General features: G+C 71.7%; 53 protein-coding genes, 1 pseudogene and 1 riboswitch (2 of these 55 cut by a window edge). Of the genes and pseudogenes, 22 read left to right on the top strand and 32 right to left on the bottom strand.

The window, feature by feature from the left end; translation table 11 throughout:
* Window positions 1-450 carry the beginning of a hypothetical protein gene (locus tag ABIA35_RS18115; RefSeq protein WP_370340209.1) on the bottom strand. 828 nt of this gene lie to the left of the window's left edge, so only the first 450 of its 1,278 coding nucleotides appear in the window; its start codon is at window positions 448-450; the stop codon falls past the left edge of the window.
* Window positions 451-664: 214 nt separating this feature from the next.
* Between ABIA35_RS18115 and eccCa the strand changes: the two genes are divergently transcribed.
* From eccCa to ABIA35_RS18085, 6 genes are all read left to right on the top strand, one after another.
* A complete protein-coding gene (gene eccCa / locus ABIA35_RS18110) occupies window positions 665-4,669 on the top strand; it encodes a type VII secretion protein EccCa (protein ID WP_370358636.1) in 4,005 nt (1,334 codons plus the stop codon).
* A gap of 226 nt (window positions 4,670-4,895) precedes the next feature.
* Complete coding sequence (locus ABIA35_RS18105; RefSeq protein WP_370340207.1) at window positions 4,896-5,246, top strand: WXG100 family type VII secretion target; 351 nt, start codon at window positions 4,896-4,898, stop codon at window positions 5,244-5,246.
* A gap of 41 nt (window positions 5,247-5,287) precedes the next feature.
* The gene (locus ABIA35_RS18100) at window positions 5,288-5,590 is read left to right on the top strand and encodes a WXG100 family type VII secretion target (protein WP_370340206.1); all 303 of its coding nucleotides are present in this window, start codon (window positions 5,288-5,290) and stop codon (window positions 5,588-5,590) included.
* 147 nt (window positions 5,591-5,737) lie between these two features.
* Window positions 5,738-6,580: a hypothetical protein gene (locus tag ABIA35_RS18095; RefSeq protein WP_370358635.1), complete on the top strand. Its 843-nt coding sequence runs from the start codon at window positions 5,738-5,740 to the stop codon at window positions 6,578-6,580.
* 2 nt (window positions 6,581-6,582) lie between these two features.
* On the top strand, window positions 6,583-7,959 hold the full coding sequence (locus tag ABIA35_RS18090) for a WXG100 family type VII secretion target (RefSeq protein ID WP_370358634.1): 1,377 nt from the start codon (window positions 6,583-6,585) through the stop codon (window positions 7,957-7,959).
* A 228-nt stretch (window positions 7,960-8,187) separates the two neighbouring features.
* Window positions 8,188-9,219 carry a hypothetical protein gene (locus ABIA35_RS18085; protein ID WP_370358633.1) on the top strand — a complete coding sequence of 344 codons (1,032 nt, stop codon included), beginning with the start codon at window positions 8,188-8,190 and terminating at the stop codon, window positions 9,217-9,219.
* Between the two features lie 1,314 nt (window positions 9,220-10,533).
* Here the strand turns inward: ABIA35_RS18085 and ABIA35_RS18080 are convergent.
* Window positions 10,534-11,970, bottom strand: coding sequence for an MFS transporter (locus tag ABIA35_RS18080; protein ID WP_370358632.1), 1,437 nt, complete (start codon window positions 11,968-11,970; stop codon window positions 10,534-10,536).
* Between the two features lie 125 nt (window positions 11,971-12,095).
* Between ABIA35_RS18080 and ABIA35_RS18075 the strand changes: the two genes are divergently transcribed.
* Window positions 12,096-13,178, top strand: a complete 1,083-nt coding sequence (locus tag ABIA35_RS18075; RefSeq protein ID WP_370358631.1) for a sigma-70 family RNA polymerase sigma factor — start codon at window positions 12,096-12,098, stop codon at window positions 13,176-13,178.
* Window positions 13,178-13,837 carry a hypothetical protein gene (locus ABIA35_RS18070; RefSeq protein WP_370358630.1) on the top strand — a complete coding sequence of 220 codons (660 nt, stop codon included), beginning with the start codon at window positions 13,178-13,180 and terminating at the stop codon, window positions 13,835-13,837. Before ABIA35_RS18075 ends, ABIA35_RS18070 begins: the two co-directional genes overlap by 1 nt.
* Here ABIA35_RS18070 and ABIA35_RS18065 read toward each other — a convergent pair.
* Entirely contained in the window at window positions 13,813-15,081 is a 1,269-nt protein-coding gene (locus ABIA35_RS18065; protein ID WP_370340199.1) for an RNA polymerase sigma factor, read from the bottom strand. The two genes, ABIA35_RS18070 and ABIA35_RS18065, sit on opposite strands and share 25 nt — an antisense overlap.
* Window positions 15,078-15,404, bottom strand: coding sequence for a YciI family protein (locus ABIA35_RS18060; protein ID WP_370340198.1), 327 nt, complete (start codon window positions 15,402-15,404; stop codon window positions 15,078-15,080). The genes ABIA35_RS18065 and ABIA35_RS18060 overlap by 4 nt, the downstream gene beginning before the upstream one ends.
* Before the next feature lie 161 nt (window positions 15,405-15,565).
* Here ABIA35_RS18060 and ABIA35_RS18055 point away from each other — a divergent pair, with 161 nt between their 5' ends.
* Complete coding sequence (locus ABIA35_RS18055; RefSeq protein ID WP_370340197.1) at window positions 15,566-16,312, top strand: SDR family NAD(P)-dependent oxidoreductase; 747 nt, start codon at window positions 15,566-15,568, stop codon at window positions 16,310-16,312.
* Between the two features lie 27 nt (window positions 16,313-16,339).
* Entirely contained in the window at window positions 16,340-16,849 is a 510-nt protein-coding gene (locus ABIA35_RS18050; RefSeq protein ID WP_370358629.1) for a low molecular weight protein-tyrosine-phosphatase, read from the top strand.
* 5 nt (window positions 16,850-16,854) lie between these two features.
* Here the strand turns inward: ABIA35_RS18050 and ABIA35_RS18045 are convergent, their stop codons facing one another.
* Window positions 16,855-17,205: a VOC family protein gene (locus tag ABIA35_RS18045; protein WP_370358628.1), complete on the bottom strand. Its 351-nt coding sequence runs from the start codon at window positions 17,203-17,205 to the stop codon at window positions 16,855-16,857.
* Window positions 17,206-17,255: 50 nt separating this feature from the next.
* Between ABIA35_RS18045 and ABIA35_RS18040 the strand changes: the two are divergent.
* Window positions 17,256-17,480 (top strand): annotated as a pseudogene (locus tag ABIA35_RS18040) (methionine biosynthesis protein MetW); the annotation flags it as partial.
* Between the two features lie 50 nt (window positions 17,481-17,530).
* Window positions 17,531-17,704 (top strand): hypothetical protein, encoded by a 174-nt coding sequence (locus tag ABIA35_RS18035; RefSeq protein WP_370340467.1) that lies wholly within the window; start codon window positions 17,531-17,533, stop codon window positions 17,702-17,704.
* Here the strand turns inward: ABIA35_RS18035 and ABIA35_RS18030 are convergent.
* From ABIA35_RS18030 to ABIA35_RS17985, 10 genes are all read right to left on the bottom strand, one after another.
* The gene (locus tag ABIA35_RS18030; protein ID WP_370358627.1) at window positions 17,701-18,444 is read right to left on the bottom strand and encodes a vancomycin high temperature exclusion protein; all 744 of its coding nucleotides are present in this window, start codon (window positions 18,442-18,444) and stop codon (window positions 17,701-17,703) included. The genes ABIA35_RS18035 and ABIA35_RS18030 overlap by 4 nt on opposite strands.
* A gap of 91 nt (window positions 18,445-18,535) precedes the next feature.
* Window positions 18,536-19,213: a MerR family transcriptional regulator gene (locus ABIA35_RS18025; protein ID WP_370340193.1), complete on the bottom strand. Its 678-nt coding sequence runs from the start codon at window positions 19,211-19,213 to the stop codon at window positions 18,536-18,538.
* A gap of 370 nt (window positions 19,214-19,583) precedes the next feature.
* Complete coding sequence (locus ABIA35_RS18020) at window positions 19,584-20,054, bottom strand: bifunctional nuclease family protein (RefSeq protein ID WP_012787332.1); 471 nt, start codon at window positions 20,052-20,054, stop codon at window positions 19,584-19,586.
* A 10-nt stretch (window positions 20,055-20,064) separates the two neighbouring features.
* Entirely contained in the window at window positions 20,065-21,258 is a 1,194-nt protein-coding gene (locus ABIA35_RS18015; protein WP_370358626.1) for a MerR family transcriptional regulator, read from the bottom strand.
* 82 nt (window positions 21,259-21,340) lie between these two features.
* Window positions 21,341-21,886 (bottom strand): FHA domain-containing protein, encoded by a 546-nt coding sequence (locus tag ABIA35_RS18010; RefSeq protein WP_370340191.1) that lies wholly within the window; start codon window positions 21,884-21,886, stop codon window positions 21,341-21,343.
* A 261-nt stretch (window positions 21,887-22,147) separates the two neighbouring features.
* Complete coding sequence (gene gcvH / locus ABIA35_RS18005) at window positions 22,148-22,528, bottom strand: glycine cleavage system protein GcvH (RefSeq protein ID WP_370340190.1); 381 nt, start codon at window positions 22,526-22,528, stop codon at window positions 22,148-22,150.
* 128 nt (window positions 22,529-22,656) lie between these two features.
* Window positions 22,657-24,471, bottom strand: coding sequence for a DUF881 domain-containing protein (locus tag ABIA35_RS18000; protein ID WP_370358625.1), 1,815 nt, complete (start codon window positions 24,469-24,471; stop codon window positions 22,657-22,659).
* Between the two features lie 13 nt (window positions 24,472-24,484).
* Window positions 24,485-24,817: a small basic family protein gene (locus tag ABIA35_RS17995; protein WP_370340188.1), complete on the bottom strand. Its 333-nt coding sequence runs from the start codon at window positions 24,815-24,817 to the stop codon at window positions 24,485-24,487.
* A gap of 198 nt (window positions 24,818-25,015) precedes the next feature.
* Window positions 25,016-25,885 (bottom strand): DUF881 domain-containing protein, encoded by an 870-nt coding sequence (locus ABIA35_RS17990; RefSeq protein WP_370340187.1) that lies wholly within the window; start codon window positions 25,883-25,885, stop codon window positions 25,016-25,018.
* Between the two features lie 40 nt (window positions 25,886-25,925).
* The gene (locus tag ABIA35_RS17985; RefSeq protein ID WP_370340441.1) at window positions 25,926-26,498 is read right to left on the bottom strand and encodes a CDP-alcohol phosphatidyltransferase family protein; all 573 of its coding nucleotides are present in this window, start codon (window positions 26,496-26,498) and stop codon (window positions 25,926-25,928) included.
* A gap of 958 nt (window positions 26,499-27,456) precedes the next feature.
* Between ABIA35_RS17985 and ABIA35_RS17980 the strand changes: the two genes are divergently transcribed.
* The 3 genes from ABIA35_RS17980 to ABIA35_RS17970 all read left to right on the top strand — a co-directional run bounded on the left by ABIA35_RS17980 (window position 27,457) and on the right by ABIA35_RS17970 (window position 29,865).
* Window positions 27,457-28,032, top strand: a complete 576-nt coding sequence (locus ABIA35_RS17980) for a MarR family winged helix-turn-helix transcriptional regulator (RefSeq protein ID WP_370340186.1) — start codon at window positions 27,457-27,459, stop codon at window positions 28,030-28,032.
* A gap of 145 nt (window positions 28,033-28,177) precedes the next feature.
* Window positions 28,178-28,657, top strand: coding sequence for a Zn-ribbon domain-containing OB-fold protein (locus ABIA35_RS17975; protein WP_370358624.1), 480 nt, complete (start codon window positions 28,178-28,180; stop codon window positions 28,655-28,657).
* On the top strand, window positions 28,654-29,865 hold the full coding sequence (locus ABIA35_RS17970) for a lipid-transfer protein (RefSeq protein WP_370358623.1): 1,212 nt from the start codon (window positions 28,654-28,656) through the stop codon (window positions 29,863-29,865). The genes ABIA35_RS17975 and ABIA35_RS17970 overlap by 4 nt, the downstream gene beginning before the upstream one ends.
* Before the next feature lie 20 nt (window positions 29,866-29,885).
* On the opposite strand, the gene ABIA35_RS17965 is transcribed toward ABIA35_RS17970, so the two are convergent.
* Window positions 29,886-30,905, bottom strand: coding sequence for a ketopantoate reductase family protein (locus ABIA35_RS17965; protein ID WP_370340183.1), 1,020 nt, complete (start codon window positions 30,903-30,905; stop codon window positions 29,886-29,888).
* 127 nt (window positions 30,906-31,032) lie between these two features.
* On the opposite strand from ABIA35_RS17965, the gene ABIA35_RS17960 reads away from it, so the two are divergent.
* Window positions 31,033-32,814, top strand: coding sequence for an AMP-binding protein (locus ABIA35_RS17960; RefSeq protein ID WP_370340182.1), 1,782 nt, complete (start codon window positions 31,033-31,035; stop codon window positions 32,812-32,814).
* A gap of 69 nt (window positions 32,815-32,883) precedes the next feature.
* Complete coding sequence (gene leuE / locus ABIA35_RS17955) at window positions 32,884-33,561, top strand: leucine efflux protein LeuE (protein WP_370340181.1); 678 nt, start codon at window positions 32,884-32,886, stop codon at window positions 33,559-33,561.
* Window positions 33,562-33,725: 164 nt separating this feature from the next.
* Here leuE and ABIA35_RS17950 read toward each other — a convergent pair whose 3' ends face one another.
* The 6 genes from ABIA35_RS17950 to ABIA35_RS17925 all read right to left on the bottom strand — a co-directional run bounded on the left by ABIA35_RS17950 (window position 33,726) and on the right by ABIA35_RS17925 (window position 38,654).
* Complete coding sequence (locus ABIA35_RS17950; protein ID WP_370340180.1) at window positions 33,726-34,271, bottom strand: PH domain-containing protein; 546 nt, start codon at window positions 34,269-34,271, stop codon at window positions 33,726-33,728.
* 24 nt (window positions 34,272-34,295) lie between these two features.
* Window positions 34,296-35,159, bottom strand: coding sequence for an ATP phosphoribosyltransferase (hisG, locus tag ABIA35_RS17945; RefSeq protein WP_370358622.1), 864 nt, complete (start codon window positions 35,157-35,159; stop codon window positions 34,296-34,298).
* Between the two features lie 474 nt (window positions 35,160-35,633).
* Window positions 35,634-35,903: a phosphoribosyl-ATP diphosphatase gene (locus ABIA35_RS17940; protein ID WP_370345078.1), complete on the bottom strand. Its 270-nt coding sequence runs from the start codon at window positions 35,901-35,903 to the stop codon at window positions 35,634-35,636.
* Window positions 35,904-35,959: 56 nt separating this feature from the next.
* Entirely contained in the window at window positions 35,960-36,439 is a 480-nt protein-coding gene (gene ribH / locus ABIA35_RS17935; protein WP_370344983.1) for a 6,7-dimethyl-8-ribityllumazine synthase, read from the bottom strand.
* A gap of 179 nt (window positions 36,440-36,618) precedes the next feature.
* On the bottom strand, window positions 36,619-37,917 hold the full coding sequence (locus ABIA35_RS17930) for a bifunctional 3,4-dihydroxy-2-butanone-4-phosphate synthase/GTP cyclohydrolase II (protein WP_370358621.1): 1,299 nt from the start codon (window positions 37,915-37,917) through the stop codon (window positions 36,619-36,621).
* Window positions 37,918-37,982: 65 nt separating this feature from the next.
* Window positions 37,983-38,654, bottom strand: a complete 672-nt coding sequence (locus ABIA35_RS17925; protein ID WP_370358620.1) for a riboflavin synthase — start codon at window positions 38,652-38,654, stop codon at window positions 37,983-37,985.
* 205 nt (window positions 38,655-38,859) lie between these two features.
* A riboswitch (FMN riboswitch) is annotated at window positions 38,860-38,997 on the bottom strand.
* A gap of 273 nt (window positions 38,998-39,270) precedes the next feature.
* Between ABIA35_RS17925 and ABIA35_RS17920 the strand changes: the two genes are divergently transcribed.
* The gene (locus tag ABIA35_RS17920) at window positions 39,271-40,887 is read left to right on the top strand and encodes a serine/threonine-protein kinase (protein ID WP_370358619.1); all 1,617 of its coding nucleotides are present in this window, start codon (window positions 39,271-39,273) and stop codon (window positions 40,885-40,887) included.
* A gap of 7 nt (window positions 40,888-40,894) precedes the next feature.
* Here the strand turns inward: ABIA35_RS17920 and rpe are convergent, their stop codons facing one another.
* Together rpe and ABIA35_RS17910 are read right to left on the bottom strand one after the other, a co-directional pair.
* Window positions 40,895-41,569, bottom strand: coding sequence for a ribulose-phosphate 3-epimerase (gene rpe / locus ABIA35_RS17915; RefSeq protein ID WP_370358618.1), 675 nt, complete (start codon window positions 41,567-41,569; stop codon window positions 40,895-40,897).
* A gap of 21 nt (window positions 41,570-41,590) precedes the next feature.
* Window positions 41,591-42,049, bottom strand: coding sequence for a helix-turn-helix domain-containing protein (locus tag ABIA35_RS17910; protein ID WP_370344988.1), 459 nt, complete (start codon window positions 42,047-42,049; stop codon window positions 41,591-41,593).
* 188 nt (window positions 42,050-42,237) lie between these two features.
* On the opposite strand from ABIA35_RS17910, the gene ABIA35_RS17905 reads away from it, so the two are divergent.
* Window positions 42,238-43,899: an AMP-binding protein gene (locus ABIA35_RS17905; RefSeq protein WP_370344989.1), complete on the top strand. Its 1,662-nt coding sequence runs from the start codon at window positions 42,238-42,240 to the stop codon at window positions 43,897-43,899.
* A gap of 9 nt (window positions 43,900-43,908) precedes the next feature.
* Here ABIA35_RS17905 and ABIA35_RS17900 read toward each other — a convergent pair whose 3' ends face one another.
* From ABIA35_RS17900 to ABIA35_RS17870, 7 genes are all read right to left on the bottom strand, one after another.
* A complete protein-coding gene (locus ABIA35_RS17900) occupies window positions 43,909-44,679 on the bottom strand; it encodes an SDR family oxidoreductase (protein WP_370358617.1) in 771 nt (256 codons plus the stop codon).
* Window positions 44,680-44,728: 49 nt separating this feature from the next.
* A complete protein-coding gene (locus ABIA35_RS17895) occupies window positions 44,729-45,133 on the bottom strand; it encodes a hypothetical protein (RefSeq protein ID WP_370358616.1) in 405 nt (134 codons plus the stop codon).
* 218 nt (window positions 45,134-45,351) lie between these two features.
* Complete coding sequence (locus ABIA35_RS17890) at window positions 45,352-46,632, bottom strand: M1 family metallopeptidase (protein WP_370358615.1); 1,281 nt, start codon at window positions 46,630-46,632, stop codon at window positions 45,352-45,354.
* Between the two features lie 344 nt (window positions 46,633-46,976).
* Window positions 46,977-48,563: an RsmB/NOP family class I SAM-dependent RNA methyltransferase gene (locus ABIA35_RS17885; RefSeq protein WP_370345079.1), complete on the bottom strand. Its 1,587-nt coding sequence runs from the start codon at window positions 48,561-48,563 to the stop codon at window positions 46,977-46,979.
* Window positions 48,560-49,513: a methionyl-tRNA formyltransferase gene (gene fmt, locus ABIA35_RS17880; protein ID WP_370358614.1), complete on the bottom strand. Its 954-nt coding sequence runs from the start codon at window positions 49,511-49,513 to the stop codon at window positions 48,560-48,562. Before fmt ends, ABIA35_RS17885 begins: the two co-directional genes overlap by 4 nt.
* A 2-nt stretch (window positions 49,514-49,515) precedes the next feature.
* Window positions 49,516-50,064: a peptide deformylase gene (def, locus tag ABIA35_RS17875; RefSeq protein WP_370344994.1), complete on the bottom strand. Its 549-nt coding sequence runs from the start codon at window positions 50,062-50,064 to the stop codon at window positions 49,516-49,518.
* Between the two features lie 128 nt (window positions 50,065-50,192).
* Window positions 50,193-52,775 carry a primosomal protein N' gene (locus tag ABIA35_RS17870; protein ID WP_370358613.1) on the bottom strand — a complete coding sequence of 861 codons (2,583 nt, stop codon included), beginning with the start codon at window positions 52,773-52,775 and terminating at the stop codon, window positions 50,193-50,195.
* A 75-nt stretch (window positions 52,776-52,850) separates the two neighbouring features.
* Here ABIA35_RS17870 and ABIA35_RS17865 point away from each other — a divergent pair, with 75 nt between their 5' ends.
* The 3 genes from ABIA35_RS17865 to ABIA35_RS17855 all read left to right on the top strand — a co-directional run bounded on the left by ABIA35_RS17865 (window position 52,851) and on the right by ABIA35_RS17855 (window position 55,969).
* Window positions 52,851-53,213: a cupin domain-containing protein gene (locus tag ABIA35_RS17865; protein WP_370358612.1), complete on the top strand. Its 363-nt coding sequence runs from the start codon at window positions 52,851-52,853 to the stop codon at window positions 53,211-53,213.
* 121 nt (window positions 53,214-53,334) lie between these two features.
* Window positions 53,335-53,991 (top strand): hypothetical protein, encoded by a 657-nt coding sequence (locus tag ABIA35_RS17860; protein ID WP_370358611.1) that lies wholly within the window; start codon window positions 53,335-53,337, stop codon window positions 53,989-53,991.
* A gap of 1,087 nt (window positions 53,992-55,078) precedes the next feature.
* Window positions 55,079-55,969 (top strand): hypothetical protein, encoded by an 891-nt coding sequence (locus ABIA35_RS17855; RefSeq protein WP_370358610.1) that lies wholly within the window; start codon window positions 55,079-55,081, stop codon window positions 55,967-55,969.
* A 110-nt stretch (window positions 55,970-56,079) separates the two neighbouring features.
* On the opposite strand, the gene ABIA35_RS17850 is transcribed toward ABIA35_RS17855, so the two are convergent.
* Window positions 56,080-56,206, bottom strand: partial view of an ABC transporter ATP-binding protein gene (locus tag ABIA35_RS17850; protein WP_370344999.1) — the 3' end only. The gene runs 959 nt beyond the window's last position; 127 of the gene's 1,086 nt are visible here — the last part of the coding sequence; its start codon lies off the right edge, out of view; the stop codon is at window positions 56,080-56,082.

Here is a 56,206-nt window from a genome sequence, read left to right as displayed (position 1 = left end):
GAGCATCGCCTCGATGCCGTTGATGAACGCCCGCAGCGTGGCGCTGACCGAGGTGGACAGCGAGACCGCGGCCCAGTAGGTCCACCAGTTCGAGGCCAGCGACTGCACCGTCGGGTTCACCGCGTTGACCACGGTGGTGTAGCCGGTCTGCGCGGCCTTGATCAGGGTGCTGGAGGTGGTCAGCAGCTGCGAGGAGACCTGGATGACCTTGACGATCTGCTCGAAGGAGTTCAGGGTGTCCGTGAACTTCTTCACGGCCGTCTCCGACGCCTGACCGCCCCAGGCCTTCTCCAGGTTCTGGGTCGCGGTGCGGGCCTGGTTGATCAGCGAGAGGAACTGCTCGGCCTGCTTGAGCCGCTGGGCGACGAGCTTCTCGATGCTCTCCGGGGAGCCGGTCGCTATCTGGGCCACGAAGGTGCCGGGGCCGCCGCCCATCGCGGTAGCGTCCATAGCGCTCGAGTTCGGTATCGTAAATACCATGTCGCACCGCCTGCCTGGTGTCGGGGGTGGAAGTCGCAAGGGTCGTCGATGATCGAGCTTCAGGCTAGAGCGGCCGCCCGGAGCTGGTGGACGGCAAAAGTACCCACCTGTCCTCAGCCCTCGGCGCCGTAAATTAAGCCCGCACTCAAAGGGACACAAGGATTGCGGGAGTGACCAAGCGGTGATGCCGACCACCCTGACCCCGCCCAGAGCGACCGACCGCCAACGGGGTGCGGGGTCGCCGAACGGGGAGATCCAGCTGCAGGCGCCGCCGGTCCTGGCCAAGGGCTCGGGCGCGGGGCTCAACCAGCTGATGTTCATGCTGCCGATGATGCTGGGCATGGGCGCCATGTCCTTCTACTCCATGGGCAGCAAGGGCGGCGCGATGACGTACGTCTTCGGCGCCCTGTACGGCAGCACCATGATCGGCATGATCCTGATGTCGGTGACGAGGGGAAGCGCCCAGAAGAAAGCACAGATCAACAACGAGCGCCGGGACTACCACCGTTACCTGGCGGCGCTGCGCGGGCAGGTCCGGGACGTGGCGGCGGCGCAGCGCGCGACGCTGACGATCACCCGTCCGGAGCCGGCCGATCTGTGGCTGCGGGTCGCGCAGGGCCGGGCCTGGGAGCGGCGCCGCACCGACGACGACTTCGGGCACGCCCGGGTCGGCCGCGGCCCGCAGCGCCTGGCGACCCCGCTGCGCGCCCCGCAGACCGCGCCGCTGGAGGACCTGGACCCGGTGTCCTCGGCCTCGCTGCGGCAGTTCATCCGCACCTACATGACGGTCCCGGACCTGCCGGTGGCGCTGTCGCTGAAGGCGTTCGCCTCGGTCTCGGTCAGCGGCGAGCGGGAGCTGACCCTGCCGCTGGTCCGGGCCCTGATAGCGCAGCTGACCACGTTCCACGCGCCGGAGGACCTGAAGATCGCGTTCTGCCTGGCCGACAACCAGCGCCCGACCTGGGACTGGGCCAAGTGGCTGCCGCACGCGCAGGCCCTCCCCGGCAACTCCGACGCGGTGGGCCCGGCCCGCCTGGCCGCCGGCGACCTGGGCACGCTGGCCGAGCTGCTGGGCAACAACCTGGGCACCCGGCCGGCCTTCGGCGCCGGGCGCTCGGCCGGCGCCGACAACGCGCACCTGCTGGTGGTGGTGGACGGCGGCCGCACCTACGGCGACACCACGCTGGCACCGCTGTCCGGGCTGCACGGGGTCACGATCATCGATCTGGTCGGCCCCGAGCCGTCCCCGATCGCCCGGCCGCACCAGGGCCGGCTGCACGTCACGGGCGAGCGCATGGGCATGGTCGTCGGCGAGGGCAAGGACCGGCACCTGGAGTTCCTGGGCCACCCGGACATGATGGACGCCGCCACGGCCGAGGCTCTGGCCCGGCGGTTGGCCGGGGCGTATCAGGGGGCGCCGACGGCCGCGGCCTCGCCGATGTCGGCCAACTTCGGCCTGCCGGAGTTGCTCGGCATCGGCGACCCCGAGGAGCTGGACGTGGCCCGCACCTGGCTGCCGCGCTCGGCGCGGGACCGGCTGCGGGTGCCGATCGGCCTGGACCCGCAGGGCCGGCCGCTGGAGATGGACCTGAAGGAGGCGGCCGAGGACGGGATGGGGCCGCACGGCCTGGTGATCGGCGCGACCGGCTCGGGCAAGAGCGAGCTGCTGCGCACGCTGGTCGCCGGCCTGGTCGCCACCCACTCCTCCGAGACGCTGAACCTGGCGCTGGTGGACTTCAAGGGCGGCGCGACCTTCGCCGGCATGGCCGGGCTCCCGCACGTGTGCGCGGTCATCACCAACCTGTCGGAGGAGCTGACCCTGGTGGACCGCATGGCCGACGCCATCAACGGCGAGGTGCTGCGGCGTCAGGAACTCCTTCGGGAGAAGGGGAACTACGCCTCGGTCCGCGACTACGAGCGGGCCCGCGACCGCGGCGCGGACCTGGAGCCGCTGCCGGCGCTGCTGGTCATCATCGACGAGTTCAGCGAGCTGCTGTCCAACCGGCCGGAGATGATCGACCTGTTCGTGATGATCGGCCGTCTGGGCCGGTCCCTGGCGATCCACCTGCTGCTGGCATCGCAGCGTCTTGAGGAGGGGCGGCTGCGTGGACTGGACGCGCACTTGTCGTACCGTGTCGGGCTTCGCACGTTCTCGGCGGCCGAGAGCCGTGCGGTGCTGGGCGTCCCGGACGCCTACCACCTACCGTCGGTCCCGGGGTCGGCGTATCTGAAGACGGACACCGAGACGCTGCTGCGGTTCAAGGCGGCGTACGTCTCCGGGCCGATGCCGGCGCGCCGGCGCGGCTCCTCCGGCGCCGGGCACCAACGGATCCTGCCGTTCACGCTGGAGCGGGTGGTCGACACCTCGGCCCCGCCGCCCACGGAGGAACCGGACCCGGCCGAGCTGAACGCCCCGGCGGCCGGCACCGGGCCGTCCATCATGGACGCGATGGTGGCCCGGCTGGTCGGCAAGGGCCCGGCGGCGCACCAGATCTGGCTGCCGCCGCTGGACGAGCCGGTGTCCCTGGACGCGATCCTGACCAACCTGGCCCCGGACCCGCTGCGCGGGCTGTGCCCGGTCGGCTGGGCGGGGCTGGGCCGGCTGACGGTGCCGCTGGCACTCGTCGACAAGCCCTTCGAGCAGCGCCGCGACCTGCTGTGGGTGGACCTGTCGGGCGCGGCGGGCCACGTGATGGTGATCGGCGGCCCGCAGAGCGGCAAGAGCACGATGGTCCGGACCCTGATCAGCTCGCTGGCGCTGACCCACACCCCGGAGGAGGTCCAGTTCTTCCTGCTGGACACCGGCGGCGGCGCGCTGTCCTCGGTCAGCGGCCTGCCGCACGTCGGCGGGTACGCGACCCGGCGCGACGGGGAGCGCGTGCGCCGCGTCGTGGGCGAGCTGACCGCGCTGCTGGCCGAGCGCGAGCAGCTGTTCGCGGACCACGCGGTGGACTCGGCCGCGGCGTTCCGCTCCCGGCGTGCCGAGCTGGCGGCCTACGCCAAGGACGGCCGGGCCTTCGGCGACGTGTTCCTGGTCGTGGACGACTGGACCACGCTGCGCGCCGACTACGAGGCGCTGGAGGAGCCGATCACCGCGCTGGCGCAGCGCGGCCTGGGTTTCGGCATCCACGTCGTGATCACCAACAACCGCGCCATGACGGTGCGCCCGGCGATGCGCGACATCATCGGCACCCGGTTGGAGCTGCGCCTGGGCGACCCCGGCGAGTCGCTGGTGGACCGCCGGGCGGCGGCCAACGTCCCGGCCGGCCGGCCCGGGCGCGGCCTGACGCCGGACAAGCTGCACTTCCTGGCCGCGCTCCCCCGCATCGACGGCGGGACCTCGGCCGAGAGCGTCGGCGTGGGGACGGCGGACCTGGTGGCCCGGATCGGCGAGGCCTGGACCGGGGCGCGCTCGCCGCAGGTCCGGATGCTCCCGGCGGCGGTCTCGCCGGAGGAGGTGCGGGCCATGCTGCCCACGCCGCGGCCCAAGGCGCGCGCGGTGCCGTTCGGCCTGTCCGAGGCCGATCTGCAGCCGGTGTACGTGGACTTCGACGCCGACCCGCACTTCATCGCGTTCGGCGATGTGGAGAGCGGCAAGAGCGGCCTGCTGCGCACCATCGCCGCGGGCATCATGGCCGACTACACGCCGGAACAGGCCGCGATCGCGGTCGTCGACTACCGGCGCGGGATGCTGGACGCGGTCACCGGCGACCACCTGCTCGGCTACGCCGCGGCGGAGCCGGCGACCGTGGAGCTGATCAACGACTGCGCCGAGGCGATGCGCCGCCGGCTGCCCGGCCCGGAGGTCACGCCCGAGCAGCTGCGCGAACGGTCCTGGTGGAAGGGCCCGCACCTGTTCGTGCTCGTCGACGACTACGAGATGGTCGCCATCCCGGGCCGCAACCCGCTGCTGCCGCTGCTGGAGTACCTGGCACAGGCCCGGGACATCGGGCTGCACGTGGTGGTCGCGCGCGGCGCCGGCGGCGCCGGACGCGGCCTGTTCGAGCCGGTGCTGCAGCGGATGCGCGAGCTCGGCTCGCCGGGCCTGGTGATGTCCGGGAGCAAGGACGAGGGGCCGTTGCTGGGCAATGTGAAGGCCGGTCCGCAGCCTCCGGGCCGGGGCGTGCTGGTGCACCGGCGGTCGGCTCCTGGACAGGCTCAGGTGGCTTGGACGCCGCCGGCGAACTGAGCCGCCGGCGAACTGAACGGAAGGCGGCTCAGAGGCATGATTCCGGCGGCTCATAAGAGCACTGACGGCATGAAGGCCCTCGCGTGGGTACTTGTGCCGTCGCCTCGACCGGCAGTTGTGCCGTGTGGTGGTAGTGCACAGATTCCCTAACGTATCGGTTATCGGCCGGAGATCCTGTTCCGGCCACCCCCAACCATGGGTTCCCAGACAGAAGGAGGTGGCCCTCGTGGCCGGTCCCGGTTTCTTGAGCGACGCCGCTGCGATGACGCAGGCGATCCAGGGCTTCACGGAGTGCGCCGTCAACGCGAAGAAGACCATGTCCGACCTGGAGAACGACCTGACCTCGACGCTGGCCCAGTACCAGGGCAGCCAGGCCATCGCCTTCTGGAACCTGCACACCGAGCTGCAGGAGCAGATGACGGTCGCCTCGCGCGAGATCGACGTCATGTCGGACCTGGTGAACAAGAGCTTCCAGAACTACGGCGCGGGCGACTCCCAGGTGTCGGACACCCTGCGTTCGCTGGCCGGCAGCGCCGGCAACAGCAACGCCACGCTGTCCCGCCTCGGCGGCGTCTGATCCACCCCCACCGACACCGACTTCCAGAAGGGATCTAGGCAATGACCGCCGACCAGATCAGCGTCAACTTCGGCGCGCTGCAGTCCAGCGCCGGCTCGCTGTCCGCCAAGGCCGCCGCGCTCACCTCGTACCTGGAGGAGCTGCTGCGCACGCTCCAGCCGATGAAGCAGACGTGGGTGGAGTCCGGCTCCTCCGCCGGTGTCCAGGCCGACGCGGCCGAGACCAAGCTGCGGGCCGCGACCTCCGACATCATCGCGACCATCAACCAGTTCTCGGCCAAGGTCAACGAGGCCCACGACCTGCAGTACGCGCTCGAGCAGCAGAACACGAACTACTTCGCCTGACCGGACCGCCGTCGGGCACGGCGCACCCCCCAACCCCGGCGGGACTCCCCCTCCCGCCGGCCGTGCCCACGGCCCCGGTCGTGTCCCATCCGGCCCCTGCTGCGGCCACCCCAGCCCCGACCATAAATCCACCAGGAGCTGTGAGCGATGTCCGAGCCCTCGCCCGAACAGTCCTTCTCCATCCACCTGAAGTCGCTGACCGATTTCGCCGACGAGTTCACGACGCAGATCCAGAGCCTTCAGGCCCCGATGGACCATCTCGCCACCATGTCCGGGACAGCGCCGCAGTACGGCGCCTTCCACGAGGCCTGGACCCTGGGCGCCGGCGAACAGGCCGCCGTCGAGGAGATGTTCAGCCTGCTCGGGCAGGTCAAGACGGCGATCGCGTTCGCCGGGAACGTCACCGGGACCGTCGCGGACGGATACCGCAACGCCGACGAAGGCGTCGCCTGGGGCATGGGCGGTCCGCCCGGAGCCGTCTACGGCGGCGGCGGCGACGGCAACGGCTCCTGGCAGAACAACGGCCAGTACGGGAACCCGGGCCACGCCCGCCAGGACGACCAGAACCAGAACTGGCAGGGCGGCCAGAACGGCCAGGGGAACCAGAACGGCCAGGGGAACTCCCCCGGTCCCTGGGTCCCGAACCAGAACACGAGCGGCCCCTTCGCCTCGCCGGTGACGGCGGTGACCGCGGTGCCGCTCGCTGGCGCGCTGCTGGGCGGTGCGCTGCTGGGCGGCGCGGCCAAGTCCAAGTCCGGGCCGTCGTCGGGCAACGCCGGCAACGCGAACAACCCGGGCAACGGCTCGGCGAACATCACCTACGACGCCGACTTCCAGAGCACGTCGACCGCTTCGAGCGGCGCGCTGCCGCTGTGGACGCCGCCGCCGGACCCGGGCTCCGGCGCGATGCCGTCGGCTCCCGCGCCGGCCCCCGTCTTCCCCGGCCAGGACGCCCCCTGGACCGCCGCCAATCCGCAGGGAGGTTCGTGACCGTGACCACGTCTCCGACGCCTGAGAAGGTCACCGACTTCTCGCAGTACAGCCTGGCCCAGCTCACGGCGATGCTGTACGCCAGCGACCCGGCCACCGGCACCACCACCGCCCAGACCTGGGACGCCACCGGCAAGATGCTGCACGAGCAGGCCTCGAACCTGGAGGGCCGGCTGCGCTCCTTCGACGGCGAGTGGCAGGGCACGGCCTCCGACGAGTACAAGCGGATGGTCACCGACCTGATCGGCGGCCTGCGCAAGGTCGCCGAGACCTCGCTGCAGATGCGCGACCTGACCTTCGACGCCGTGGACTCGCTGGTCGCGGCGCGGGCCGCGATGCCGGGCGCGGTGGACGTCCCGGTCGTGCCGCCGACCACGCTGGCCCTGGCCACCACGCCGCTGCCGATCGACGCCACCACCTCGCCGGCCGCGGCCGCGCAGATGCAGTCCGACCAGGCCAAGGCGGTCGCGGCGGTGCAGGCGCAGCAGTCCGCGATCAGCGCCTCCAACGCGGCGCACGCGCAGGCCGTGGCCGTGATGAGCACGCTGGCCGACAGCTACGTGGTCGCCCAGGACCGCTTCCCCCCGACGCCGGGCGGGGCCACCCCGACGGTGAACGGCAGCGGCCCGGGCAACGGGCTCAGCCCGGACGGGGCACCGGTCGTGCTCGACGCCAACGGCGTCCCGGTCCTGGTGCAGAACACCTCCACGAACCAGACGCCCGGCGGGCTGAACACGCCCGGGCAGCCGGACCAGGCCTCGCAGTCCCTGTTCGGCGACATGTTCACGGTCGGCCTGGCGGCGGCCGCAGCGGCCGCCGGCGGGAAGTTCGCCAACGCCACCGGCCTGACCGGCGGGAGCAACGGCTCCGGCCTGCCGATCGGCGGCACCGACGGCTCCGGCCAGCAGAACACGCCGATCACCGGGCGTCTGACCCCGGTCGCGAACCCCAACGGCACCAAGAACGACGCGAACAAGGCCGCCGCTGCGGACGCCGCCGGCGTACTGGGCTCGCGCTTCCTGGCGAGCAAGCTCGGCGGGAAGTTCGGCGGAGGCGGCGGGATCGGAGGCGTCGGCGGAGTCGGCGCGGACCCCTCGGCGGCCAAGGCCGCGGCGGACGCGGCGAAGAACTTCACCGCCGCGGAGGCCGGCACAGTGGCCAACGACTTCGGCGGCGGCGCGCTCGGCGCCGGCGGCGCGGCGGCGGCGGCCGCGGCGAGCCGGGGCGGGATGATGCCGATGATGCCGATGAGCGGCATGGGCGGGGCCGGCATGGGGGGCGACGCCAACCGGCGGATCCCGGCGTGGCTGGTCGAGACCGAGGATGTGTGGGGCGCCAGCGCTCCGGTGTCGCCCGGTGTTATCGGCGGCGATCTGTAGGCCTGTAGGGCCGGCGGCGCGGCGTCGGGTATAGGCGGCGCTGCGCTGGTGGTCGTGTTGTAGGTCGTGCCGCGGCTCGTGTCGAAGGTCGTGCCGAAGGTCGTGCCGAAGGTCGTGCCGAAGGTCGTGTCGTAGGTCGCGCCGCAGCTCGTGTCGAAGGTCATGCCGCAAGAAGTCCAGCCCTCGCCTTTATCCCCGTAGTCCCACCGTCCTTGACAGGGAGCGATCATGTCGACCCAGATCGGGAGCAGCACACTCCCGCCGTTCACCGTCTCCTCCACCGGGATGCAGACGGCGCTGGCCCAGTTCCAGTCCATGACCGGCACCTCCCACTCGACGGTGGGCGAGGTCGAGACGCTGGTGCTGGACATCATGAGCTTCGCCGGCATCGGCTCGGCCGTGGGCAGCGCCAACAACAGCCTGCACACCCAGCTGACCGGCAGTCTGGGCAAGGTGGTCAGCTTCATCGAGACCCTCACCGGAGCGATCAGCACGGTGCTGAAGGACTACGAGTCGCTGGACCAGAAGACCGCCGACAGCTACAAGAGCCTGTCCCTGAACAGCGCCCAGACCACCCCCGCGCAGGCCGGCGCGCAGCACCCGGCCACCACGACCCCGGCCGCGGCCGCGACCCCGGCGGCCACCACCGCGGCCACCACCGCCGCCGCGGCCGGCACCCACCGCCTCCCCGACAGCTTCGTCACGAACCTGATGCGCTCCGAAGGCGCGAGCGGCAACCAGGGCGGCGTCCCCGAGGCCTACGGCTTCCGCCAGAGCAGCCACAACGGCTACGACCAGATCATGGCGGCCCGAGCCCAGTACGGACAGGGCAGCCCGCAGGAACAGGCGGTCGTCGCGGACCTCCTCAACCAGCACGCGGACCAGGCCGGCGCCCAGGACTTCACCGACCCCGGCATCCGCGCCGCCATCGCCTCCAGCGCCCACATGCGCGGCATCGGCGGCACCCGCGCGATCCTGAACTCGATGGCCACCGGCGACGACCCGACCCGCACAGCGAACTCGGTCCCGGCGGACAACATGACCACCCTCCAGGGGATGACCCCGGACCAGTTCCAGCAGTCCTTCCACGACGCCCGCATCGACTACGACCAGACCATCTACGGCAACACCCACACGACGGTCAACGGCCAGCGCGAGACCTTCTGGCAGGCGTACGGACACGGACTGACCACCCGGTACGACCGGGAGATGAACCAGTTCGAGGGCTATTCACAGGCTGCGCAGGGCGGCGGGCAGTAAGGGGGCTTCGCCCTCGCCTCTGTGCGGGCGGGCCGCGCGGGTATCGCGGTGGCGCCCACGGTTGTGGCCGGTCCGGGGGTTCGGATCGGTCATGACCGTTTTTTGGGGTGGTTGGTGGGGTGGTGGGTGCGGCTGGTGTGGGTTTGTTCTTTAAAGGCCATTTTTAGGCGCTCCTGACCTCTGTGTGGGTCAGTTCCTCGTGTGGGTGCGGCTGGGTGGGTGGCTTACAGGCGTTTCTTGACGGCTTCGCGCATGGTTGGCGGGATCCGTTGGTGGCGCGGGCCGGGGGTGGTGCCGGTTTCGCGGGGCGGTGGTGGTGTGGGCAGGTGGTTGGGTCTACTGCGACAGTCAAGGGCAACTGCGAAGGCGAAGGCGAACTGCGAAAGTCAAGGTCAAGGGCTAAAGACGCCTCCGGCGGCGCCTACGCGGCGAGCGGCCTCGGCTCCGGGGATGGGGGCCGCGTAGTCAGGCGGCGGACGCTGCTTGTGGTCGCCTCTGTCCCGGATTCCCCGTCGCATCGTCGCCTAACGGAAGCAGACCGGTCCGGTGGTATCAAGTCGGATCGCCCAGCTGGTGGCCGAGTATCAGCGACTTGACACCACCGGCCCGGCCAGCTTGGCTACGCCCGCCGAAGCGACGGGGAATCCGGGACAAACCCCGCCTGTGGTGTGGACGGGGTCCACTTGGTTCGCACACGCGGCGGTGACATGACTGGCGCGGGGTGCCGGAACCGTTCCCACAGGTGGGGGTTGTCCCGGATTCCCCGTCGCTTCGGCGGTGCTTGCACAACCATCCCGGACTGGGCGGTGTCCAGCCGGACGAGGCGCAACCACAGCAGCGTGTGATCCGGCTTGACACCGCCCAGGCCGGGATGGTTCCCTCCGGGCGACGAAGCGGCGGGGAATCCGGGACAAAGGCGACCACAAGCAACAACCGCCGCCCGACTACGCGGCCCCCACTCCCCGGAGCGAGGCCGCTCGCCGCGCAGGCGCCGCCGGAGGCGCCTGTAAGCTCTTGACCTTGCCCTTGACCTTCGCAGTTGCCGCCCTTGCCCTTGGATTTTCGCAGTAGAAAGGCAGGTGCCTCCGGCGGGCGCTCTACAGCGGGGGGCGCCCCCTGCGGACCTCCTGAAGGCGGCGGCCCGCGACTGTTCGGCTTTGTCTTCGTGCGTGGTGGCGCTGTGTGGTTCGGTGGCGGTGCTGCTTGTGGTCGCCAGTGTTCCGGGTCCCCCGAACAAACCCCCTCTATGGGATGCGGGATCCACCTGTCACACGGTGCTCGGCTATCGAGGGCCCCCAGGCACACCACCTAGTCTCAGCGCGCCGCCACAGCCTCCCGCTCCGGCGATACCGCAGGCCCAGCCCCCGCCCGCCGCAGCCTCGGCAGCACCAGCCCCGCCGCCGCACCGATCGCCGCCAGCCCTGCGCCGACGCCGATCGCCGCGCTGAAGCCGTCCGTGAATTTCTGTGGGGTGGCGTAGCTTCCGGAGGCTGCGAAGACCGCCACCGCGACGGCGGTGCCGAACAGGGCGCCGAACTGTCGCAGCATGCTGAACACTCCTGATGCCTGCCCGATCTGCTGCGGCTGTACCGCGCTCACCACCGCCTTCTGCGTCGGTGGGATCGCCGTCGAGACGCCGACGCCGCTGATGATCAGTGCCGGTATCAGTGCCGGGTAGGAGACGTGCCGTCCTGCTAGCAGGGCGATGCCGGCCAGGCCGAGTGCCTGCATTGCGAGGCCGCCGGACACCAGGCGGCGCTCTCCCAGTCGGTCCGCGAGGCGGCCGGAGAGGGGGCCGAAGATCAGTAGTGTCGCTGTGAACGGCATCATTCGGACCCCCGCGCCGAATGGGCCGTAGTGCAGGACGGTCTGGTAGTACTGCGACAGGAAGTACAGCTGCGCGTACATCGCGCCGGTCATGGTGAAGCTCGCGACGTTGCCCGCTGAGAAGGCGCGGTGCGTGAAGAAGCGCAGTGGCACCATCGGGGCTGGGGCGCGCCGCTCCCAGAGGACGAAGGCGACCGTCAGGACCGTTCCGATGACCAGTGCCCCCAGCGTTTCGGCGGACAGCCATCCGGCGTCGTTCCCTCGGACCAGTGCCCAGACCAGGCCCAGCACGCCGGTGGTGGTGAGGAGCACGCCGACCAGGTCCAGGCGGGCTTGCGGGCCGTGGGTCTCGCTCATCTTGAGCAGCACTCCGGCGATGACCAGCACGCCCACCGGGACGTTCACCCAGAACAGCCACTGCCAGGCCAGGCCCTGGGCCACCACGCCGCCGACGAAGGGGCCGCCGGCTGTGGCCAGGCCGATGATGCCGGCTGAGACGCCCATGGCGCGGCCGCGTTCGCGGGGTGGGAAGGCGGCGCCGAGCTGTGCGATGGCCAGTGGCATGACGACTGCCGCGCCGATGCCCTGGACGGCGCGTGCCGCGATCAGTTCCGCGACGGTCGAGGACAGGCCGCAGGCTGCGGAGGAGGCCGTGAACAGGGTCAGCCCGGCCACGAACACGCGGCGGCGGCCGAAGCGGTCGCCGAGGGCCGAGCCGGTGAGCATCAGGACGGCGAAGGTGAGGATGTAGGCGCTGACCGTCCACTCCAGGGTTTCCACGGAGGTGTTCAGCGACTTGCGGATGGTGGTCAGCGCCGTGGTGACGATGGTGCCGTCCAGGGCGATCATGAAGGCGGCCAGGGAGGTGAGGGTCAGGACCCATCGCTGGGCCGCCGTCATCGGGGGTTTCCGATCTGTACTCATGCCTGTTCTGACCCATCGGCGCGCCCGAACTGGTCGCCGCCGCCGCGCCCACTTTCCGGCTCTCGCCAAGTCGGTACCGCCGAGGGCACGGACGTGCCAATCTTGAGGCGCCGGGAGTGTGCGGGATGACCATCGTGACGAACCAACCGACGGCGGGGAGCCAGATGAGGGTCGAGGACGACTTCGTCCGGCTGGCCGATCCCTTCCGGCCGGAGATCCTGGCGCACTGCTACCGCATGCTCGGCTCCGTGCACGACGCCGAGGACCTGGTCCAGGAGACGTACCTGCGGGCCTGGCGTTCCTACGAGGGGTTCGAGGGGCGCGCGTCGCTGCGTACGTGGCTGTACCGCATCGCCACCAACGCCTGCCTGACCGCCCTGGAGCACCGGGCCCGGCGTCCGCTGCCGGCCGGCATCGGCGCCCCGCACACCGATCCCGAGGGCGACCTGAGCGCCATCCCGCCGGAGATCACGTGGCTGCAGCCGTTCCCGGACGCCTTGCTCGCGGCCGAGCCCGCCGGGGTGGCCGGCGCGGTGGGCGCGGACCCGGCCTCGGTGGTCGCCGCCCGCTCCGGCCTGCGCCTGGCCCTGGTCGCGGCCCTGCAGTATCTGCCGCCCCGGCAGCGCGCGGTGCTGATCCTGCGCGACGTGCTCGGCTGGCGGGCCGCGGAGGTCGCCACGCTGCTGGATCTGACGGTGACCGCCGTCAACAGCCTGCTCAAGCGCGCCCGCGCGCGCCTGGCGGACGTCGCCCCGGACGCCGAGCAGGTCGCCGAGCCCACGCAGGCCGAGCAGCGCGAGATCCTGGACCGCTGGGCGAAGGCCTTCGTGGAGGCCGACGTCGACACCCTGATGGAGCTGCTGACCGAGGACGCGGTCTACGAGATGCCGCCGCAGCCGATGTGGTTCCGGGGCGCGCCGATGCTCCGGCGGCTGCTGGCGTTCCGCCTGGGCATGCACGGCAAGCACCGCCGGATGATCCCGATGACCGCCAACGGCCAGCCCGCTTTCGCCGTCTACTCCGGCGACGACGACCGGCTGCTGGCGGCGGAATCGGTCCAGGTCCTGACGCTGCGCGGCGGCCGGATCGCGCGGGTGACGACGTTCCGGACGCCGGGCCTGGTCGCGGTGGCGGGATTCGCGATGGAGACGGGGATGGAGAAGGAAACGGCGATGGAGAAGGAAACGGCGATGGAGCTCGAGGCCTGATGCTGCTCAAACTGACCGGCTCCAGCGGCGGGGGCAAGACCACGCTCTCCTTCGCGGTGGCCGGCCGCCTGCCGGGGACGGCGGTGCACGAGTTCGACGAGGTCGGCGTCCCGGACCCGCCGATCCCGCCGCACTGGCGCAACGAGATGACCGAGCACTGGGTGCGGCGCGCGCTGGAGTATCAGGACCGGGGCGTGGACCTGCTGCTGTCGGGGAACTCGCCGCTGGGCGAGATCCTGGCCGCGCCGTCGGCCCCGCTGCTGGACGGCATCGCAGTTTGCCTGATCGACGTCGCCGACCGGGACCGCCGTGCCCGCCTCGCCGCGCGCGACGGCGGACGCTGGGACGACAAGACGCTGGACGCCTTCTGCGGCTGGGCGGCCTGGCACCGGGAGCACGCCCGGGACCCGCGCCGCCGGCCCGAGGTGATCGTGAAGGGCAGCTGGCCGGCCATGGTCTGGGACCGGTGGACCGGCTGGGCCTCGGAGGACCCGCGCTGGCAGAGCCCGGTGATCGACACGACCGGGCGGACGTTGGAGGAGAGCGCGGAGTCGGTCGCGCGGTGGGCGGTCGAGCAGCGGGAGGCGCATCGGGAGGGGCGGCTCGCGCTGGGGAGAGGGTGGGCCGACCCGTCTCACCCGGCCCCACGCCCCAGCTGATCCCGCCGCCGCACCAAATGCGTCCGCTCCCCCGAGTTCCCCGCGAGCTCGATCGCGCGGTCGTACGCCGCCCGCGCTTGCCCGCTCTGCCCCGTCCTGCGCAGCAGGTCGGCGCGCGCCGCGTGGAACGCGTGGTAGCCGTCCAGCGGGTCCGTGAGGCGGTCGACCTCGGCGAGCGCCACCTGCGGCCCGTCCAGCTCCGCCACGGCGATGGCGCGGTTCAGGGCGACGATCGGTGAGGGGTCGATGCGGACCAGCTGGTCGTACAGCGCGACCACCTGCGACCAGTCCGTGTCGCGGGCGTCGGGGGCGGACGTGTGGACCGCGTTGATCGCCGCGAGGATCTGGTAGCGGCCCGGGGGAACGCCGGCGGCCAGGCGTTCGCGGACCAGGCGGTGGCCTTCGGCGATCAGGGCCCTGTCCCAGGAGCCGCGGTCCTGGTCGTCCAGCGCGACCAGTTCGCCGGCGGCCGAGACGCGGGCCGGGCGGCGGGCCTCGATCAGGAGCATCAGGGCCAGCAGGCCCGCGGTCTCGCCGTCGGCGGGCAGCAGGGTGCGGATCAGGCGGGTCAGGCGGATCGCCTCGGCGGTCAGGTCCTGGCGGATCGGGTCGGTGTCGGGGCCGGTGGCCAGGTAGCCCTCGTTGAAGACCAGGAACAGGACCGTCAGCACGCCGGCCACGCGGGCCGGCAGGTCCTCGGCCGCCGGGACGCGGTAGGGGATGCCGGCCGCTTTGATCTTGGCCTTCGCGCGGGTGATGCGCCGGCCGACCGCGGTCTCCTGGACCAGGAAGGCGCGGGCGATCTCGGGGACGGTCAGGCCGCCGAGCATGCGCAGCGTCAGCGCGACCCGGCTCTCCATCGCCAGGGCCGGGTGGCAGCAGGTGAAGACCAGCCGCAGCCGCTCGTCCTCGATGGCGCCGACCGGCTCGGGCGGGTCGTCGTGCTGGAGCACCTGAGCCTCCTGGTGCTTGTCGCCGCGCTTGGCCTCGCGCCGGACGCGGTCGATGGCCTTGCGGTGCGCGGTCGTGGTCAGCCAGCCGCCGGGGTTGGGCGGCACGCCCTCGGCCGGCCAGTGCTCGACGGCCGCGGCGAAGGCCTCCGCGGCCGCCTCCTCGGCGATGTCGAGGTCGCCGAAGCGCCTGGTCAGGGTGGCGACCACCCGCGCCCACTCCTCGCGGTGCGCGCGGGTGACCGCGGCGGCGGCCTCAGCCCCGGTGCGGGCCTGCGCCCCGGTGTCCTTCACAGGAACGGCCGCACCTCGACCCGGCGGTTGCAGGCGTGCGACCCCTCGGCGGCCAGCTTGAGCGCCACGTCCAGATCGGCGGCCTCGATCACCCAGAACCCGACCAGGTACTCCTTGGACTCCACGTAGGGCCCGTCCGTGAAGATCGGCTCGCCGGCGCCCCGGTTGTCGATCACCGTGGCGTTGGCCGTCTCGCCGAGACCTCCGGCGAAGACCCAGTGTCCCTCCGCGATGAGCTTCTCGTTGAACACGTCGATCGCCGCCTCCTCCTCGGCGGACGCCATCGCGGGGCCTTCGTGGAGCACGGAAAACAGATACTGCATCTCGAACCATCTCCTGTACGTCGGTACCTCGCCGGCGCCCCCGTCGGGCTGCCGCTCACCCTTACCACGAACACCGCCGGCCGGATCCGACACCGGCTCGGAACTTCTTTCGGATGCGCCGCCGGAAGCTGGCAGACTGAGCGATCGTGAAACCGGGTGCGATGACGGAAGGCGCCGTGCTCCTGCTCGGCGGGCGCAGCGAGATCGGGCTGAAGGTCGCCGAGCGGCTGGCCGCCGGGCGGACCGTGGTCCTGGCCGCGCGGCGCAGCGACGAGCTGGAAGCCGAGACGGCGCTGGTGAGGGCGGCCGGGGCCGCCGACGTGCGGTGCGTCGAGTTCGACGCCGACGAGGTGGCAGCGCATCCCGAACTGATGGCCAAGCTCTTCGCCGACGCCGGTCCCGCCGGGGTCGCCGTGGTGGTCGTGGCCTTCGGCATCCTGGGCGACCAGGAGCTCGCCGAACGGGACCCGGCGCACGCCGTGCAGGTCGTGCACACCGACTACGTGGCGCAGATCAGCGTCCTGACCGTCCTGGCGCCCCTGTTGCAGGCCCAGGGCCGCGGCGACCTGGTGGTCTTCTCCTCGGTCGCGGGCCTGCGCGTCCGCCGCGCCAACTACGTCTACGGCTCGGCCAAGGCCGGTCTGGACGGCTTCGCCAGCGGCCTCGGCGACCGGCTCCACGGCACCGGCGTCCACCTGCTGCTGGTCCGCTCCGGCTTCGTCATCGGCCGGATGACCGAGGGCATGAGCCCGGCGCCGCTGTCCAGCACCCCGGACCAGGTCGCCGACGCGGTGGTCAAGGCGCTGCGCAAGCGCCGGATCCGGGTCTGGGTGCCCGGTGCGCTGCGGCCGGCGTACTTCGTGGCCCGGCTGGTGCCGCAGGCGGTGTGGCGGAGGATGCCCCGGTAGGGCTCGCGGCCGGGGATAATCGATCACATGTCCGATGCCTCCACCCGCGCCCCGTACCGCGTGACCTTCGTCTGCACCGGCAACATCTGCCGCTCCCCCATGGCCGAGCACGTGCTGCGCAAGTACGTCCAGGACGAGGGCCTGGCCGGCGACGTCGTCGTGGACAGCTCGGGCACCGGCGGCTGGCACGCCGGCGACGCGGCCGACCACCGCACGGTCCGCGCCCTGAAGCGCCACGGCTTCACCTCCGACCACGCCGCCCGCAAGTTCCAGCGGAACTGGTTCGACGACTACGACCTCGTCATCGCGCTGGACGCCGGCCACCTGCGGGAGCTGCGGGCCTTGGCACGCACCGACGCGGACCGAGACAAAATCAGGCTGCTGCGCTCCTTCGACCCCTCGGCCGGCCCGGATCTGGACGTCCCGGACCCGTACTACGACGACGACGAAGCCTTCGAGCACGTCATGGACCTGATCGAGCGCGCGGTGCCGGGGATCCTGGACGAGATCCGGCACGGCCTGAAGAACAAGGGCTAGTCGGCTCACAGATCCCGCGCGACCGGATGCCGCGGCTCGTACAACCCGAGCGTGGCGCCGCTCGGCAGCGGGATCCACGCCCGCACGCCCCAGCGCGCCTCCGACCGCTCCCCCACCGTGTGCACGCCCTTGGACGCCAGCACGGCCAGTGTCGCGTCCAGGTCGTCGCACATCAGGTAGAGCTCGCTGGACGGCGCGCCGTCGGCAGGGTGCACGCCGAGCTCGGCCGGCGGCAGCTGGAAGATGAGCCATCCGCCGCCCGCGTCGACGTGCGGGAACTCCAGCACGTCGCGCAGGAACGCCCGGTCGGCGTACGCATCGGTGCTGTACAGGATCGCGTGGGTGCCGGTGATCATCCCTCGACGCTAGTCCGGCCTTGACGCCGCGGCATCCCTAGGCTGCCGGTATGACGACTGCCGCAGCTCAAGAGGCGTTCCTGCAAGCCTTCCACGCCGAACACCCCGCGGTGACCTCCGACCTGCTGGGCCACGGCCACGCCCCCGACGGCCGCTCCAGCTACGAGCTGCTGCGCGACCGGGTCGCCGGGCGCGAGCGCGTGCTGGACCTGGGCTGCGGCGACGGCCTGCTGCTGGAGCTGCTGGCCGAGCAGGGCCGCGGGAGGCGGCTCGCCGGAGTGGACCTGTCCGAACAGTCGCTGGACCTGGCGCGGCGAGCGCTCCGGTGGAAGAAGTCTGGAGCGGCCTCACCGGTCTGTACACCTTCGATCCGCTCGACGCCGCGGTCATGGAACGGCTGCGCGCATCCTTCATCGCCGAGACGCGCGAGACCGCCTCGGCGAACGGCACCATCCCGTTCGCCTTCCGCGTCCACATCGCGACGGCGCGGCTGGGTTAAGAGCCAGAAGCCGAGCCGGCATGGGAGCGCGAGCCCGCGGCCCTGGCCGCCGCGAGCGCGGTCGTCACGCTGGTCTCCTTCTTCCCGAGCACCGGATCCGGCTGGAACGCCGCCTGGCCCCAGGCCTTGATCCCGGCCAGCACCTCGCGCGCGGAGTCGTGGACCAGCTCGTTCTCCCCGTCCACCGACTCCCCGGTGTCGGCGACTCCGTACCCGTCGATACCCGCGGCGCGGCACAGCAGCAGGGCACGCGGGAGGTGGAAGTCCTGGGTGACCAGCGTGGCGTGGTCGACCCCGAAGATCTTCTTGGCCCGCGCGCACGAGGCCCAGGTGTCGAAGCCCGCGAAGTCGCGGACGATGCGCGCGGCCGGGACGCCGTGGTTCACGAGGTAGTCGCGCATGACGGTCGGCTCGTCGTAGTCCGGCCGGGAGTTGTCGCCGGTCACCAGGACGACGGTCACCTTGCCGCGCCGGTACAGATCCAGGGCCACGTCGAGGCGCCGTGCCAGGTACGGCGTCGGCTTGCCGCCGGGGGCTCCGGCGCCGAACACGATCGCGACCGGCTCGTACGGCACCGAGGCCGCGCTGCGCTGATAGGGGGACGCGTACGCCCGCACGGCGGTCACCGGCACGAAGGCCAGCGCCACCACGAGCGCCGCGGCCTGATACAGCCGGCGCTGGCTCTTGCGGGTCCGGGGCACCAGGCGGGACGGCCACCGGCGCTGCACGATTTCGGTCACGTTCGGGAGACGCGGAGCAGGGGGTCGTGGTTCCCTCGCGCGACCGTTCACAGGCCTCAGACCGCTCAGACCGCCCAGGGCCTCAGACCGCTCAGACCGCTCTTATCCGCCGCCGGCGCGCCAACTCGTCCACGCCCGCGCCCGCCTCCGGCTCCTCGCCGGAACCGTTGCCGGAGCCGCTTCCGGCGCTCTGGCCGGCCGCGGCGGATCCGGTGGGGACCTCGCCGCCCTCGCCGGCGCCGGGGAACTGCTTCAGCGTCCCCTCGACCTCGCGGCACACCGCGTCCACGGCGATCCCGAACACGCCCTGGCCGCCCTGCACCAGGTCGAACACCTCGTCCGGGGACGTGCACTCGTACACGCTCGCGCCGTCACTCATCAGGGTGACGCCGGCCAGGTCCGCCGCGCCGCGGGCGCGCAGGTAGCCGACCGCGATCCGGATGTTCTGCAGCGAGACGCCGGTGTCGAGCAGCCGCTTGACGATCTTCAGCGCGATGATGTCCCGGAAGCTGTACAGCCGCTGCGACCCGGAGCCGGAGGCGGACCGGATCGACGGCTCGACCAGGCCGGTCCGGGCCCAGTAGTCCAGTTGCCGGTAGGTGATCCCGGCCGCCGCGCAGGCCGTCGGCCCGCGGTAGCCGGCCTGCGAGGCCGGGGAGCCCTGGGAGGTCTGGGAATTCTGCGGCCGCGCCGCCGCGCCGGCCGGCAGGTCGCCCGGTCCGACCGCGCGCGGGAACCCGCTCCCGCCCAATGCGCCCGTCCCGGTCATGTGCTTGGCCTTCCGCTTGAAGAGCCCCAGTGAGGGAACCCACGCCGATCCGTCTTGTCGGGAAAGATCCCTCGCCCGGATTCCTTGACGTCGATCAGTCTCCGCAAACCCCGGCGGGGTCCGCGATCGGCCCCGGCGGCCTCGACGGCCGGCGTAGGCCGTCCGGGCCACGGTCTCGGCTTCACCCCTCCAGTCACGTCCTGCCTCTAGCTGTCTTCGACCGTATGCGCGGCACGGGGCACCGGTCAACGACATCGCCCGGGAGGCATCGGGCGTGTCTTCGTGAATCGGACTATCCGACCTTCACGGCACCCGCGCGGCGGCGTGCCGTACCGGCTCGGCCGGCCACCGCACGGCGGCCCGGCCGTGCTCAGGCGCCGAAGTCCTCCGGCGAGACCTGGTCGAGGAACTCGCGGAAGCGCTCCACTTCGACCTCGTCCTCCTGCTCGTCCGGAATCAGGATGCTGCTCTCGGCGAGCACTTCCTCGGCCCCGTAGATGGTCGCGCCGGTGCGCAGCGCGAGCGCGATCGCGTCCGAGGGGCGCGCGCTCACCTGAAGGCCGCCGTCGAAAACCAGTTCGGCGTAGAAGACCATGTCGCGCATCGCCGTGATGCGGACCTCCAGCAGCTGCCTGCCGAAGGCGGCCAGCACGTCCCGGAACAGGTCGTGGGTCAGCGGGCGCGGCGGCGTGACGCCCTGCTGGGCCAGCGCGATGGCCGAGGCCTCGTTGGCCCCGATCCAGATCGGCAGATACCGCTCGCCGCTCACCTCGCGCAGCAGGACGATCGTCTGGTTGGACGGCATCTCGACGCGGACGCCGACGACGTCGAGTTCGTTCACGGTGTCCACCCTATCGCGCTGCGGGCCCGCCGGGCATGCCGGGGTTCGGGGAAGATGCCCGCGATGCCGGTGCGGATGGGGCCGGTGAGGTCTGGGCCGCGGGCGGCGGGGTGCCGATCGCGGTGGTCATGGGGGCCGCGGCGGCTGGTGGAGCCGCGGCGGGCATGGCGGGCGCCGCGGGCGCTCTAGGCGGCAGAGCCTGCTCCGGCACCAGTGCCGCGGCCGAAACCGTGTTCGGACCCGTAGCGATCGCAGTCGCGCTCGTGACGCGGATCCCGGCCGATACCGGGGCGGCGATCTCAGCCGCGGCCCGGGCTTCGCCGCTGTGCGGGCCCTGCGGGGCCGGTGCCGCCGAAGCCGCGCCGCCGGCCAGCTCGGCCCGCAGCAGCGCCGCGTAGAGCTTCACAGCCGCCGCTGAGGCCTCCGCGGTGCGCGAGGCCGCCCGGGAGGCCGCCGCCTGGCGCCCGGAGCCGGTGACGCCGTCGTGGCGCCGGGTCGGCAGCAGGGTGCCGAGCAGTCCCGCGGTGTTGCGCGCGCCGGTCAGCAGCGGGCGCAGATGCCGGGGTTCGAGCCCGTATTCGGTCAGCGCCGAGGCCGCGCGCGCGATGAGCACCGCGTCGCCGCCAAAGTCCTCGGCGTTCGGCAGCAGGCCGTAGGCGATCAGGTCGGCGACGAAGGACCCGGACACACCCGCGGTGCGGGCCAGGCCGTCGCGGCTCAGGTGGAGCTCGCCGACGTCGGACCGGGCGGCCCCGTAGAACGCCGGATCGGCGACGGTGGCGGCCCGGTTCATCGGCTGCGGGAGCGGCGGCAGCGGCGGGGTCAGGGCGGAGGGGGGAGGCAGCGCCGGGTCGGGCCGGCCCGAAAGGGCCTCGAAGTCCGGGTCCGCCGCGGCGGCCGGGTCGGCCCCGGAGGTCAGCGCGGCCACTATCGCGTCGGCGTCGCCGACCGTCACCCGGGGCCCGTCGGCCGCCAGGTGCTGCCGGATCACCTTCAGCGGCAGGTACTGGTCGCGCTGGGCGGCCAGCACCCAGCGCAGCTTCTCCACGTCCTCCTCGGTGAAGCGCCGGTAGCCCGCCGGGGTCCGCCCCGGGCTGATCAGCCCGCCGCTCTCCAGGTAGCGGATCTTGGACACGGTCAAGTCCGGGAAGTCGGCGGCCAGCCGGCCGATGACTTCGCCGATGGTGAGCGCCTCGCCGGACACGCCGCTCTCCTGCCTCTCCTGCCGGGCCCCCCTCACTGGACGCCGGCCCGCCGCCAGGCCGCGGGGCGCGGCCGGCGCCGGGTCAGCCCGCGTGGAACACCAGGCGGTACTTGCCGACCTGCACCTCGTCGCCGTCGCGCAACAGCGCCTCCTGGATCAGGTTGCGATCGACGTAGGTGCCGTTGAGGCTGCCGACGTCGCGCACCAGGAAACCCTGTGCGCTGCGCACGAACTCGGCGTGGCGGCGGGAGACGGTGACGTCGTCCAGGAAGATGTCGCTGTCCGGGCTGCGGCCGACCGTGGTGACGTCGGCGTCCAGCAGGAACCGGCTGCCGGCGTTCGGCCCGCGGCGCACGACCAGCAGCGCCGAACCGGCCGGAAGCGCGGCCAGCGCCTCCCGGTCGGCCGGGCCCAGCCCGCCCATCCGCTCGGTGTCCTCCGCGCCGCCGACCTCCGCCTCGGCGGCCGTCTCGACGCCGACCAGGGACATCGTCGAGGTCCGCTCCGCAGCACCCTCGGGCACCAAGGGGTCACCCGGAAGCGGGGACTCGGCCAAGGCGGTGCCGCAGTGCGAGCAGAAGCGGCTCCCCGCTTGGTTGGCGTTCCCGCACCTGGTGCAGAACGGCATGTCGTGGGCCTCCCGGAGTATTCCTGTGGCGGTAGTGGCTCACCGCCTGCGTTGGTCGCAACTTATGGGGCGGCTCTCGTCGAGGTCAACCGGAACGCGCCGAGATGCCGCCTCTTTAGTTGACTGACATCCCTACCTGATGCCCAGATTACGACGTCTCAGGCCTCGAATCAGCTAAGACGAACCTGAGCACCGCCGGAGAGTGAAAGGCGGAGGTCCGGGACCCGTTCGCACCGGTCCCGAACCTCCGCCGACGCGGATCTACTCCGCGATGGAAGCCTCGTAGCCCTTGGCGTCCAGCAGGGCCTCGACCTCGGAGGCGTCGTCGGGCTCGACGTCGAAGATCCAGCCCTCGCCGTAGGGGTCGGAGTTCACCAGCTCCGGCGAGGAGTCCAGCTCGGCGTTCACGGCCTTGACGGTGCCGGTCAGCGGGGCGTACAGGTCGCTGACGCTCTTGGTGGACTCCAGCTCGCCGCACGGCTCGCCGGCGGTGATCTTCGAGCCGACCTCCGGCAGCTGCACGAAGACGATGTCGCCCAACTGCTCCTGGGCGTAGTCGGTGATCCCGACGCGGACGCTGTCGGCGTCGCCGGAGCGGACCCACTCGTGCTCGGCGGTGTACTTCAGCTCTTCGGGGGTCATCGGCTTCTTTGCCGCCCTTTCCTCACACGGTTTCGACGGCGCGGCGGCCGCCACGGGCTGCTGGGCCCGCGGTCATATTCTGGACCATGGACGAGCCCCCGTCGCACCGGCCCCGAGGTGGCTTGAGCTCACCCGGCCTTGGCGTAGTCCGGACTCGGCGCCGGCGCCAGGGCGTCCACGAGCACCTGGCCGGGCGTGATCGTCGCGTTGGCCCCGGGCTGGGTCTTCACGGTCGCCACCACCCCGCCGGGGATCTGCATGGCCGGCCCGAGGGTGTTCGGGTCGCCGATCACCTTGTAGACGTAGGGCTTGGCCAGCTCGTGCCCGTCCAGCGCGATCCCGCCGTCGGGGGTGTCGACGAACGACGAGGAGACCACCACGCGCACGTCGTCCACCTGCACCACCTCGGCCCCGGCCGCCCGCAGCTCCTCCAGCGCGTTGAGCAACGTCGCCGATTTGAGCTGCCCCTGCGGATCGGTGATGGACATGGTGATCCCGGACCCCTTGGCCTTCACCGTCCCGGCGAGGATCTGCAGGTCCTTGGCCTTCTGCTGAGCCTGCGCCAACGCCGCCTGCGCCTTGTCCGCGCTGTCCTGGATCGCCGCGTTCTGCGTCTCCAGAGTCCGCAGCTCGGCATCCAGACTCTGCCCCCGGGAGGTCACCTCATCGAGGATGTTCACCAAGTCGTCGGCCCGCGCACCCCGCAGAATCTCGTCGGAGGTGTTGGTGGCCCGCACCTGGATCGCCAACGCCGCACCCAGCGCCGCCAGCAGCACACCGACCACCGCCTGATTGCGCGACAGCCGCGGCGGCCACAGCGCGGCGAACAACCGCCGCCGCCCGAGCGACACCGACGGCGCCGCGGCGGGCTTGGCGGGCTTGCCAGGCGCACCGGACGCACCGGACGCACCGGGACCAGACGCGGCCGAGGCCGCCACAGCGGCAGCGGCCGGACTGACCGGCGCCACCCCCGGACGCGGCTCGGCACCCGGCCGACGCCGCGGACCGGGCTCATTCGGCTGCGGATGCCCGGCACGCCGCGGATCCTGCCCCGGCGCGGGACGCCGCGGAGGCTGCCCGCCGGGCCCGGGCGCCGGACGACGGCGAGGCGGCTCGCCGGGCGTGCGGCGGCGGAGCGGGGGCTCGCTTTCGGGGCCCTTGGGGGGTTCTTTGGGGGATTCCTTGGCGGAGTCCTCAGGGAGCAGGCCGCGGAGGTTGACGGTTTCGGCGGCCGACTTCTCAGCAGACGGCTTGTCAGCAGGCGACTTCTCAGCGGCCGGCTCTTCGGGGAGCAGGTCGCGGAGGTTCACGGTCTCGGACAGGTCCGGGGCGTCGGCGGGAGGCTCGGGCTCGGTCTCGCCGGCGACCTCGGCAGCCTTCTCCGGCCCGGCTGATCCGCCGGCGGCAGCAGCCTCGGCAGGCTCCTCCGGCCGAGCCGACTGGCCCTCGGCAGCCTTGTCAGCGCGCGCAGGCTCGCCCTCGGCAGGCTTGTCAGCGCGAGCAGATCCGCTCTCAGCAGCCGTCTCCGACTCCGCGGACTCGCTCTCGCCGCCAGCCTCCGATTGGCCGGCCTCGCCGCCGCCCTCGGCAGCCGACTCCTGCGCCTTCAGCGTCTCGGGGGACATCTGGCCGCGATGCTTCTTCCGCTCGGCCTTGGGCTTCTCCGCCTCAAGGCTCCGCAGATCCATCGTCTCGGCCAGATCCGCCTCGACACCCGGCTCCTCGACACCCGGCTCCTCGGCGCCCGGCTCATCAGCCGCCGCCTCGGCTCCAGGCTCGCCCTCAGCCTCAGCCTCCGGCGCCTCAGGCTCCGGCGACTCGGCCTCCGGCCCCTCGGCGTCCTCCGTCTCGGGACGCACCTTCGGCGTGAACGGGTCCCGCTCGTGGTCCCCGTCCGCCGATTCCGGCTCCCGCTCCGGCTCGTTCCCCGGCCGCGTCTGCACCCAGCGCTCCTTCTCAGGCGTGGAAGATGTGGCGGCGGATGGCCGCGGCGTTGGAGAAGATGCGGATGCCCAGCACCACCACGACGCCCGTGGTCAGCTGGGAGCCGACGCCGAGTTGGTCGCCCAGGTACACGATGAGCGCCGCCACCAGGACGTTGGAGACGAAGGAGACCACGAAGACCTTGTCGTCGAAGATCCCGTCCAGCAGGGCGCGCAGGCCGCCGAACACCGCGTCCAGGGCCGCCACCACGGCGATCGGCAGGTAGGGCGCCAGCCCCGCCGGCACGGTCGGGTGGAAGACCACCCCCGCGATCACGCCGATCACCAATCCGATCGCCGCGATCACGGCGCCCTCCAAATCATCTCGGCCATCGTCATCCCGGTCGTCCCGGCCATCTCGGTCATCTCGGTCTCAGTCACAGTCGATCCCGGCCCGGGCCAGGGATGGTCGTCTCGGGCGCCGAGGGCCTCGCGGCCTGATCCGCCACGGCGTCCCGGTTCGGCGAAAACTGCTGGGGCCACCGTACCGAACCCTCGGTGGGGCTCAAGGCACCGGCACCGCGTCGCTGAGCGTCAGCTGCGTGGCCGCCGGCAGGTTCAGCTTGTCCTTGGTGTTCGTGGTGAAGCCGATGCCGTACTGCGACTTCAGCGCGAACAGGTAGCGGCCGTCGGCCCCGTCGGCGAACTTGGCCGCCATCGACTTGGGGTCGCCGATCGCCTGGATCGTGTACGGCGGGGACAGCGGGCGGAAGTCCACCATGATCGCCGAGCCCGCGGTGCGGATCGCCGACAGCGCGGTGAGCCGCTGGCCGTTGATCGCGATCGCCTCCGCGCCGGCCGCCCACAGCCCGTTCGCCGCGTGCTGCAGGTCCACGTCCAGCACCCGGCTCGCGCTGTTGCCGGTCTGGCGCGGGTCGCTGCTGGCGGTGGAGTCGGCCCCGGCGGCGTCGTTGAGCACGACCTCCAGCCCGGGCCCGGTCACCGGCGAGGCGCCGGTGGCCACCGCCATCTCGGTGAACGCCTTGCCCTGCTCCGGTCCCAGCGCCTCGGCCTGCGCGGCCTGCAGCTGCCCGCGCAGCGTGGAGATCATGGACTCGTCGGCCGAGTTCTTGCGCTCGCCCTCCTGCACCCGCGAGATCAGCTGCTGCCGCTCCCGCTCCACGGTCGGGGCCTCGCGGTGGGTCTGGATCGCCGCGATCACGAGCACCAACCCGACCGCCGCCACGCCGAGCAGCACGGTCGGCGACATGCGCCTGGTCCAGTGACTGGTGCCGGCATCGGCCTCGCCGAGGGCCTTGCGCCGCGCCGCGGTCTCGGCGTACCCGGGGTCCAACGTGTCGTTGAGCAGGTTGGTGAGCAACGACATCGAGGCGTCACGGCGCGGGGCGCTCCGGACGTCGGGCGGCGTGGGCATGGACGCCATCTTGACACGTCCCGGCCAGCGGCGTGCGCCGTCAGCGCCCGGTGCCGCGCGTGAGCTGCCGGGCCTGCACGAAGTACATGCCGCCGGCCAACAGGTACAGCGCGGTCCCCCACCCGACGAACGCCCACCCGAAGATGTTGGCGATGTCCGTCAGGTGGTTGGGCTTCTCGCTGATCTGCCCCAGCAGCAGCAACGGGAAGGCATACAGCAGGTTGAAGGTCGCGGCCTTGCCCAGGAAGTGCACCGGCAGCGCCACGCCGTAGCCGGCCTTGCGCAGCTTCGGCGAGATCAGCACCAGCATCGCCACGTCCCGCCCGACCAGCAGGATCGGCAGCCAGATCGGGATGATCCCCCGTATGGTCAGCCCGACCAGGGTGGCCAGGATGTACAGCCGGTCGGCCAGCGGGTCGATCATCGCGCCGAACTTGGTCATCTGGTTCCAGCGCCGGGCCAGCTTGCCGTCGAGCCAGTCGGAGAACCCGGACAGCGCCAGGATGACCAGCGCCCAGACGTCGTACTTCGGACCGCCGTAGTACGGCGACAGGATCAGGCCCAGGAACAGCGGGACGCCGGCCAGCCGGGCCAGGCTGATCAGGTTCGGGATGGTGAAGACGCGGTTGGAGACCGGGAGGTCGTCCTCGCCGTCGCCGTCGTCGTACCCGTCGTAGGCTGCGCCGCCGTGGTCTCCGTGATCGCCGTGATCGCCGTGGCCGCCGTCGTCATACCCGTCGTCGCCGTAGCCGTCGTCCTGGTACCCGCCGTCCCGGTAGCCGCCGTCGTCGTAGGAGCCGCCGCCGTCGCCATAGGAGCCGTCGCCGTACTCGCCCTGGTAGTCGTGGACGTTGACCGTGGCGTCGTCGTCCGGGGAACCGTAGCCGGCCTGGTACGGGTCGCGCTCGTAGCCGTACCCGTCGTCGTAGTCGCCCGCCCTGCCTGGATTCACACAGAGAACATTAGGCGATCAGCGGCTGGGCCTGGGCATTGGTACACGTCCGCCAGGGGTTGTGCCAAGAAACGGCAAAGTCTGGTTCAAGAAGTACGCCATGATCATCAACTCAGCGTGTCCAAGCGGTAGCCTTCGTGATGCAGGACCGGCCGACCCACCGCACCAGCCCGCACGGTGTCGCCGAGTACGAAACCGCTCCACCCGCGCCCTGTCTCCCTCTCCCCCCAGGTGATCCGGCAGCGCGGGTGGAGCGCTCAGTCTTAGGCCTGCAGACAACCGAACACCCCCCTTCGCCGGACTCCGCACCCCCCGCACTGGAGCCCGGAAACGGTCCGAGTGCACCTCAGAGCACTGTTTCGCGCTGCGCCGCTGCCGGCTACCCGCCGGTAACGGCGGCTTCGGCGTGCCTGCGCGTATAGCCTCAATCGGCTGAACTCAACATCCGTAAATCTACGTACACAGATCTACAGCGCAGACCCGCTGTCGGAGTGCCCTTTCCGTGAATATGATGGGCTTGAACAAGTCCATTCCACTCGACACGCAAAAGAGCGCTGTCACCGCGTTGGCGGGAACGCGGCAGTGGGTGGCACCAACACGCAAGGGGGGAAGACCCGCTGTGTCAGAACACACATCTGTACACACCGCCGAGCACGAGGACGAGGACGAGCAGGAACTGGTCCCGGCGACCGGCGGATCGCTCGCCGGCCGAGGCCATCGCCCGGTCCGTTACCGGCCCTCCACGGGCTATCTGCCGTGGCTGCTCACCATGTGCGACCGTGAGCTCGCCCGGCACATGACACGCCTGCTCGCCGAACTCGACCTCACCGAGGCCCAGTACGGCGTCCTGCAGGCACTGGTCCACCTGCGCCGCGCCTCCTCGGCGACGCTGGCCCGCTCGGTCTCGGTGACGCCGCAGGCCATGGTCGGGCTGGTGGCCGCGCTGGAGCGCAAGGGCTACATCACCCGCGAGTTCGGCCGTGGGGCCGGCCGCGTCATCGACGCGGAGGTCACCGCACGCGGCAAGGAGGCCTACGAGGCCGCCAAGCGCCGGGTGCGGGCCCTGGACCGCTCGCTGCGCCGCTCGTACACCGACGAGGAGTTCGACCAGCTCGTCGGGCTGCTGGAGCGTCTGCCGGGCGTGCTCGGCCGGCTCGACGACCAGCGCGGAAGCCGTCGTCGCGCCGACGACTGACGCACACCGCGAGAACGCCACCTTCTCTTCACCGGCGCCACCCCACCGTCTCTTTCACTGTGGACGGCGCCGGGTTCCGTACTGATCACTGATCCACCGCGGGCCGGCGTTCCCGGAGCAGCCAATCTGATATACCGTCAGATCCATGACTGACGGCATACCGGCCGCTCCGGGAACCGAAGGATGGTTCCGCGAGGGTCCGGACGGCTTCGCCCTGCTGGCCGGCCGCTGCACCGCGTGCGGCGCCCTGAGCTTCCCCCCGCGGACCGTCCCCGGCTGCCCCGACCCCGGCTGCGAGGGTCTGGAACAGAGCCCGGAACCGCTGTCCACCACCGGGACCCTCTGGTCGTACACCGACGCCCGGTACGCTCCCCCGCCGCCCTACCCGCGGCCCCCCGGCACCGAGTTCGAGCCCTACGCGCTGGCCGCCGTCGAACTGGCCGCCGAACGCATGATCGTGCTCGGACAGGTCGCCCCGGACGTCCCCACCGGGGCGCTCCAGGTCGGAATGACCATGGAACTGACCCCCGGAACCCTCCGTTCCTCTGCGGGCATTGAGGAAAGGGTCTGGAATTTTCGACCCGCCCCGAACTATGAGGCATACACCGGGGAGGCACAGGCATGAGCCGCACCGACTCCGTCGCCGTGGCCGGCGTCGGCATGCACCCCTGGGGCGCCTGGGGGAAACCCTTCATCGAATACGGCTCGGCCGCGGCGCGCGCCGCCCTGGCCGACGCCGGTATCGGCTGGCGCGACGTCCAGCTGGTGGTCGGCGGCGAGACGATCCGCAACGGCTACCCGGGCTTCGTCGCCGGCTCGGCCCTGTCCCAGGCCCTGGGCTGGCACGGCGCACCGGTGGCGAGCTGCTACGCGGCGTGCGCGACCGGCGCGCAGGCGCTGTCCACCGCCCGCGCGCACATCCTGGCCGGCCTGGCCGACGTGGTCCTGGTGGTCGGCGCGGACACCACCCCCAAGGGTTTCTTCGCCCCGGTCGGGGGCGAGCGCCCCGACGACCCGGACTGGCTCCGCTTCCGCCTGCTCGGCGCGACGAACCCGGCGTACTTCGGCCTCTACGCCCGCCGCCGCATGGCCCTGCGCGGCTCGACCGAGGCCGACTTCGCGGCGGTGAAGGTGAAGAACGCCCGCGCCGGCGCCCTGAACCCGAACGCGCGCTTCCGCGCGGAGGTCGACGCCGAGACGGTCCTGAACTCCCCGATGGTCAGCGACCCCCTGCGCCTGCTGCAAATCTGCGCCACCAGTGACGGCGCCGCGGCGGTCGTGTTGACGTCCGAGGACTACGCCCGCCGCCTGAACAAGGACGCGGTGCGCATCCGCGCCGTCTCGGCACCCACGCCAACCTACCCGCGAACCGTCCCGGACTTCCCGTATCTGGCCTCCGACTCCATGGCCTCTAACTCCACGGCGACCGCCGCACCCGCGACCCGCACCTTCCGCGAGTCGCTGGCGCACGCCGCGTACGAGGCGGCGGGCATCGGTCCAGAGGACGTGGACCTCGCGGAGGTCTACGACCTGACGACCGCGATGGAGCTGGACTGGTACGAGGAGATCGGCCTGTGCGCCCCCGGCGACGCCGAGAAGCTGCTGCACGACGGCGCGACCGCGCTCGGCGGCCGCGTCCCGGTCAACGCCAGCGGCGGCCTGAGCTCGTTCGGCGAAGCGATCCCGGCGCAGGCCATCGCGCAGGTCTGCGAGCTGACCTGGCAGCTGCGCGGCGATGCCGGCGCGCGGCAGGTGGAGCGGGCCCGGGTCGGGGTCGCCGTGAATCAGGGATTGTTCGGACACGGGTCGGCGATCGTGGTGGGGCGGAAGTAGCCCGCCCCACCCGACGACGGTCAGCCCGCGGACTCCAGCGCCTGCTCCACCAGTTCAGCCAGCTCCGCGATCGGCAGGCTCCCCGGAGCCCGCCCCTCCGCGGCGAAGCGCGCGCTCAGCCGCTGCATCAGCGCGTTGACCGGCGTGGGGACGCCGTGCATGCGGCCGATCAGCGAGATCTCGCCGGACAGGTAGTCCGTCTCGATCGAGCCGGTGCCGCGGGCCAGGCTCTGCCAGCTGGAGCCGCCGCCGCGCGGCGCGCCGGGGACCTCGGCGAAGTCCATGCGCCCGCCCTGGACCGCGCGGCGCTCGGCCGTGCCGACGAAGGGGATGCCGGCGGCGTTCAGGGCCCTGATGCCCTCCTCGCGCGCGGTCGCGACCAGGCGCTCGGCCAGCGGCTCGTCCGCGCTCAGGTCGCCGACCGCGTCGAAGGCGTTGCCCAGGTTGTTCAGCAGCTTGCCGTACTTCCAGCGCATCACGTCGTCGACCACCGGCGCGTCGAAGCGGCTCTCGCCGAGGTCGTGGCCGATCTGTTTGATAACGTCGTCGACACCGTCGGGGTAGCGGCCGACGGTGAGGATGCCGGACTGCGGCGCGCAGTTGGCCGCGACCACGCCGGGCTCCAGGTGCACCGAGGGCAGCCAGACGCAGAGCCCGTACACGTTCTGGAACAGGCGCAGCGCCGTGCGCTCGTTCTCGACGCCGTTCTGCGCGCAGACCACGGGCAGCAACTCGGCGGCCGTGCCGCCGCCGGCGACCGGGGAGCGCGCCCACAGATTCAGGGTGCTCGCGGTGTCCTGCGACTTCACGCACAGCACGAGCACGTCGTCGCGCCGCAGCTCGCCGAGCTCCTCCGGACCGGAGACGGCCGGGATCGGCAGCCGCAGGTCGGCGTCCGGGGTGAGCAGCCGCAGCCCGTCCCGCTTCAAGGCCTCCAGGTGCGCCCCCCGCGCGACCAGGACCACGTCCCGCCCCGATTCGGCCAGGCGGCCGCCGATGCTGCCGCCGACCGCGCCGGCGCCGATGATGATGTAGCGCATCCTTCGGACTGTAGCGCTCGCACCCCCCGGATGAAGAGTCGAAAAGAAGTTCGTGAACAAGTGATTTTGCGATCTTGTGTCCAAAGCTTCTACTGACAACCATCTCAATACATGTTTGACTCCGCTTGTGAGCCAGACCGACCCGTCTACCGCCGTGCCCGATCCCTATGCGGAACGGCCATGGCTGCGGTTCTACGCAGCGGGTGTGCCCACCGACGTCACCGTCCCCGACGTCCCGGTGACCAGGCTCCTCGACGACGCCGCCGACGCCTTCCCGGACCGCGCCGCCCTGGTCTTCTTCGGCCGCAAGACCAGCTACAAGCAGCTGCGCCGGGACGTCGACCGGCTGGCCGGCGCGCTGCGGGCGATGGGCGTGGCCAAGGGCGACCGGGTCGCGCTGGTGCTGCCGAACTGCCCGGCCGCCGTCACCGCCTTCTTCGCGATCACCCGCCTCGGCGCGGTGATGGTCGCCTGCAACCCGCTGTACACCGACTCCGAGCTGCGGCACCAGCTCACCGACTCCGGCGCGAAGGTGGCGATCGTCTTCGACGGCGCCTACGCCACCCTGGACGCCGCGCGGCCGGGCACCGCGGTGGAGCACGTGGTCTCGGTCTGCCTGGCCGACTTCCTGCCCTCGCTCAAGCGCAAGCTTCTGGACTTGCCACTGGGCGCGGCCCGGGAGAAGCGCGAGCGGCTGATCACGCCGCTGCCGCCGGGGGCGCGCGCGGTGCCGTACACCGAGCTGATGGAGACCTCGCCGGGCCCGGTCGGGCAGGAACCGGTGGATCCGGCGACCGATCTGGCGGTGCTGCAGTACACCGGCGGCACCACCGGACGGCCCAAGGGCGCCATGCTCACCCACCGCAACCTGGTCGCCAACTCGCACCAGGTGCAGGCCTGGGACCAGGGCGCGCAGGTGGGCCGGGAGTCGGTGCTGTGCGTGCTGCCGCTGTTCCACGTCTACGGGCTGATGCTGTGCGTGGTCACCGGCGTGCTGCTGGCCGGGACGCTGGTCCTGCTGCCGACGTTCGACCCGGAGCTGGTGCTGGACGCGGTCAAGCACGAGCGGCCCACTGTGTTCCCCGGCGTGCCGCCGATCTATTCCAAGCTGCTGGAGCACCCCAAGATCGGCAAGTACGACCTGCGCTCGATCCGGACCTGCATCTCCGGGGCCATGCGGCTGCCGGTGGACACGATCGACGCCTTCCAGAAGGCGACCGGCGGCCGGCTCGCCGAGGGCTACGGCATGACCGAGTCCTCCCCGGTGACCCTGGCCAACCCGCTGAACGCCAACTCCCGGCCCGGCACCATCGGGCTGCCGCTGCCGAACACCCACGTGAAGATCGTCGACGAGTTCCGCCAGGACCGCGTGCTGCCGATCGGCGCGGCCGGGGAGCTGGTGGTGTACGGGCCGCAGCTGTTCCAGGGCTACTGGAACCAGGAGGACGAGACCAGGCTGGCGCTGCGCAACGGCTGGCTGTACACCGGCGACATCGGGGTGATGTCGCCGGACGGCTACGTGACGCTGATCGACCGCAAGCGCGACGTGGTCATCGCCTCCGGCTTCTCCATCTACCCCTCGGAGATCGAGGACGTGCTGCGCGAGCACCCGGCCGTCTACGACGCGGCGGTGATCGGCGTCCCGGACCCGTACCGCGGGGAGACGGTGAAGGCGGTGATCCAGCTCGCGGAGGGGATGTCGGCCACCGCCGAGGAACTCGACGTCTTCGCGCACCAGCACCTGGCGCCCTACAAGGTGCCCAAGCTCATCTCCTTCCGCGACGACCTGCCGCGCAACATGATCGGCAAGGTCCTGCGGCGGGTGCTGCGGGAGGAGCACGCGGCGGAGCATCCCGAGGACGGCGGCGAGGCGCCGGGGCAGGATCCGTTCGCGAACTACAAGCGGTAATAGGCGCAGCGCGGTCCGAGCAGTGACACCCCGGTACAGAACGTGGGTGCCGTATGAGACAGTCTCGGCATGCTCGGGACTGTTGATCTGCCGACCTTCGTGCTCGGCGCCCTGCTGATAGTGCTGCTGCCGGGGCCCAACTCGCTGTACGTGCTGACCGTCGGCGCGCGCAAGGGAGTGCGCACCGGCTATCGCGCCGCCTCCGGCGTGTTCCTCGGCGACGCGGTGCTCCTGACCCTGACCGCCGCCGGCGCGGCGTCGATGCTGAAGCGCTCCCCAGCGACGTTCGACGTGGTGAAGTTCCTCGGCGCGGGCTACCTGGCCTGGCTCGGCTTCGGAATGCTGCGCGCGGCCTGGAAGGCCTGGCGGCAGCGCGCCGCGGCCCCGGCCGCCGACGCGGCCGAGGCCGCCGCGATGGCCGAGGCGGTGGAGGCCGCCGAGCGGCCGTTCCGGCGCGCGCTGGTGGTCAGCCTGCTGAACCCGAAGGCGATCCTGTTCGACCTGGCGTTCCTGACCCAGTTCGTGAGCCCGCACGCGGCACACCCGACGGAGGCCTTCGCGCTGCTGTCGACGATAGTGATGCTGTTCTCGGCCGGGTATCTGAGCGTGCTGATCTTCACCGGCCACCGGCTCGCGACCGCGTTCCGACGGCGCAAGCGGCTGGCGGCGTCGATGACCGGCGGGATCGGGTCGCTGTTCCTGGGGTTCGCGCTGAAGCTGGCGACGGCTTCGCTGGGCGCGGCTTAGCGCCGCTCCGCTCCGCAAATAGGAAGAGCGCCGCAGCCTGTCGCTGCGGCGCTCTTGTGTTTCCGTTGTTTCTGGCGGTTCCGGCGCTTCAGTCGTTTCCGTTGGTTCTGGCGCTTCAGTCGTTTCCGGCGCTTCAGTCGTTTCCGCTGGGCGTCGGTCGCCGGCTAGTCGTCCCGCTCGGTCACCGTGTGCTCGTCCACCAGCGCCCGCAGCTCCCCGGCGGCCTTGCGCGCCGCCTTCCCGCCGGAGGCCTGGATCCCCATCGCCGGCAGCACCTCGCCGCTGTCCAGGTCCAGCAGGACCCACGGGTCGCCGGGCCGCATGTTCACCCGCACGATCTCGGCCCACTCCAGATGCTGCGTGCGCACGGTGTTGACCACCGTCAGGCCCGTCTCGTCCGCGACGATCTTCGGGCGCGCCAGCAGGTACAGGCCCGCGGAGATGATCGGGCCGATGGCCGCGAAGCCCACCCGCTCGGGGACCGACCAGGCGGTGGAGCCGGTGTCGGGCAGTATCAGCGAGACCACGACCAGGGTCACGATCAGCGCCGTGGACACCGCCACGACCGCCACGCGGGTGCGCCGCGGCCGGAACGTCGCCGGCAGCGGCGGGACGTGATCGGGAACCGGGAGGTTGTAGGGGTCGAGCGGGCCGGGGGTCTGGCGGTCGTGATCGTGATTGTCCGTCACCTGCACGCTGGTCCGTTCCATCCCGGGCTCGCCGAACCCTGACGTCTATAGCCGACACGCGAGGATATCGGTGACGAGGATTCCCCTCGCACCCAGATCCCACAAGTCGTCCATCATCCGCTGGGCCTCGCTGCGCTGGACCATCGAACGCACGGCGACCCAGCCCTTGTCATGCAGCGGCGACACGGTCGGCGACTCGATGCCCGGGGTGACCTGGACCGCTCGGTCCACGTTCTCGGCCCGGATGTCGTAGTCCATCAGCACGTACTCACGCGCCGTGATCACACCCTTGAGCCGCCGCAGGAACTGCTCGACCGCAGGGCTCTCCTCGGCCCCGACCCGCCGGATCAGCTGCGCCTCGGAGGTCAGGATCGGGTCGCCGAACACCTCCAGCCCGGCGTGCCGCAGCGTGGTCCCGGTCTCCACGACGTCGGCCACCACGTCGGCGACGCCCAGCGCGATCGACACCTCGACAGCACCGTCCAGCTTCACCACATCGGCCGACACCCCGGCGGCGGCCAGGTACTCGCGCACCACACCCGGGTACGCCGAGGCGATCCGCAGCCCCGCGAGCCCGGCAACCCCGCCCTCCTTCGCCACCTGCTCCGCCGTCGCCGGCAACGCGGCGAAGCGGAAGGTGGACCGGGCGAAGCCCAGATCCATGATCGGCTCAGCCGAAGCACCGGAGTCCAGCAGCAGGTCACGACCGGTGATCCCGACATCCAGACGCCCAGCCCCGACATACGTGGCGATGTCACGCGGCCGCAGGAAGAAGAGCTCGGCATTGTTGGCCGCGTCAACGACCATCAGCTCCTTGCCGTCCTTGCGCCGCCGGTAGCCCGCCTCATGAAGCATCGCCGTGGCCGCCTCCGAGAGCGATCCCTTGTTCGGCAGTGCGATGCGCAGCATGGGGTGTGACCTTTCGGTTACCGGTGGTTGACGGTGTTCCACCGCCAGTATCGACCACGGTCGGCGCGACGCGCCGGGGTGTTCACTCGGTGGGATGAAGGTGTGGTGGCGGGGGGAGGCTGTTGGGTTGCGGTTCAGGCGTGGGTTTACAGGCGTTTCTTTACGGCTTCGCCGCAGGGGGTTGCTGGATCGGGGTCACGAGGGCGCGAGTCGGCGGGATCGGCCGCCGGTCGAGCGGTCCTCGACGGTCTTGGGCAGCCCCAAGCCAGTGGCCGAGGGAGGATCCTGAACCAACCACGGGCCCGTGAACAACGCAACCGGCAGCCGACACACCAGGCCGCCGCCACCGAACCCCGAACCAGCAACACCTGCGCGAAGCCGTAAGAAAACGCCTGTAAACCCACAGCGCAACCGCACCAGCCCCAGGCAAAGCAGGGCCCCGCGACAACCGCGGGGCCCTGCTCAAGCACCGGCCTACAGGTGCTTGTACACGTCCTCAAGCTCCAACCCACGCGCCAGCATCAGCACCTGCACGTGGTAGAGCAGCTGCGAGATCTCCTCAGCCGTCCGGTCGCCGTCCTCGTACTCGGCGGCCATCCAGACCTCGGCGGCCTCCTCGACGATCTTCTTGCCGATGGCGTGCACGCCCAGGCCGAGCAGCTCCACCGTGCGGGAGCCCTCCTCGCCGCGTTCGGCCTTGGCGGTCAGTTCGCCGAACAAGGTCTCGAACGTCTTGGCCGTGATCGGGACCGCGGTTCCCACTCGTACCTCCACGGGTTCGTCGGCTGTGGGCGAGGCGTTCACCGCTTCGCGCCGATCTTCTTCAGTACCAGGGCGGTCGAGACCGCGGCCTCCACGGCCTCGCGGCCCTTGTCCTCCCGGGAGCCGGCCAGGCCCGCGCGGTCCAGGGCCTGCTGCTCGGTGTCGCAGGTGAGCAGGCCGAAGCCGATCGGGACGCCGGTGTCCAGGGCCACGCGGTTCAGGCCGTCGGTGGCGGCGGCGCACACGTACTCGAAGTGCGGGGTGCCGCCGCGGATCACCACGCCGAGCGCCACCACCGCGTCGTAGCCGGCCTCGGCCAGGGCCTTGGCCAGCACCGGCAGCTCGAAGGAGCCCGGCGCGCGGAACAGGTCGTGCTCCGCGCCGATCTCCGCCAGGGCCTTCTCGGCCCCGGCCACCAGGCCGTCCATGACCTGGGTGTGCCACTGCGCGGCCACCACCGCGATCTTGAGGTCGGCGCCACCCTCGATGTTGATGGCCGGCGCTCCCGCTCCGCTCACTTGTGTTCACTCCTTGGTGCGTTGTCGTGGCCCCGCGTGTCTGCTTCTGTCCATCAGTCTCGCGCGGAGGCAAGTCTTCCAGACCGGGGGCGCGGGTCGCGTCCCGATCTTGAGGGGTGGTCGGTACCGGTGGTCGGTACCGACGGCCGGCCCCGGCTCAGCCGCTGGCCGGCCCCGGCTCAGCCGACGACGGCCGCGGCCAGCGCGTCGGCCTCCGCCGCGTCCAGGCCGGGCAGGTCGTGCCCCATCCGGTCGCGCTTGGTCCGCAGGTAGCGGATGTTGTCGGGGGTGACGTTGCCGGGCAGCGGCACCCGGCCGGTCACCCGGAGCCCGAAGCCCTCCAGCGCCGAGCGCTTGGCCGGGTTGTTCGTCAGCAGCCGCATGGAGCGCACGCCGAGGTCGGCCAGGATCTGCGCGCCGGTGCCGTAGTCGCGGGCGTCGGCCGGCAGGCCCAGCTCCAGGTTCGCGTCCACGGTGTCGTGGCCGCGCTCCTGCAGCTCGTAGGCGCGCAGCTTGTGCATCAGGCCGATGCCGCGCCCCTCGTGGCCGCGCATGTAGAGCACGACGCCGCGGCCCTCGACGTCCACGGCGCGCAGCGCGGCGTGCAGCTGCGGACCGCAGTCGCAGCGGCGGGATCCGAAGATGTCGCCGGTCAGGCACTCGGAGTGGACCCGGACCAGCACGTCCTCACCGTCCCCGAGCTCGCCCTTGACCAGCGCGACGTGCTCGGTGCCGTCCACCTCGGAGCGGTAGCCGACGGCCCGGAAGTCGCCGAAGGCGGTGGGCAGCCGGGTCTCGGCGGCCCGGGTGACCGACTTCTCGGTGCGGCGGCGGTAGGCGATCAGGTCGGCGATGGAGATCAGCGCCAGGCCGTGCTGCTCGGCGAACTTCGCCAGCTGCGGCAGCCGGGACATCGAGCCGTCGTCCTCGACGACCTCGCAGATGCCCGCGGCCAGCGGCAGCCCGGCCAGCCGGCACAGGTCGACGGCGGCCTCGGTGTGGCCGGGGCGCACCAGCACCCCGCCGTCCTTGGCGCGCAGCGGGAAGACGTGGCCGGGCCGGGTCAGGTCCTCGGCGGTGGTGCCGGCGTCGGCCAGCAGCCGGATGGTGCGGGCCCGGTCGGCGGCCGAGATGCCGGTGCTCACGCCGTCGCGGGCGTCCACCGAGACCGTGTAGGCGGTGCCCTTGCGGTCCTGGTTGATCGCGGTCATCGGCGGCAGGTTGAGCCGGTCGGCGTCCTCGGCGGGCAGCGGCACGCAGATCACCCCGGAGGAGTACCGGATGGTGAACCCGACGACCTCGGGTGTGGCCAGCGAGGCGGCGAAGATCAGGTCGCCCTCGTTCTCCCGGTCCTCGTCGTCGACCACGACGATCGGCCGGCCGGCGGCCAGCTCGCTCAGCGCGCGCTCGATGGTGTCCAGGACGATGGGCTCACTGTTCGCGGTGTCCTCCACGACACCGGCTTCCACGGCGTTCATACCGCGACCTCCTCGTATGTCAGTGTCAGAGTCGGTGTCGGTGTCGGTGTCGACGTCGGTGTCGTTCATGCCCGCTGCCCGCCGATCACCGCGGCACCGGAAACGCCGCTCTCCGGCTGGTCGGCGGCGGTGTCGCCGAGTCCGAGCAGCCGCTCGGTGTACTTGGCGATGACGTCGATCTCCAGGTTCACCGCCGCGCCCGGGCCCTTGCTGCCCAGCGTGGTCAGCTCCAGCGTGGTGGGGATCAGGCTCACGGTGAAGGAGTCCGCGGCGGCCTCGACCACGGTCAGCGAGATGCCGTCCACGGTGATCGAGCCCTTGTCCACGACGTAGCGCGACAGCGCCGAGGGCAGCGAGACCCGGACGACCTCCCAGTGCTCGCCCGGGATGCGCTCCAGCACGGTGCCCACGCCGTCGACATGCCCCTGCACCAGGTGCCCGCCCAGGCGCGCGCCGAGCTTCATCGGGCGCTCCAGGTTGACCGGGTCGCCGGGCTTGAGGTCGCCCAGGTTGGACTTCACCAGGGTCTCGGCCATCACGTCGGCGGTGAACTCCCCGGCCTTGGCGGCCTGGTCGCCGGCCTCGATGACGGTCAGACACACGCCGTTGACGGCGATCGAGGAGCCGTGCTCGGCGTCCGAGGTGACCAGCGATCCGGCCACCCGCAGGCGTGCGGAGTCGCCTTCCACTTCCAGCGCGACGACGCGGCCGAGCTCTTCGACGATGCCTGTGAACACGGTGTGCTCCCCTATCCGCCTCATCCGCGTGCCGCTCGGCACCCGGTTCGAACCAGTCGAACCCGGACTCCGGGAAAGGGGTTGCGTGAGGGGAGGCGGCGCGCCACGGCACACTCCGCCAACAGCGGCGGCAGCCGTCGCGAACGCCGCGACGGGACGAGTGCCGGCGCCGATACCGTACGGACACAGCAAGGCGGCACGCCCGTCGCGTGCAGCCTCCCATCCGGACTTTAACCGTCGGTCCCGGAATTCCACCGGATCGGCCACCCGTTCGCCGAAGCGAACGAGCGGTTCGCGGACTGTCACCGCCGGTTCGGAATTTCACCGACCCCGGAGCACGCGTTCGTCGTTCTGAACCAGTGTGCCACGCGATTCATTCCCGGGCGGTCCGGGCGTGGTGCGCGTCACCTCTGGCCCAGTCCGAACTGTAACACGTTCTACTTTTGCCGGGAACCCGCACACCGGCGCCGGTCTCAGGGATCGAGATCGTTCGCTGGGGCGAACGCCATCCGGAGCGGGATGAACGCGACTTTGACTTCGCGGACAGTAGGCTCGCGCGGCGACGTAGAACACGTAGCCTGAGCTCGACACAAACCACTGATCCGGGGGGACGCGCATGGCTGGACAGGCAGAGCCGGGGCAGCTGGTCGGCGGCCGGTACCGACTGCTGGCACGGCTCGGCTCCGGCGGCATGGGCCGGGTCTGGCGTGCCTCCGACGAGGCGCTGCGCATCGAGGTCGCGGTCAAGGAGGTCTACCTGCCGGCCGCCGGGCCCGACGCCGACGACCGCCTGCGCCGCGCCGAGCGCGAGGCCCGCAACGCCGCCCGGCTGCGCGACCACCCGAACGTGGTGGCCGTGCACGACGTGGTGGTCGAGGACGGCGTGCCCTGGACCGTGATGCAGCTGGTCGCCGGGCACACGCTGGAGGAACACGTCGAGGCGTACGGCCCGCTGTCCGTGCCGCACTTGACCCTGGTCGCCGGCGCGCTGCTGGACGCCCTGGAAGCGGCGCACGCGGCCGGGATCGTGCACCGCGACGTGAAGCCGGCGAACGTGATGCTGGCCGACGACGGCCAGGTGCTGCTCACCGACTTCGGCATCGCGGTCGGCGTCACCGACACCGCGCTGACGGCGGCCGGGAGCCTGCTGGGGTCGGTGGAGTACATCGCGCCGGAGCGGGCCCGCGGCACCGAGGGGCTGGCCGTCAGCGACCTGTTCTCCCTCGGCGTGACGCTGTATCAGGGCGTCGAGGGCTTCTCGCCCTTCCACCGGGAAACCGCGACCGGGTCGCTGACCGCGGTGATCCTGGACGAGGCCCCGCCGCCGGTGCGGGCCGGGCGGTTGACGCCGCTGATCACCGCGCTGCTGGAGAAGGAGCCCTCGGCGCGCGCCGGGATCGCGGAGGCGCGGGCCTTGCTCGCGGCGCGGGAGGTGCCGCCGACGGAGCGGGCCACCGTTGCGGACGGGACGATCGCGGCGCCGCCGGCCAGCACGCCGCACCGGCCGGGTGCTCCGTCCGGACGCGGGTCGGCGGCGACCGCTTCGCGGGGTTCGGGAACCGCGCACGGTCCGGGATTGTCCCGCGCCTCGGGTATTTCCCATGGCCCGGGCACGGCACGCGGCGCGACCGTGCCGCGCGGGCACGGCGGCCCTGGCGACCCCGGCGGCCCTGGCAATCCGGGTGGGCCGGGCGGCACGCCCCCGCGGCGGCCGAGCGACACCGGCAACCGCATGTCGCAGGGCACGGATCAGCGCCGTCGCGTCCCGGGGCCGGGGCCCGGTCCCGATCAGCGCCGGACCACCGGCGCCGCCCAGCGCGCACCCGGCACCGGCCAGCGCCCCATCCCGCGTCCCCACACTCCCGGCGCGCCGGTCCGTCGACGGGCCCGGTTGCGGCCCCGCGCGGTGATCCTGGCGGTTCTGGTGCTGGCGACCATCGGCGGCGTGCTTGTGGCGACCATGCGGCCCGCGTCGTTCAACGTCGGCAGCGTCAAGGCCGGCGACTTCGTCAAGGTCGACTCCACCGGCCACATCACCGGCATCGTGTCCGCCGCGAAGGCCCGGAGCAGCGCCGACGGCCGCCGGGTCACCGCCCGCGAGGACCAGGCCGACCCGGACGTCTGCAAGAAGTTCCACGCCCTGGGCCGCGCCGATGTGGAGACCGGCTCCTCGATCAGCTTCTGCCTGGTCCGGCCCCTGGAAGAGACCGGGGCCGCGGAGCCCGCGCAGTGAGCCCGTCTCAGGCGAAGCGCGCGCCGGCCGCCTCGGCCTGGGCGCGCAGCGCCTGGATCGCCCTGTCCGGGTCCTCCGCGCCGTAGACCGCGGAGCCGGCGACGAACACGTCGGCGCCGGCCTCGGCGCAGCGCTCGATGGTGTCCGCGGCGACGCCGCCGTCGATCTGCAGCCACACCGAGCCGCCGTGCCGCTCGATCATCTGCCGCGTGCGCCGGATCTTGGGCAGCACCACATCCAGGAACTTCTGCCCGCCGAAGCCCGGCTCCACGGTCATCAGCAGGACCATGTCCAGCTCCGAGAGCATGTCCTCGTACGGCTCGATCGGCGTCGCCGGCTTCAGGGCCATCCCGGCCCGCGCCCCGGCCGAGCGGATCGAGCGCGCCAGCCGGATCGGCGCGTGCGCGGCCTCCACGTGGAAGGTGACGCTGCCCGCGCCGGCCTCGGCGTAGCCCGGCGCCCAGCGGTCCGGGTCGGCGATCATCAGGTGGCAGTCCAGCGGTCGCGGCGAGGCCTTCACCAGCGCCTCGACCACCGGCAGGCCCAGCGTCAGGTTCGGCACGAAGTGGTTGTCCATGACGTCGACGTGGATCCAGTCGGCCGACGGGACCGCGGTGACCTCTTCGGCCAGGCGGGCGAAGTCGGCGGAGAGGATGGACGGGGAGATCTGGACGGGGCTCATGGGGAAAGTCTGGCAGACGCTCTACAGCCAACCCCACCGCGTCGCCAGCCACCCCAACTGCACCCGGCTCTTCGCCCCGGCCAGCGTCATCAGCCGCCGCACCTCGCGCTCGACGCTGCGCGGGCTGACCCCGAGCACGCGGTCCACGCGCGCGTCCTCCAGCAGCAGCGCCAGCAGCCGCAGGTCCGCCGGCGCCGGCTGGACCGGCTGGTCCCGGGGCTCCACTGCGGACGGCAGATCGGGGATCGGCAGACCGACGCAGGCGGCGTGGTGGCCGAGCTGCATGCGGGTCCGGGCGCCGGCGGCGTCCATCAGGTCCCGCACCGCGCGCTGCACCGTCCGGCGGCTCACCGCCAGCCGACGCGCCACCGCGTCGTCGGTCAGTCCGGTGATCAGCAGCGCCAGGGCCCTGGTGGGCCGCGCGTCAGGGCCCGGAAGCCAGCCCTTGTCCTGTCGCATCACACCTCCGATCGCAGACATCTCTTCATCATCCGTCACCGCCACGATGACACGGAACCGGTTGCCACCGGAACAGGTCGGCGAAACATACCGCGTATCCCTGAGAGGGTCTCTCAGCGCGGCCCATCGACGCTGACGCACCGACCCACTAGTGTCGAATCCTGACGTCGGATCCAGAAAAAATCCAGAAGAAGCACAGGTGAGAGGGCATGAGCGGCAACGACGACGCTGGCAGCCGGGACCGCATCGACGAAGCACATCGCAAGGGCCCCGACTCCCCGCCTCTGCCCGACGAGACCATCGGCGCGAACCTGGCGCGGATCGCGGCCGCCTATCCGGAACGCGACGCTTTGGTGGAGTTCGCGACCGGCCGCCGCTGGACCTACGCGCAGTTCGACGCCGCCACCACGGAACTGGCCCGGGGAATGCTCGCGGCCGGCGTCGCCAAGGGCGACCGCGTCGGCATCTGGTCGCCGAACTGCGCGGAATGGATCCTGGTGCAGTACGCGGCGGCCAAGGTCGGCGCGATACTGGTGAACCTCAACCCGGCGTACCGGGTCCACGAGATCCGCTTCACGCTTAAGCAGTCCGGGGCCAGCCTGCTGTTCGCCGCGACTCAGGTGAAGTCCAGCGACTACGTCGCGATGGTGAACGCGGTGCGCGAGGACTGCCCCGAACTCCAGGACGTCGTCTACATCGGCACCCCCGGCTGGACCTCCTTCGTCGAGCGCGGCGCGACGGTGCCCGACTCGGTGCTCGCCGACCGCGAGAGCCGCCTGCACACCGACGACCCGGTGGACATCCAGTACACGTCCGGCACGACGGGATTCCCTAAGGGCGCCACGCTGTCGCATCGCAACGTCCTGGGCAACGGCTACATGGTCGCCGAGGTGCAGGGCTGGACGCACGAGGACCGCGTCTGCCTGCCGGTGCCGCTGTACCACTGCTTCGGCATGGTGATGGGCAACCTCGGGGCCACCAGCCACGGCGCCTGCATGGTGCTGCCCGGCCTGCTGTTCGACCCCGCCGACACACTGCGCGCGGTCTCCGAGGAACACTGCACGGTTCTCTATGGCGTTCCCACCATGTTCATCGCGGAGTTGGCGCTCCTGGAGAAGTCCCCGGACACCTACGACCTCAGCTCCCTGCGCACCGGCGTCATGGCCGGCTCGCCGTGCCCGGTCGAGGTGATGAAGCGGGTCATCGGCGAGATGGGCATGACGGACGTGACCATCGCCTACGGCATGACCGAGACCTCCCCGGTCTCCACCCAGACCCGCCGCGACGACAGCCTGGAGCGCCGCGTGGCCACCGTCGGCCGGGTCCACCCGCACGTCGAGATCAAGATCGTCGACCCGGACACCGGCGCCACCCTCGGCACCGACGAGCCCGGCGAGCTGTGCACCCGCGGCTACAGCGTCATGCTCGGCTACTGGGATGAGCCCCAGCGCACCGCCGAGGCCGTCGACGCCGACGGCTGGATGCACACCGGCGACCTGGCACAGATGGATCCGGACGGCTACGTGGCGATCGTCGGCCGCATCAAGGACATGGTGATCCGCGGCGGCGAGAACGTCTATCCGCGGGAGGTGGAGGAGTTCCTCTATGCGCACCCGGACGTGGAGGACGTCCAGGTGATCGGAGTTCCCGACAAGAAGTACGGCGAGGAGCTGATGGCCTGGGTCCGCCTGCGGCCCGGCGCCCAGCCGCTGACCGCCGAGGACGTCCACGCGTTCTGCGAAGGACACCTCGCGCACTACAAGATCCCGCGCTATGTGCACATCGTGGACGGGTTCCCCATGACGGTCACCGGGAAGGTCCGCAAGGTGGAGATGCGGGAGCAGGCGGTGGAGATCCTCGGGCTGGGGTGAGCGGTTCGTCTACCGAGCCGCGTTGAAGCCGCCGTCCGAGTTCAGCACCTGCCCATTGATCCAGCCACCGCGCTCGGAGCACAGGAATGCGACCAGCTCCGCGCAGTCCGCGGGAACGCCGTTGCGTCTCAACGGAGTGTGTTCTCTGATGTAGGTCTCGAGGTTGTCGTCCATCCAGCCCGTCTGCGTCGGCCCCGGATCGACGGCGTTGGCGCTCACCCCGAGGTCGCGCAGCTCTACCGCGGCGGCCAGTATGAGCCGCTCCAGCGCGCCCTTGCTGGCCCCGTAGGGCAGGTTGTGGACGATGGCGCTGCTGGTCAAGGCGATGATGCGACCGGCCCCGTGCGGACCGGCGAAGCCCTTGGCGTACTCCCGCACCAGCAGCCACGACGCGCGCGCGTTGACCGCGAAGTGCCGGTCCCAGGCCTCCACGGTGGTGTCGAGGATCGAGGAGTCCACGGACTCGCAGTGCGCCATCACCAGGGCCGTGACGTCCCCCAGCGCGCCGCGCACGTCGGCGAAGACCGCCTCCGGCGTCTCGGCGAGCGCCAGGTCCGCCTCGACAGCGTGGACCCGGGCGCCGCGGGCCTGCGCGTCGGCGGTGATGGCCGCGAGCGCCTCCTCATCACGGCCCCAGTCCATGCGGTCGTCGTAGGCGCGCCAGTAGGTGAGCCCGATGTCCCAGCCGTCGCGCGCCAGAGCCCCCACGATCGCCGCGCCGATCCCGGCCCTCCTGCCCACTCCGGTCACGAGCGCGACAGGGCGCTGATGCTGCGTCATGGGCGAGCAGTCTGGTCCAGGCGACGGAGGGGGTCAACGCGATTTCCGGTCAGGCGGCCTTGAGCGTGACCTTGACGACCTGCGCCAGCGACGGATCCGGCTCGGGCGGCAGGTACCCGGAGCAGCGCATCTGGAACATCACCGTCGCCCCCGCGGCGACGTAGTCCAGTGAACCCTGCGGGCCACTGGTGTCGATGCTGCCGTCGGAGCCACCGGTGCAGGTGCCGCCGGCCTTGATCTTGAGATCAAGGGTCACCTGGGCACTGACCCCGTTGTTCTCGGGATTGGTGAACTGGCCCGTGACGACGATGTCGACCTGGTCCGTCGCCACGAGCTGCTGGATCGTCACCGCGTCCTTGTAGTTCTTGGGGCCCCCGCAACCGGCGGCCCCGCCTGCCGCCAACACCACCGCGGTCCCGAGTCCCGCGACGCGCGCGGTCCGACGACGTGCCATCAGAATTCCTCCCTTGCCGAAGTACCCGGCAAGGATTCGGTAGGCCGACCGCGTCGTGTGAGGGCACAAGTCCCCGCATGCCTGTTGCGCGCCGTCAGGCCTGGAACAAGATCGACAGTGCGACGTCCGCCTTGGCGCGTTCGAGGCTCGCGGCGTCCTCGCTGGCGCCGAAGGCCAGCGCCGGGACGAACACGAAGATCGCGCACCGCCCCGCACCGTCAGTCTCCGGTGTTCCGCCACTTGACCCAGAACGCCGACAGGTCCCTCCCCGACACACTCTGCGCCATCGCACGCACGTCGGCGGGCTGCTCGACTCCGTACTCGAACTCGGTCACCAGCCCGCGCAGCAGCCGGTCCATGGCGTCGCGGCCGATGGTGTGCTCCAGGTCGAACAGCATGCACGTGCCCTCGTGGTAGATCGCGTCGTGGTAGAGGTTGTCCCCGGCGTTCCCGTAGACGTCCATGGAGTCGTCCATGCGCTCGTCGGCGGCGATCCAGTCGCAGTTGTGCGCCGGCGTCGTCGAGCCCTGGAACTCCTCGGCGCTGTACTCCGCGAACGCCTCGTCGAGCCACGGGTGCCGGTACTGGTCGTCGCCGACGAGGCCGAACCACCACTGGTGCGCGACCTCGTGCGCGACCGCTCCCTGGTAGGCGGAGGCCAGGACGTAGTTCGGGTACTCCATCCCGTCGAAGGCGGCGCCGAACTCGTCGAACACGATCGTGAAGCGCGGGTAGGGGTAGGCGCCGAAGCGCGCGGAGTAGGAGTCCAGAGCCTGGGCCGCATAGCGCATCAGGTACTGGCAGTTGGAGTCGCTCTCGGAGTTCGGCCAGTAGGCGTCGACCTCCACGCCGGTGGCGCTGACCATGCTGTCGTGGTGGAACGCGCCGGCGGACCAGGAGAAGTCGCGTACCTTCGGCGCCGTTATATGCGTGATGACTCTGTTCCCCTCAGGGGTCTCTCCCGCTATGGCTCCGGTCGAGGGGACCTGCAAGGTCGCCGGGTGGTCGAGGGTCACGTCGTAGTCCGCGGTCACCGAATAGAAGCTCTCGCCGAAATCGACGTACGGCGGTAGCTCCCAGCCGTGTTCGTCCTTGACGGCCAGAACCGCTAAAGCGTCTCCCACATACGTATCCACACCGTTGACCCCGAACCGGTCACGCCGCGTGGGAACGTCTATCGCTATATCGAACCCGATCTGAGTGCGCGCACCAGGCGCCAAAGCGGTGTCGAGCACTATGCGGAACGCAGTGCACTTCTGCTCCGTCTCCGCTATGGAGCCGCCGCTCAGGTCGCTGATGCGTTCCGGCTGTGCGGCTCCGCAGCCGACGTCGCCGTTGCCCCACAGGCGTATCCAGAACTCCCGGATAGGAACGCTCCCGGAGTTCGCAAAGGAGATCTGCTCGGTGCCGTTCCAGGAGTGCCCGGTTACGTCGCTCTTAAGCGCGACCGTATAGCGCGCCTGATCTGGTGCGCCGGGATCGCCCTGGGGAATCGCCACAGTGCTCTTGCTTATAGCCGCGTAGTCCCCGGCTCCGGCCGGACTGTCTGTAGCGATTCCCTCCGCATGGGCGGGGAGCCCCAACGAATGTGGTCCCAACGGTGCGGCGATCCACACAGCCACCGCCACCGACATCGCCGCCCCACCCAGCGGCACCCACAACCCGGCCCGCCTTAACGCGGACACACTGTTGGAAGACGTCATGCCACCCCACCCGCCCCATCGCCGTTTGCACCAGCCCTGCTAAACCTCCAGACCACCTGGGAGGTGCGAAACGTCACTACGCGGATGAGCCAGGGACGAACTTGTGATCGTTCTGAGACAGTGGGCGGCGGCGATCTTCCTCAGGAACGGCGCAAGAGCGCCAGATACATAGCGTCGGTACCGTGCAGATGCGGCCAGAGCTGGACATCGGGACCGCCGCCGAGCTCCGGCACGCCGGGCAGCAGCGGCCGGGCGTCCACCCGCTCCACGTCCCGCCGCGACTTCACCACCTGGCGGACCACGTCGCGCGTCTCCTCCAGGTGCGGTGAGCAGGTCACGTAGGCGACCAGTCCCCCCGGCCGCACGGAGTCCAGCGCCGAGGACAGCAGCCGCCGCTGCACCCGGGTCAGCCGTTCGAGGTCCTCCGGCCCGCGCCGCCAGCGCGATTCCGGACGCCGCCGCAGCGCACCGAGTCCGGTGCAGGGGGCGTCCAGCATGACGCGGTCGAAGGAACCCGCCTGCCACGGCGCGCGGATGCCGTCGGCGGCGATGACCTGGAGCGTGCCGCGGCCCGCGCCGGAATCCGCGCCCCCGTCTACACCAGCGCCGTCGCGCTGAGCAGAGCCGGATGCGGACACGGTGCCAGTGCCGTCGGCCGTCACAGCGCCAGTGTCGCCCGCGCCGTCCGAACCCACCAGCCGATCCCCGTACCCCCGCAAAGCCCGCCGCACCAGCTCGGCCCGATGCGGTGCGATCTCGCTCGCCAGCAGCGACGCCCCGCGCTCCAGCGCCAGCCCGGCCAGCAGCGCGGCCTTCCCGCCGGGGCCGGCGCACATGTCGAGCCAGAACTCGTCCCGGCCCTCCAGCGGAGCCGCCGCCAAGGCGGTGGCGACCAGCTGGCTGCCCTCGTCCTGCACCCCGGCGCGCCCCTCGCGCACCGGCGCCAGCGCGCCCGGATCGCCGCCGGCCAGGTACGCGGCGTACGGCGAGTAGCGCGCCGCCAGCGCCCCCAGGTCCGTCAGCTCCGCCACCTCCGCGAGCCCCGGCCGCGTCACCAGCGTGACGCCCGGGCGCGCGTTGTCGGCGTCCAGCAGCTCGCCGATGTCCTCGTGCGCGCGCTGCGCCCCGCGGTGCGCCTGCAAGGAGTCCCACATCGCTGAGACGATCCACCGCGGATGCGAGCGCGACACCGCGAGGTAGCCCTCCGGGTCGTCCTGCGAGTTCGGCGCGATCCGGTCGACCCACGCCTGCAGATCGCGCTGTCCGACGCGGCGCAGGACCGCGTTGGCGAACCGCGAGGCGCCCTCGTTGGCGGCCGCGCGGACCAGGTCCACCGTCGTGGACACCGCGGCGTGCGGCGGGACGTCCATCGCCAGCAGCTGGTGCGCGCCCAGGCGCAGCGCGTCCAGTACCACCGCGTCCACGGCGTCCAGGTCGCGGTCCACGCAGGCGGCGATGACCGCGTCGTAGGTGCCGAGGCCGCGCAGCGTCCCGTAGCACAGCTCGGTGGTGAAGGCGGCGTCCCGGCCGGTCAGGCCGCCGTCGCGCAGGACTCGGGGCAGCAGCAGGTTCGCGTAGGCGTCCCGGGTGCGCACCGCCTCCAGGACTTCGAGCGCGGCGGCGCGGGCCGGATCGGTGGAGGTGGACGTGCGCGGTGCCATGGTGAACTCGCTGTTCCTTTGTGACGGGGCTGTGGGTGATGTGGGTGATGCGGCCGGAGTGCTCAGACGAACGCTTCGTCCCCGCTCAGGCGAAGCCCTCGCGCCCAGTCCGCCGCCGGCATCCGCCGCTTGCCCTGCGGCTGCACGTCGCCCAGCCGCACGGTGTGGCCGCTGCCGGTGCCCACCATCAATCCTCGCGAGTCGTGCACGATCCGGCCCGGCGGGATGTCGGTGGCCCCGGGCAGCGCGCTGACCGGGAAGATCTTCACCCGCAGGTCCTCCTCGCCGTCCCGGCCCGGCAGGACGGTCCAGGCGCCGGGGGCCGGGGTGCAGGCCCGGACCAGGCGGTCCACGCGCAGCGCCGGGGCCGTCCAGTCGATGCGGGCGTCGCCGGCCAGCACCTTCGGGGCCAGCGTGACGCCGTCGGCCGGCTGCGGGACCGGGCGCGCGGTGCCGTCCTCGATGGCGTCCAGGGTGGCGGTCAGCAGCCGGGCCCCGGACTCGGCCAGCCGGGCGAGCAGGTCGCCGCTGGTGTCGGTGCGGCGGATCTCGTCGGTGACGGTGCCGTAGACCGGCCCGGTGTCCAGCCCCTCCTCCAGCAGGAAGGTGGAGGCGCCGGTGATCTCGTCGCCGGCCATCAGCGCCTGCTGCACCGGGGCCGCGCCGCGCCAGGCCGGCAGCAGCGAGAAGTGCAGGTTGACCCAGCCGTGGCGCGGGACGTCCAGCGCGGACTTCGGGATCAGGCCGCCGTAGGCCACGATCGGACAGCAGTCCGGGGCGATCGCCGCCAGCCGCTCCAGGAACTCCGGGTCGCGCACCTTCTCCGGCTTGAGCACCTCGACCCCGGCCTCCTCGGCCAGCTGCGCGATCGGCGAGGCCTCCATGCGGCGGCCCCGGCCGGAGCGGGCGTCGGGGCGGGTCAGGACCGCGGCCACCTCGTGGCGGGAGCTGGAGTCCAACAGGGCGCGCAGGGACGGCAGCGCGGGCTCGGGGGTGCCGGCGAACAGGACGCGCATCGTCAGATCGCCCGTCCGAAGGTCGCGTGCGGGGACACCTTCACGACCGGCTCGACGCCGTCGTCGGCCCAGTCGGCCAGCCGGATCGCGCGCATCGCCTTCTTGCGCCACTCGCGGTCCAGGCGGTCGATGAACAGCACGCCGTCCAGGTGGTCGGTCTCGTGCTGGATGCAGCGCGCCAGCAGCTCGCTGCCCTCGACCTCCACCGGCTCGCCGTGCATGCTCCAGCCCTTGGCGACCACGCGCAGGGCACGCTTGCAGGGGAAGGCCAGGTCCGGGATGGACAGGCAGCCCTCGTCGCCGTCCTGCTCCTCCTCGGACAGGTCCAGGCTGGGGTTCACCAGGTGGCCGAGCTCGTTGTCGACGTTCCAGGTGAAGACCCGCAGGCCGACCCCGATCTGCGGGGCCGCGAGGCCGGTGCCGGGCGCGTCCAGCATCGTTTCGGTGAGGTCCTTGACAAGGGTGCGCAGCTCCTTGTCGAAGTCGACGACCGGCGAGGCCGGCGTGGTCAGGACCGGGTCGCCGAAGAGACGGATGGCCTGGACGGTCAAGGGTCGCGCTCCGTTCATGGGTGTACGGGATTCGGCTATCTAGTGTACGGAGCCCGGAGGCGGTGGCGGAGCGTGGCGGTTCGGCTGCACCGCGCTCACCGGGGCAGCCGGCCGCTCAGCCGATCTGCTCAGCCGATCTGCACCGGGTCGATGCGGACCCGGACCCAGTCCTCGGCCTTGCGGGCACTGCGGACGCCTTGGGCTTCGCGGACCGCCGCGGACAGCTCGCCGCCGAGCCCTCGGGGAACGCGGACCAGCGCGCGGTGCAGCTGCTGGCGAGGACGCTCCTCGACGGGCTTCGCCTTGTCGGGACGCTCCCCCCGACCGAGGCGGTCGGGGTTCTTGCCGACGCGCGCCTCGGACTTCTGGGCCGCCCGCTCGTCATGCCGCGGGGCGTCGATCGCGACCGGGCCGAGTACCTCGGCCATCTCCGGCAGCCGCAGCAGGCTCAGCTCCTCGGCGACGGCGGCCGGGGTACCGGTGAGCTCGGCGACCCGGGCCAGCGGCGGGTAGTGCAGCTCGCCGCGGTCGGTGAGCTCGCGGCGTGCGTGCCACACCGGATCCCAGCGAACGAGGGCCTGGACCGGGGCCAGATTGGGCTCGGCCATGATGACGACCTTGCCGCCTTCCGTGCCCGGGCGCACCAGTGCGGCGGCGTTAAGCCAGCGGCGCAGTGCCTCCTCCCCGGAGCGCAGGTCTCTGCGGGCCAGGAGGGACCAGCCGTCCAGGAGGAGCGCGGCGGCGTACCCGCCGTCCGCCACGGGTTCGGCTCCGGGAGTCGCCACTACGAGGGCCGGCTTGTCAGACACCTGTGAGAGAACGGTGTCCTGCGCCGAGGAGATGATTTTGGTGTTCGCGAACGCCCGGCCGAGTTCTTCAGCGGTGCGATGGACGCCGACGGCGAGCATGCGGAAGCGGTCGCCGCCGCAGGGGCGGTCGTTGAGGATGCCGTCGCAGCGCCAGCCGCCGGCCGGGCGTCCGCACCAGAGGCAGGAGGCCATGGCGTGGCCGGAGGAGAGTTCCAGCGGGCCGTGACAATGGTTGCAGCGTGCGTGCTTCCTACAGCGGATGCACGCCAGGGAGGGTGCGTAGCCGCCGCGCGGGACCTGGATGAGGACGGGGCCGTCGTCGAGGGCGGCGCGCGCCGTTCGCCAGGCGAGGTTCGGGAGGCGGGCCGCTGCTGCGGCGGGATCCCTTTCCTTCTCCAGTTCCTCTCCAGAAGTACGGATAAGGGGAGACTTCGCGCGGACTGTAGAGCGGAACGCAGTAAGGGGATACGCCCATCTGCTCTCTACTAGCTGTGCCCCTTCTGCGGTACACGTATAGCCGCCGATGAGTGCGGCCGCACCTGTGGCGTGTGCGCGCAGGAGGAGCACTTCGCGGACGTGCGGGTAGGGGGCGCGCGGTTCGGCGTGGAGGTCGTCGCCGTCGTCCCAGACGGCGACGAAGCCCAGGTCGGCGACCGGGGCGAACATCGCGGAGCGGGTGCCGATCACCATCTTCACGTCGCCGCGCAGGACGGCCAGCCAGTTCTGGTAGCGCTTGGCGGGGCCGAGTTCCTCGGACAGGACGACGTGGTGGCCGGGGCCGGCGACCTCGGTGAGGGCGGCGTCGAGGCGGGCCAGGTCGCGGTGGTCGGGGACGATGGCCAGTGCGCCTCGGCCGGGGATGCGGAGGGGGTCGGTTGCGACGGGTGCGAGGGTATGCGCTTCGGTTTCGGCTCCACCGCCACCGCCACCGCCGCCTCCACCTCCACCTCCGTCTCCGTCTCCGCCGCTATAGCGGTCATCGTCCAGGTCGCGAAGGCTCTCGGGGTCGATGTCGTAGTCGGTGGGCAGATCCGGATCCGGGAGCGCTGGATCAGTCGGATCGGGCGCGAGGTCGGGGGTGGCCGGGTCGTCGACTACAGCGTCGGGGTCCGCGGCGGCCGTCTCTGCTTCCTCGTCAGCCACCTGTACCTGTGCCGCCTCGATTTCCGGCAACACCACTGCGTCCGCAGCCACGGCGTGCATAGCGGTGGCGATCGCTGTAGCCCAGCCCGTAGCCGGCAAGCAGGTCCACACTGCACGCGGCAGCTTCGGCGCCGTCTTGCTCTGCAGTGCCTTTATGAACTCCCGGCCTCCGCCATACACACCCCAGGGCGCTCCATCGACCGGCTTGCCAGGACTGCTCTCCGGCCCCTTAGCCGGGGTCTTCTCCGCACTCGCGTGTCGCGGCGGTACTGCCAGACGCAGGACGTCCGCAAGCGTTCCCGCATAGCGATTCGCGACAGTGCGGGAGAGGTCCAGGATCTCCGGTGTCAGGACGGGCAGCGGCGAGACGACCTTCTGCAGCCACTCGAACCGGCCCGCGAAGTCCGACTCCGCCGCGCGGCCGATGACGAAGCCGTCGACCAGCTGGCCGGCGAATCTCACCCGGACCCGGACGCCGGGTTGCGCATCGGCGTCCAGATCAGCCGGGACGAGGTAGTCGAAGGCGCGGTCCAGGTGGCTGAGCTCCAGCGACAGGACGACCTGCGCATAGGGCAGCTCCGCCGCGGGTTCGCGCGCCGGCTTGGGCTTGGCCTGGCGTGCGGATTGACGGGCGGTGCGGCGGGCGGTTTGGCGAGCGTCCGCCGATTCGTCCTCCGGGGTGGGGGCGTCCAGCAACGGAACCTCAGTCGGCTTGTCGTCCGGCCTTCCCTCCGTGTTCTTCTGCTCCAGCGCCTCCACAGTGTCAATTTCTACCTGATAGCAGTGACACCGGTCCTGTGGGCGGGCAGGTTCGGCGCGGATAGGCTGCCGCGCATGTCTGAAGATCGCACCGTTGTCCCGGGATTCGCCCTGTCCGTCGCCGACGCCGTCCTGGAGCCCGTGGCCCTGGACCCGTCGCAGGTCGTCGCCGGTGCGCCGGAGGTCTCGGAGCTGGTGCTGAGCGAGTCGGCGGACGGCCGCGTGGTGCGCGGGATCTGGCAGATGACGCCCGGCGTGGTCACCGACACCGAGGCCGACGAGCTGTTCGTGGTCCTGTCCGGCCGCGCGACCATCGAGTTCGCCGACGGAACGGTCCTGGAAGTGGGCCCGGGCGACACCGCCATCCTCACCGAAGGTGCCGAAACCCGCTGGACCGTCCACGAAACCCTCCGCAAGGTCTATCAGGCAACTGTCTAGTTCCCCCCAGATCACCCGTTCGGGCGCTGACATCCCCCAACCGCCCCATCTATCCTGAATTCATCCGAATAAAAGGGGTCGGGCACGAAAAAGGGCTGACAAACCCAAGGGGGAATCCACCATGATCGACGCCTGGCTGCTCTTCGGCCACGTCATAGGCACCGTGATCCTGGTCGCCGGCATAGGCCTGGAGGTCTACGCCGTCACCGCCGCCGGCCGCGCCACCACCGTCGCCGAACTCCGTCTGGCCGTCCGAGCCGCCCGCACCCTCCCGGTCCTGATGCCCCTGGCCACCCTCCTGATGACCGGCTGCGGCCTGGCGCTCACCGCCCACGACCCGCAATTCCACTTCGGCGACGCCTGGGTCGTGGCCGCCATCGGCATCGTGGTCGCCATCTCCGTCGTCGGCGGCGGCTTCAGCGGCCGCCCCGCCACCCGCCTCCTCGACGCCGCCGACGCAGCCCCCGAAGGCACCCTCCCACCCCACCTGGCGCACCTCACCCGCGACCCGGTCCTCCTGGCCAGCGCCCGCATCACCGCCATAGCCGCCACCTGGGCCATCTGGCTGATGTCCATCCGCCCCCACGCAACCGGCACCCTCCTCTCCCTAGCCGCCGCAACCCTCCTGAGCACCATCGCCATCGCCACCTCCACCACCCCCACCCACCCACCCATCGGCACCGACGCCGACGCCGCAGCCGCCGCCGGCGCGGGCACCGGTCCCGGCGCGAGCACCGGCCCTGGCGACGCAGGACGCCGAGCCACCGGAGCCGCTTGAGCGCCGGGCACTCGCCGCTCACCGCCCCGCCGCTCGCCGCTCACCGCCCCGCCGCTCGCCGCTCACCGCCCCGCCGCTCGCCGCTCGCCGCTCGGGGCTCGCTCGCGTCCGGGGCACACCGCTCGCCGACCCGCCGCTCGGGGCACGCCGCCTCGCTGCTCACCGCCCCGCCCCTCGCCGCTCGATGCTCGCCGCCCCGCTCCTCGCCGCCCAGCCGCTCACCGGCCCGCCGCTCGCCACCAGCTGCCACCCAGCACGCCGCTCAGCACCGACACCCGCCGCTCGGCACCGAGCACTCACCGCTGGACACCCGCCGCCGCCGCGCGACACTCGCCGCCCGCTCGACGCTCACCCCTCGACAGCAGCGACTCGCCACCCGATCCCCGCTCGCGCTCGGCGCCCAGCGCCGACATCCGCCGATCAACGTTGGGCTCGGCGCTCGACACCAACGTCCACCGCTCGACGTTGCGCTCGCCGCTCGGCGCCAACATCCACCGATCGGCGCTGCGCTCACCACTGCCACACAGCACTCACCGCCGACCACTCGGCGCCCACCCCCCGACAGCAGCTACTCGCCACCCGTCACTCGGTGCTTGGCGCTCGGTCCTCGCCGCTCAGTGCTCAGTGCTCGGCGCTCGGCACTCGGCACTCGGCACTCGGCACCGAGATACACCGATCAGCGTTGCGCTCACCACTGGCACACGGCACCCGCCGTCCGCCGCTCGCACTCACCCTCGACAGCAGCTACTCGCCACCCTGCACCCTGCTCGGCGCTCGGTGCTCGGCACCGACATCACCGATCGGCGTTGCGCTGGCCGCTGCCACACGGCACTCGCCGCCAACCGCTCACGTTCACCGCCCGACACCTGCCATTCACCACCCGGCACGCGCCGCAGCGCTCGGCGATACTCGGCCCTCGGCCCCCGCCCCTCAGCGCAATCCATTCGGCACGGTAGGCCGCACACGCCAGCGCTTGGCACTGGCGTGCGAAACCGGCATCAGTGAACCGACACCCGCGCCGCCCGTTCATCAGCCATAAGGCTCACAGCGCTCGCGGACTCCCCGGGCCCGGGCCGACCGTTGAGCCATGACCACGACGCCCGAACCGCCCCCGGCCCACGACGACGAGTCCGGCGCGAGTGGCGCGTCGGGTGTGAGCGACCCGACCGGTGCGGCCTCAGCCGGCGCGACCTCGGGCGGTGCCGCGGCGGGGTCCGGGCTCGGCGCTGGTACCGGCGCTGGTACCGGCGCTGGTGCCGGGACCGGCGGGCCGACCAACCCGGCCGGCCCCGCTGCCGCCGGCGAGCCGGCCGACTCCGCGGACGACCGCTTCGATCGCCGGATCGCCCTCGGGGTGGTCGCGGCGCTGGCCGTGGTGGGTACGGTTGGGCCGTTCGGGTGGCATCTGCTGTCGAATGTGACCGGGTCTTCGAATGCGTCCGGTGGTGTGGCCGCGGTGGCTGCTGGCGGTGGGGGTGCTGGGGCGAACGGTGCCGCGGCCGTGATTGTCGCCACAACCAGCAGTCCGAGTGCCAGTCCCACCACGTCGGGCAATTCCGCCGCCGCGAGTGCGAGTGCCTCGTGCTCCGCCGCGGTCGCCGGGGCCAAGACCGGCAGTGGTACGGCCCCGTCCGTCAATGCCTGGGTCGTCAAGGCCGCGCCGAGTGTCAGCGCTCTTCGGACCGACTCCGCCACGCTGAAGGCCGTCGTCGTGAGCCAGGACGCGGCCGCCGTCCCCGCCGCTGCCAAGGCCCTGTGCGACAACGTCAGTACCGCGAGTCTGCTCGACGCCAATCCCGAAGCCGTCAACGCCACCGGCTGGCAGGCCGCGCTGAGCGCCTACGTCGCCGCCGCGACCGACGCCCTGGCCGGCGCCAACCATCCGGCCTACTTCCAGGCCGCTCGGGCCCAGCTCGCGCAAGGCGAACAGGAACTCGACGTGCTCACCGCGCACATCACCGCCACAGCAAACCAGTGATCAGTAGCCGCTGATCAGGAGCCACCGACCAGTAGCCGCTGACCAGTGACCGGCGATAGGCGACACCAGCACCAACGACGTCGCCGGCTGCGTGCCAGCCAACCCACCCTCTACCGCCCCACCCGCAGCCCGCTCTCCCCGTCAAAAAGGTGAATCTCCCGCGGATCCGGCACCACCCCGACATGAGCGCCCGCCCGCGGCGCGTCATACTCGTCGCAGCGCACGATCACCGTCCGC

It is taken from the genome of Catenulispora sp. MAP12-49, assembly GCF_041262705.1.
GTDB lineage: Bacteria > Actinomycetota > Actinomycetes > Streptomycetales > Catenulisporaceae > Catenulispora.
Note: the sequence above shows the minus strand (reverse complement) of the source record. Positions and strands in the feature narration are given on the sequence as shown.

Excerpts from the sequence above, each read along its gene's own strand:
- leuE (WP_370340181.1), top strand. The coding sequence starts at position 32,884 with ATGCTCGGGACTGTTGATCTGCCGACCTTCGTGCTCGGCGCCCTGCTG.
- ABIA35_RS17860 (WP_370358611.1), top strand. The coding sequence starts at position 53,335 with ATGATCGACGCCTGGCTGCTCTTCGGCCACGTCATAGGCACCGTGATC.
- rpe (WP_370358618.1), bottom strand. The coding sequence starts at position 41,569 with ATGAGCCCCGTCCAGATCTCCCCGTCCATCCTCTCCGCCGACTTCGCC.
- ABIA35_RS18070 (WP_370358630.1), top strand. The coding sequence starts at position 13,178 with ATGCTGCTCAAACTGACCGGCTCCAGCGGCGGGGGCAAGACCACGCTC.
- ABIA35_RS18080 (WP_370358632.1), bottom strand. The coding sequence starts at position 11,970 with ATGAGTACAGATCGGAAACCCCCGATGACGGCGGCCCAGCGATGGGTC.
- ABIA35_RS17900 (WP_370358617.1), bottom strand. The coding sequence starts at position 44,679 with ATGACGCAGCATCAGCGCCCTGTCGCGCTCGTGACCGGAGTGGGCAGG.
- ABIA35_RS18060 (WP_370340198.1), bottom strand. The coding sequence starts at position 15,404 with ATGCAGTATCTGTTTTCCGTGCTCCACGAAGGCCCCGCGATGGCGTCC.
- ABIA35_RS17965 (WP_370340183.1), bottom strand. The coding sequence starts at position 30,905 with ATGCGCTACATCATCATCGGCGCCGGCGCGGTCGGCGGCAGCATCGGC.
- ABIA35_RS17930 (WP_370358621.1), bottom strand. The coding sequence starts at position 37,917 with ATGAACGCCGTGGAAGCCGGTGTCGTGGAGGACACCGCGAACAGTGAG.
- gcvH (WP_370340190.1), bottom strand. The coding sequence starts at position 22,528 with ATGACCCCCGAAGAGCTGAAGTACACCGCCGAGCACGAGTGGGTCCGC.
- ABIA35_RS18075 (WP_370358631.1), top strand. The coding sequence starts at position 12,096 with ATGACCATCGTGACGAACCAACCGACGGCGGGGAGCCAGATGAGGGTC.
- ABIA35_RS17970 (WP_370358623.1), top strand. The coding sequence starts at position 28,654 with ATGAGCCGCACCGACTCCGTCGCCGTGGCCGGCGTCGGCATGCACCCC.
- ABIA35_RS17975 (WP_370358624.1), top strand. The coding sequence starts at position 28,178 with ATGACTGACGGCATACCGGCCGCTCCGGGAACCGAAGGATGGTTCCGC.
- ABIA35_RS17990 (WP_370340187.1), bottom strand. The coding sequence starts at position 25,885 with ATGCCCACGCCGCCCGACGTCCGGAGCGCCCCGCGCCGTGACGCCTCG.
- eccCa (WP_370358636.1), top strand. The coding sequence starts at position 665 with ATGCCGACCACCCTGACCCCGCCCAGAGCGACCGACCGCCAACGGGGT.
- ABIA35_RS18055 (WP_370340197.1), top strand. The coding sequence starts at position 15,566 with ATGACGGAAGGCGCCGTGCTCCTGCTCGGCGGGCGCAGCGAGATCGGG.
- ABIA35_RS17920 (WP_370358619.1), top strand. The coding sequence starts at position 39,271 with ATGGCTGGACAGGCAGAGCCGGGGCAGCTGGTCGGCGGCCGGTACCGA.
- ABIA35_RS18045 (WP_370358628.1), bottom strand. The coding sequence starts at position 17,205 with ATGATCACCGGCACCCACGCGATCCTGTACAGCACCGATGCGTACGCC.
- ABIA35_RS18025 (WP_370340193.1), bottom strand. The coding sequence starts at position 19,213 with ATGACCGGGACGGGCGCATTGGGCGGGAGCGGGTTCCCGCGCGCGGTC.
- ABIA35_RS17865 (WP_370358612.1), top strand. The coding sequence starts at position 52,851 with ATGTCTGAAGATCGCACCGTTGTCCCGGGATTCGCCCTGTCCGTCGCC.
- ABIA35_RS17855 (WP_370358610.1), top strand. The coding sequence starts at position 55,079 with ATGACCACGACGCCCGAACCGCCCCCGGCCCACGACGACGAGTCCGGC.
- ABIA35_RS17950 (WP_370340180.1), bottom strand. The coding sequence starts at position 34,271 with ATGGAACGGACCAGCGTGCAGGTGACGGACAATCACGATCACGACCGC.
- fmt (WP_370358614.1), bottom strand. The coding sequence starts at position 49,513 with ATGCGCGTCCTGTTCGCCGGCACCCCCGAGCCCGCGCTGCCGTCCCTG.
- ABIA35_RS17905 (WP_370344989.1), top strand. The coding sequence starts at position 42,238 with ATGAGCGGCAACGACGACGCTGGCAGCCGGGACCGCATCGACGAAGCA.
- ABIA35_RS17910 (WP_370344988.1), bottom strand. The coding sequence starts at position 42,049 with ATGTCTGCGATCGGAGGTGTGATGCGACAGGACAAGGGCTGGCTTCCG.
- hisG (WP_370358622.1), bottom strand. The coding sequence starts at position 35,159 with ATGCTGCGCATCGCACTGCCGAACAAGGGATCGCTCTCGGAGGCGGCC.
- ABIA35_RS18050 (WP_370358629.1), top strand. The coding sequence starts at position 16,340 with ATGTCCGATGCCTCCACCCGCGCCCCGTACCGCGTGACCTTCGTCTGC.
- ABIA35_RS18085 (WP_370358633.1), top strand. The coding sequence starts at position 8,188 with ATGTCGACCCAGATCGGGAGCAGCACACTCCCGCCGTTCACCGTCTCC.
- ABIA35_RS18095 (WP_370358635.1), top strand. The coding sequence starts at position 5,738 with ATGTCCGAGCCCTCGCCCGAACAGTCCTTCTCCATCCACCTGAAGTCG.
- ABIA35_RS18100 (WP_370340206.1), top strand. The coding sequence starts at position 5,288 with ATGACCGCCGACCAGATCAGCGTCAACTTCGGCGCGCTGCAGTCCAGC.
- ABIA35_RS18010 (WP_370340191.1), bottom strand. The coding sequence starts at position 21,886 with ATGCCGTTCTGCACCAGGTGCGGGAACGCCAACCAAGCGGGGAGCCGC.
- ABIA35_RS17895 (WP_370358616.1), bottom strand. The coding sequence starts at position 45,133 with ATGGCACGTCGTCGGACCGCGCGCGTCGCGGGACTCGGGACCGCGGTG.